49 protein-coding genes (2 of these 49 cut by a window edge) are annotated in these 57,671 nt (G+C 62.8%); 11 read left to right on the forward strand and 38 right to left on the reverse strand.

Annotated elements, in window-relative coordinates; translation table 11 throughout:
* The 3 genes from DNK49_RS15605 to DNK49_RS15615 form a co-directional block, all read left to right on the forward strand.
* Window positions 1-507 carry the 3' portion of an ABC transporter substrate-binding protein gene (locus tag DNK49_RS15605; protein WP_165843347.1) on the forward strand. The gene continues 396 nt to the left of window position 1, outside the view, so the window shows 507 of its 903 coding nt (coding positions 397-903); the start codon falls outside the window, past its left edge; the stop codon is at window positions 505-507.
* Window positions 504-2,426 (forward strand): response regulator, encoded by a 1,923-nt coding sequence (locus DNK49_RS15610; RefSeq protein ID WP_110526568.1) that lies wholly within the window; start codon window positions 504-506, stop codon window positions 2,424-2,426. Before DNK49_RS15605 ends, DNK49_RS15610 begins: the two co-directional genes overlap by 4 nt.
* Window positions 2,427-2,554: 128 nt before the next feature.
* Window positions 2,555-2,992, forward strand: a complete 438-nt coding sequence (locus DNK49_RS15615; RefSeq protein ID WP_110526570.1) for a PhaM family polyhydroxyalkanoate granule multifunctional regulatory protein — start codon at window positions 2,555-2,557, stop codon at window positions 2,990-2,992.
* On the opposite strand, the gene DNK49_RS15620 is transcribed toward DNK49_RS15615, so the two are convergent.
* The 10 genes from DNK49_RS15620 to icmF all read right to left on the reverse strand — a co-directional run bounded on the left by DNK49_RS15620 (window position 2,993) and on the right by icmF (window position 18,186).
* Window positions 2,993-4,159, reverse strand: a complete 1,167-nt coding sequence (locus DNK49_RS15620; RefSeq protein ID WP_110526572.1) for a CaiB/BaiF CoA transferase family protein — start codon at window positions 4,157-4,159, stop codon at window positions 2,993-2,995.
* Window positions 4,160-4,282: 123 nt separating this feature from the next.
* Window positions 4,283-5,515 carry a phenylacetate--CoA ligase family protein gene (locus tag DNK49_RS15625; RefSeq protein WP_110526574.1) on the reverse strand — a complete coding sequence of 411 codons (1,233 nt, stop codon included), beginning with the start codon at window positions 5,513-5,515 and terminating at the stop codon, window positions 4,283-4,285.
* Between the two features lie 103 nt (window positions 5,516-5,618).
* Window positions 5,619-6,458, reverse strand: coding sequence for an ABC transporter ATP-binding protein (locus DNK49_RS15630; RefSeq protein WP_110526576.1), 840 nt, complete (start codon window positions 6,456-6,458; stop codon window positions 5,619-5,621).
* Between the two features lie 174 nt (window positions 6,459-6,632).
* Window positions 6,633-7,955 (reverse strand): ABC transporter substrate-binding protein, encoded by a 1,323-nt coding sequence (locus tag DNK49_RS15635; protein WP_110526578.1) that lies wholly within the window; start codon window positions 7,953-7,955, stop codon window positions 6,633-6,635.
* 89 nt (window positions 7,956-8,044) lie between these two features.
* Window positions 8,045-9,112 (reverse strand): branched-chain amino acid ABC transporter permease, encoded by a 1,068-nt coding sequence (locus DNK49_RS15640; protein ID WP_110526580.1) that lies wholly within the window; start codon window positions 9,110-9,112, stop codon window positions 8,045-8,047.
* A gap of 37 nt (window positions 9,113-9,149) precedes the next feature.
* Window positions 9,150-10,076 (reverse strand): branched-chain amino acid ABC transporter permease, encoded by a 927-nt coding sequence (locus DNK49_RS15645; protein WP_110526582.1) that lies wholly within the window; start codon window positions 10,074-10,076, stop codon window positions 9,150-9,152.
* A gap of 36 nt (window positions 10,077-10,112) precedes the next feature.
* Entirely contained in the window at window positions 10,113-10,940 is an 828-nt protein-coding gene (locus tag DNK49_RS15650; protein ID WP_110526584.1) for an ABC transporter ATP-binding protein, read from the reverse strand.
* Between the two features lie 10 nt (window positions 10,941-10,950).
* On the reverse strand, window positions 10,951-12,915 hold the full coding sequence (locus tag DNK49_RS15655; RefSeq protein WP_110526587.1) for an AMP-dependent synthetase/ligase: 1,965 nt from the start codon (window positions 12,913-12,915) through the stop codon (window positions 10,951-10,953).
* 163 nt (window positions 12,916-13,078) lie between these two features.
* The gene (locus tag DNK49_RS15660; protein WP_110526589.1) at window positions 13,079-14,707 is read right to left on the reverse strand and encodes a methyl-accepting chemotaxis protein; all 1,629 of its coding nucleotides are present in this window, start codon (window positions 14,705-14,707) and stop codon (window positions 13,079-13,081) included.
* A 212-nt stretch (window positions 14,708-14,919) separates the two neighbouring features.
* On the reverse strand, window positions 14,920-18,186 hold the full coding sequence (icmF, locus tag DNK49_RS15665) for a fused isobutyryl-CoA mutase/GTPase IcmF (RefSeq protein WP_110526591.1): 3,267 nt from the start codon (window positions 18,184-18,186) through the stop codon (window positions 14,920-14,922).
* 125 nt (window positions 18,187-18,311) lie between these two features.
* On the opposite strand from icmF, the gene DNK49_RS15670 reads away from it, so the two are divergent.
* From DNK49_RS15670 to DNK49_RS15685, 4 genes are all read left to right on the forward strand, one after another.
* Window positions 18,312-19,406, forward strand: coding sequence for an AraC family transcriptional regulator (locus tag DNK49_RS15670; protein ID WP_424445226.1), 1,095 nt, complete (start codon window positions 18,312-18,314; stop codon window positions 19,404-19,406).
* A 167-nt stretch (window positions 19,407-19,573) separates the two neighbouring features.
* A complete protein-coding gene (locus tag DNK49_RS15675) occupies window positions 19,574-21,625 on the forward strand; it encodes a PAS-domain containing protein (protein ID WP_110526595.1) in 2,052 nt (683 codons plus the stop codon).
* A 1-nt stretch (window position 21,626) separates the two neighbouring features.
* Entirely contained in the window at window positions 21,627-22,349 is a 723-nt protein-coding gene (locus DNK49_RS15680; protein WP_110526597.1) for a response regulator transcription factor, read from the forward strand.
* A gap of 138 nt (window positions 22,350-22,487) precedes the next feature.
* Complete coding sequence (locus tag DNK49_RS15685) at window positions 22,488-22,970, forward strand: VOC family protein (RefSeq protein ID WP_110526599.1); 483 nt, start codon at window positions 22,488-22,490, stop codon at window positions 22,968-22,970.
* Between the two features lie 75 nt (window positions 22,971-23,045).
* Here DNK49_RS15685 and DNK49_RS15690 read toward each other — a convergent pair whose 3' ends face one another.
* From DNK49_RS15690 to scpA, 6 genes are all read right to left on the reverse strand, one after another.
* Window positions 23,046-24,458 (reverse strand): KamA family radical SAM protein, encoded by a 1,413-nt coding sequence (locus DNK49_RS15690; RefSeq protein ID WP_243632392.1) that lies wholly within the window; start codon window positions 24,456-24,458, stop codon window positions 23,046-23,048.
* Window positions 24,459-24,710: 252 nt separating this feature from the next.
* On the reverse strand, window positions 24,711-27,179 hold the full coding sequence (locus tag DNK49_RS15695) for a sensor domain-containing protein (protein WP_243632393.1): 2,469 nt from the start codon (window positions 27,177-27,179) through the stop codon (window positions 24,711-24,713).
* A gap of 190 nt (window positions 27,180-27,369) precedes the next feature.
* Complete coding sequence (accC, locus tag DNK49_RS15700; RefSeq protein WP_110526603.1) at window positions 27,370-29,355, reverse strand: acetyl-CoA carboxylase biotin carboxylase subunit; 1,986 nt, start codon at window positions 29,353-29,355, stop codon at window positions 27,370-27,372.
* A 142-nt stretch (window positions 29,356-29,497) separates the two neighbouring features.
* Complete coding sequence (locus DNK49_RS15705) at window positions 29,498-31,030, reverse strand: acyl-CoA carboxylase subunit beta (RefSeq protein WP_110526605.1); 1,533 nt, start codon at window positions 31,028-31,030, stop codon at window positions 29,498-29,500.
* A gap of 73 nt (window positions 31,031-31,103) precedes the next feature.
* Window positions 31,104-32,120: a methylmalonyl Co-A mutase-associated GTPase MeaB gene (gene meaB / locus DNK49_RS15710; RefSeq protein WP_424445237.1), complete on the reverse strand. Its 1,017-nt coding sequence runs from the start codon at window positions 32,118-32,120 to the stop codon at window positions 31,104-31,106.
* Window positions 32,121-32,212: 92 nt separating this feature from the next.
* The gene (scpA, locus tag DNK49_RS15715) at window positions 32,213-34,390 is read right to left on the reverse strand and encodes a methylmalonyl-CoA mutase (protein WP_110526607.1); all 2,178 of its coding nucleotides are present in this window, start codon (window positions 34,388-34,390) and stop codon (window positions 32,213-32,215) included.
* 357 nt (window positions 34,391-34,747) lie between these two features.
* Here scpA and DNK49_RS15720 point away from each other — a divergent pair, with 357 nt between their 5' ends.
* Window positions 34,748-35,419 (forward strand): GntR family transcriptional regulator, encoded by a 672-nt coding sequence (locus tag DNK49_RS15720; protein ID WP_110526609.1) that lies wholly within the window; start codon window positions 34,748-34,750, stop codon window positions 35,417-35,419.
* Between the two features lie 3 nt (window positions 35,420-35,422).
* Here DNK49_RS15720 and paeA read toward each other — a convergent pair whose 3' ends face one another.
* The 3 genes from paeA to DNK49_RS15735 all read right to left on the reverse strand — a co-directional run bounded on the left by paeA (window position 35,423) and on the right by DNK49_RS15735 (window position 38,900).
* Complete coding sequence (paeA, locus tag DNK49_RS15725; RefSeq protein ID WP_110526611.1) at window positions 35,423-36,712, reverse strand: polyamine export protein PaeA; 1,290 nt, start codon at window positions 36,710-36,712, stop codon at window positions 35,423-35,425.
* Between the two features lie 191 nt (window positions 36,713-36,903).
* Complete coding sequence (locus DNK49_RS15730; protein WP_110526613.1) at window positions 36,904-38,580, reverse strand: cation acetate symporter; 1,677 nt, start codon at window positions 38,578-38,580, stop codon at window positions 36,904-36,906.
* On the reverse strand, window positions 38,580-38,900 hold the full coding sequence (locus DNK49_RS15735) for a DUF485 domain-containing protein (protein WP_368737404.1): 321 nt from the start codon (window positions 38,898-38,900) through the stop codon (window positions 38,580-38,582). Before DNK49_RS15735 ends, DNK49_RS15730 begins: the two co-directional genes overlap by 1 nt.
* A 255-nt stretch (window positions 38,901-39,155) precedes the next feature.
* Here DNK49_RS15735 and DNK49_RS15740 point away from each other — a divergent pair, with 255 nt between their 5' ends.
* Complete coding sequence (locus DNK49_RS15740; protein WP_110526617.1) at window positions 39,156-39,938, forward strand: enoyl-CoA hydratase/isomerase family protein; 783 nt, start codon at window positions 39,156-39,158, stop codon at window positions 39,936-39,938.
* 15 nt (window positions 39,939-39,953) lie between these two features.
* Here DNK49_RS15740 and DNK49_RS15745 read toward each other — a convergent pair whose 3' ends face one another.
* Window positions 39,954-41,429, reverse strand: coding sequence for a cobyric acid synthase (locus DNK49_RS15745; protein WP_110526619.1), 1,476 nt, complete (start codon window positions 41,427-41,429; stop codon window positions 39,954-39,956).
* 152 nt (window positions 41,430-41,581) lie between these two features.
* On the opposite strand from DNK49_RS15745, the gene rpoH reads away from it, so the two are divergent.
* The gene (rpoH, locus tag DNK49_RS15750) at window positions 41,582-42,436 is read left to right on the forward strand and encodes an RNA polymerase sigma factor RpoH (RefSeq protein WP_110526621.1); all 855 of its coding nucleotides are present in this window, start codon (window positions 41,582-41,584) and stop codon (window positions 42,434-42,436) included.
* A 102-nt stretch (window positions 42,437-42,538) separates the two neighbouring features.
* Here the strand turns inward: rpoH and cyoE are convergent, their stop codons facing one another.
* From cyoE to DNK49_RS15770, 4 genes are read right to left on the reverse strand one after another with little or no spacing between them, the layout of a single operon-like run.
* Window positions 42,539-43,438, reverse strand: a complete 900-nt coding sequence (gene cyoE / locus DNK49_RS15755) for a heme o synthase (RefSeq protein ID WP_110526622.1) — start codon at window positions 43,436-43,438, stop codon at window positions 42,539-42,541.
* Window positions 43,439-43,462: 24 nt separating this feature from the next.
* Entirely contained in the window at window positions 43,463-44,488 is a 1,026-nt protein-coding gene (locus tag DNK49_RS15760) for a COX15/CtaA family protein (protein ID WP_110526624.1), read from the reverse strand.
* Window positions 44,485-45,132 (reverse strand): hypothetical protein, encoded by a 648-nt coding sequence (locus tag DNK49_RS15765; protein WP_110526626.1) that lies wholly within the window; start codon window positions 45,130-45,132, stop codon window positions 44,485-44,487. The genes DNK49_RS15760 and DNK49_RS15765 overlap by 4 nt, the downstream gene beginning before the upstream one ends.
* The gene (locus DNK49_RS15770; RefSeq protein WP_110526628.1) at window positions 45,095-45,844 is read right to left on the reverse strand and encodes an SURF1 family protein; all 750 of its coding nucleotides are present in this window, start codon (window positions 45,842-45,844) and stop codon (window positions 45,095-45,097) included. The genes DNK49_RS15765 and DNK49_RS15770 overlap by 38 nt, the downstream gene beginning before the upstream one ends.
* A gap of 93 nt (window positions 45,845-45,937) precedes the next feature.
* Here DNK49_RS15770 and DNK49_RS15775 point away from each other — a divergent pair, with 93 nt between their 5' ends.
* A complete protein-coding gene (locus tag DNK49_RS15775; RefSeq protein WP_110526631.1) occupies window positions 45,938-46,132 on the forward strand; it encodes a twin transmembrane helix small protein in 195 nt (64 codons plus the stop codon).
* 64 nt (window positions 46,133-46,196) lie between these two features.
* Here DNK49_RS15775 and DNK49_RS15780 read toward each other — a convergent pair whose 3' ends face one another.
* The 14 genes from DNK49_RS15780 to DNK49_RS15840 all read right to left on the reverse strand — a co-directional run.
* On the reverse strand, window positions 46,197-47,048 hold the full coding sequence (locus DNK49_RS15780) for a cytochrome c oxidase subunit 3 (RefSeq protein ID WP_110526633.1): 852 nt from the start codon (window positions 47,046-47,048) through the stop codon (window positions 46,197-46,199).
* A 110-nt stretch (window positions 47,049-47,158) separates the two neighbouring features.
* Window positions 47,159-47,359, reverse strand: a complete 201-nt coding sequence (locus tag DNK49_RS15785) for a DUF2970 domain-containing protein (protein ID WP_110526635.1) — start codon at window positions 47,357-47,359, stop codon at window positions 47,159-47,161.
* Window positions 47,356-47,946, reverse strand: a complete 591-nt coding sequence (locus DNK49_RS15790) for a cytochrome c oxidase assembly protein (RefSeq protein WP_110526637.1) — start codon at window positions 47,944-47,946, stop codon at window positions 47,356-47,358. The genes DNK49_RS15785 and DNK49_RS15790 overlap by 4 nt, the downstream gene beginning before the upstream one ends.
* Window positions 47,943-48,059, reverse strand: coding sequence for a cytochrome oxidase small assembly protein (locus DNK49_RS24710; protein WP_211164140.1), 117 nt, complete (start codon window positions 48,057-48,059; stop codon window positions 47,943-47,945). The genes DNK49_RS15790 and DNK49_RS24710 overlap by 4 nt, the downstream gene beginning before the upstream one ends.
* Window positions 48,060-48,157: 98 nt before the next feature.
* Window positions 48,158-49,753 (reverse strand): cytochrome c oxidase subunit I, encoded by a 1,596-nt coding sequence (ctaD, locus tag DNK49_RS15795; RefSeq protein WP_110526639.1) that lies wholly within the window; start codon window positions 49,751-49,753, stop codon window positions 48,158-48,160.
* A 110-nt stretch (window positions 49,754-49,863) separates the two neighbouring features.
* Window positions 49,864-51,048, reverse strand: coding sequence for a cytochrome c oxidase subunit II (coxB, locus tag DNK49_RS15800; RefSeq protein WP_243632394.1), 1,185 nt, complete (start codon window positions 51,046-51,048; stop codon window positions 49,864-49,866).
* Window positions 51,049-51,186: 138 nt separating this feature from the next.
* Window positions 51,187-51,630, reverse strand: coding sequence for a nuclear transport factor 2 family protein (locus DNK49_RS15805; protein WP_243632395.1), 444 nt, complete (start codon window positions 51,628-51,630; stop codon window positions 51,187-51,189).
* On the reverse strand, window positions 51,630-52,415 hold the full coding sequence (locus tag DNK49_RS15810) for an SDR family NAD(P)-dependent oxidoreductase (RefSeq protein WP_110526643.1): 786 nt from the start codon (window positions 52,413-52,415) through the stop codon (window positions 51,630-51,632). Before DNK49_RS15810 ends, DNK49_RS15805 begins: the two co-directional genes overlap by 1 nt.
* The gene (locus DNK49_RS15815) at window positions 52,415-52,945 is read right to left on the reverse strand and encodes a DUF3833 domain-containing protein (protein WP_424445239.1); all 531 of its coding nucleotides are present in this window, start codon (window positions 52,943-52,945) and stop codon (window positions 52,415-52,417) included. The genes DNK49_RS15810 and DNK49_RS15815 overlap by 1 nt, the downstream gene beginning before the upstream one ends.
* 67 nt (window positions 52,946-53,012) lie before the next feature.
* Window positions 53,013-54,329 (reverse strand): MFS transporter, encoded by a 1,317-nt coding sequence (locus DNK49_RS15820; RefSeq protein WP_110526646.1) that lies wholly within the window; start codon window positions 54,327-54,329, stop codon window positions 53,013-53,015.
* On the reverse strand, window positions 54,326-54,889 hold the full coding sequence (locus tag DNK49_RS15825) for a chalcone isomerase family protein (RefSeq protein WP_110526648.1): 564 nt from the start codon (window positions 54,887-54,889) through the stop codon (window positions 54,326-54,328). Before DNK49_RS15825 ends, DNK49_RS15820 begins: the two co-directional genes overlap by 4 nt.
* Before the next feature lie 3 nt (window positions 54,890-54,892).
* Window positions 54,893-56,134, reverse strand: a complete 1,242-nt coding sequence (locus DNK49_RS15830) for an SAM-dependent methyltransferase (protein ID WP_110526650.1) — start codon at window positions 56,132-56,134, stop codon at window positions 54,893-54,895.
* On the reverse strand, window positions 56,134-56,928 hold the full coding sequence (locus tag DNK49_RS15835) for a DUF1365 domain-containing protein (protein ID WP_110526652.1): 795 nt from the start codon (window positions 56,926-56,928) through the stop codon (window positions 56,134-56,136). The genes DNK49_RS15830 and DNK49_RS15835 overlap by 1 nt, the downstream gene beginning before the upstream one ends.
* Window positions 56,925-57,671 carry the 3' portion of an NAD(P)/FAD-dependent oxidoreductase gene (locus DNK49_RS15840; RefSeq protein WP_110526654.1) on the reverse strand. Its footprint extends 591 nt past the window's final position, so the window shows 747 of its 1,338 coding nt (coding positions 592-1,338); its start codon lies beyond the right edge, outside the window; it ends in the stop codon at window positions 56,925-56,927. Before DNK49_RS15840 ends, DNK49_RS15835 begins: the two co-directional genes overlap by 4 nt.

Here is a 57,671-nt window from a genome sequence, read left to right on the forward strand (position 1 = left end):
CCCGACTGGAAACGTATTGCCTTGCTCGGCAGCACGGCGGACGACCCCCGCGTCCTCCAGCTTGAAACCGAGGCCCGCGCTCGACGACTGGAAGTCCGGCAAGCCCAGGTCGGCACCGAACGTGACCTCTACCCTGCGTTGCAGCGGGTGCTGATTGAACCAGCAATCCTGATTGCAACCCCGGACACCCAGATCTTCAATAGTTTCACCGTACAGAACGTGCTGTTGACCGCCTACCGGAATCGCTCGCCCGTGCTGGGCTTCTCCGCAGCCTATGTCCGTGCGGGCGCCCTGCTCGCCCTCTATTCCACGCCCGCCCAGATTGGCCTGCAGACCGCGGAGCTCGCTGTTCGCGCCGCCCGGGGCAACGAACTGCCTGCGGTCCAGCCCCCCAGCCACTTCGAAATCGGCATCAACGTCAATGTTGCACGCTCGCTCGGCCTCAATCTCGACAGCGCAGAAGCGCTGGCTGCCGCGCTGATGCAAGAGGAGGGACGACGTCCATGATCACCCACTGGGGCATCCGCGCCCGGGTCATGCTTGCCGCGGTGTTGCCGATGCTCGCCCTTGCCGTGCTGCTGACCGCCTACTACACCCATTCCCGGCTGACCGCGCTGGACGACGCATTGAGCGCACGAGGGCGGGCGATCGCCCGCCAGTTGGCCGCGGCCAGCGAGTATGCGGTGTTTTCCGGCAATCGCGAATCCCTCCAGCAGATCGCAAGTGCGGTACTGGCCGAGGATGATGTCGCCGGCGTCGGCATCATTGATGATCGCGGTCAGGTCATGGCACGCAGCGGCATGCTCGACCGTCAGCTCCCCCCCGTCTCCAATGCGCCGGCGACCGAATCCAGCCAGCTCATCCAGGGCCCGACCTTACGCCTGATCGAACCCATACGGCCCAGCCGACTGGAGCTGGACGACGGCTTTGCCGCCATTACGCTGGGCTCTGCCGCCCAGCTCAACGAGCGCCCGCTCGGTAGTGTCGTGGTCGAAATGTCGCTCAGACGACTGCAGCAACAACGCAACGAGTTGCTGTGGGCCAGTGCGGGCTCGGTCCTGATGGTGCTGCTGGGCTCGATCCTGCTGGCTTCGCGTCTGAGTCGCGGGGTCAGCGGGCCGATAAGGGTTGTCGCCGAAACCGTGACACGCATCGGCCAGGGCAATCTGCACGAACGTGTTCCGCTGCTCGGCGGCGGCAGCCTGGCCACCCTGTCCAAAGGCGTCAATGAAATGGCAGAGCGTCTCGAAGGCGCACACGACGAGATGGTGGGACGCATCGAGGAAGCCACAGCCGAACTGCGCGCACGCAAGGAAGAAGCCGAACGCGCCAACCTCGCCAAGTCGCGGTTTCTCGCCGCCGCGAGCCACGACCTGCGACAACCGATGCACGCCCTGGGGCTGTTCATTTCCGAACTTGCGCAGCACCCTCATGCACCGGAAAGCCGTCGCCTCGTGCAGCGCATCGCGGCGTCGGCCGAGGCCATGGACAACCTGCTCGACAGTCTGCTGGACATCTCCAAGCTCGACGCTGGCGTGCTGCATCCGAACCCTCGCGCCTTTGCCCTGCAATCGGTACTCGAGCGCATCGCCGCCGAACAGTTGCCGTCTGCAGAAGAGCGCGAACTGCGCCTGCGGGTCAGGCCGACATCTCACTGGGCATTCAGCGATCCGGTGCTGTTCGAGCGCATCATCACCAACCTGGTCAGCAATGCCATCCGCTATACACCGGCCGGCACCGTCATGGTGGCGTGCCGCAAGCGCGGAGAGCGGCTGCGTATCGAAGTACGCGATAGCGGCATCGGCATTCCGCAGGAGTCTCAGGAGATCATCTTTCAGGAGTTCATCCAGCTCGACAACGCAGCGCGCGCGCGCGACAAGGGCCTGGGCCTGGGCCTGGCCATCGTCCGCCGCCTGGCGGTATTGCTGGGACACCGGCTCGACCTGCGCTCGACCGCCGGTCGCGGCTCGGTATTCGCCGTTGAGCTCGATGCCGCGGCGCCGGAGCAGATGTCGCCTGTCGGCGAGAACAGCCGCCCTCCCGGCGACATCAAGGGGCTGCGCGTGGCCCTGGTCGACGACGACCCACTGGCTTGCGCCGGCATGGAAAGCCTGTTGCGCTCCTGGGGATGCGAGATGCAGTCGGCCGAGTCGGTGGAAGGGCTGCTGGGTCTGATTTCACAGGGCCGGGGCATGCCCGACCTGCTGATCAGCGATTTTCGTCTGCACGGCGAGCAGAACGGTATCGATGTCATCCAGACCGTGCGCGCCCGGATCGGGCCGGGGCTGCCCGCCATCCTGATCAGCGGGGATACCGGCGAGGAGACGCTGCGCATGGCGCAGCGTGCGGGCATTCCCTTGCTGCACAAGCCGGTCCGTCCAGCCCGGCTGCGTGCGCTGATCCACCGCCTGAGCAATCAGGCATGAGCGGGGCGGCGACTGGCTGACGCAGGCAGCACGACGCGTGAGCAAGCTCGATGTTGCTGTGCGCCATGCGTACGATCACGCGTATCGGTTAAGATGAAGATGTCAGCCAATCCGCCGGGAGTCATGTGATGTCAAACGATCAAGCAGCGCAGGATCCACTCGATTTCGTCCGTGGCATGTGGAGCAACATGGGGTTCAACCTGCCCGGCATGGTGACGCCGACGCTGGACGTCGATGAACTCGACAAACGCATCTCGGACATGAAAGCAGTCGAAGGCTGGCTGAAGATGAATCTCAACATGCTGCAGATGACAACCCAGGGGCTGGAGATGCAGCGGGCGGCCATTGCGGCGGTCAAGGCCATGAGCCAGCACGCCCAGGAAGGCAGCGAAAAGCAGGCCGAAGGCGCCGACGCTCAGCCCGGCAATGCCAATCCGTTTGCTGCCGCAGCCGCCATGTGGCCCTGGAACATGATGTCGCAGGCGCAACCCGCAACGCCTGCCGCAGCAAGCGAGACCCCTGCCGAAACCAAGACCCGGGCCCGCCGCAAGACCAGCGAAAAATGATCAGATGACGCCAGACTGGCGCAGCTGATCGATCTGCCCGGCATCCAGTCCCAACTCGGACAACAGGCTGTCCGCATTTGCGCCTGCTGCAGGCGCGGGTCGGGAAAAGTCCGGCACATGGCCGGACAAACGTACCGGTGGCGCAAACTGACGTATCCCGCCCACTTCGACCACTGCGCCACGGGCCTGGATCTGGGCATTCTCCATGCTCTCTTCCAGGCGCAGCACCGGCGTCACGCAGCAATCCACCCCGTCGAATACCGCCACCCAATCTGCCAGGCTGCGGCTTGCAAAGATTTCTGCAAGACGTTGCCGCGCCTGCTCGCCGGCTTCACCGCCGTCCAGATGGGCGGACTTCAGCTCCGGCAGCCCGAGGGTATCGCATAGCAGGAACCAGAACTTCTCCTCCAGCGCTCCCACCGCCATGTGCCGGCCGTCAGCGGTTGCATAGATGCCATAGCACGGCACGCCGCCACTGAGCAGATCCTCTCCGCGCGGCCTGACACGGCCGTGGGCCAGGACCTCGACCAGCGGGAAGATGGCATGAGCCATCGCGGCGTCGGTCATGGATACATCGACATGTCGTCCCCTGCCGCTGGACTTTGCTTCGTAGAGTGCCACCATGATGCCGAATGCGGCGGACATGGTACCGCCGAGCAGATCGCCGATCTGCACATTGGGCACTACCGGACCGCTCCCCGCTGTACCGATCTGGTCGAGCACCCCGGCGTAGCCGATGTAGTTGATGTCATGCCCGGCACGCTGGGCATATGGCCCGGTCTGTCCATAGCCGGTGATGCTGCACAGCACGATCGCCGGATTCGCCTCCAGCAGCGCGGCATGCCCCAAGCCCAGCTTGTCCATGACGCCGGGACGGAAGCCCTCGACGACGGCATCGGCCGATTCGACCAACCGCAGGAAAAGCGCCCGCCCGGCAGGCTGCTTGAGATCAAGGCGCAGGCTTTTCTTGTTGCGATTCACGACCTGATAGAAATAACTGGTCTCACCCGCCATCGCCCCCATGCTGCGGGCGTAATCCCCGGCACCGGTGTCCTCGATCTTGATGACCTCGGCGCCGTAGTCGGCAAGGTGCTGCGTGGCCAGGGGCCCGGGAAGCAATCGGGTGAGGTCGAGGATTCTCAGACCGGACAGGGGCTTGGATGACATGGCAGAAGGATGCTCGCATCAGACGGCGCACGGCCCATACCGGGTCCGCTCACCAGAAAAACCCGGCCCGGCAATGCCGGGCCGGAGAGGGCCCACACACAAATCAGTCAGCGGATGACCGGGTCAGTCGTACTTGCGCAGGTCGTCGATCACCTTGCCGTCATTGGCCAGGCTGCCCGGCGGGCAGAAGCTGACCTCACCCCGCAACTTGGTCACCTCCCGGATACTGCTTCCAATCGCTTCGGCCAGCGCCGGATTGCTGTCCGTTGTTTCGCAGTGCAAGGTCATGCGGTCGTTGAGATCCGGGTTCTCGACCACCAGACGACCGCGCACGATCTCCGGATGCCGACGCAATACATCAGCAACCTGAGCCGGGTGCACGAACATGCCCTTGATCTTGGTGGTCTGATCCGCACGCCCCAGCCATCCGCGAATGCGCAGATTGCTGCGACCGCAAGGCGAGGTGCCCGGCAGGATGGCTGACAGGTCACCGGTGCCAAAGCGGATCAGCGGGTAGTCGGGATTGAAGGTGGTCACCACCACCTCGCCAACTTCGCCCTCCGCAACCGGATCGCCGGTACCGGGACGCACGATCTCAAGGATGATGTCCTCGTCCAGCACCAGCCCCTCGCGCGCAGGGGTCTCGTAGGCAATCAGCCCGATATCGGCGGTCGCGTAGGCCTGGAAGGCCTGAATGCCGCGTGCCGCCAGTGCATCTCGCTGGCTGGGAGGAAACGCCTCACCCGACACGAAGGCCTTGGTCAACGAAGGCGCCACGCCCAACTCCGCCGCCTTGTCGAGGATGATGCGAAGGAACGAAGGCGTGCCGGTATAGGCATTGGGCTTCAGGTCAGCCATGGCTGCGACCTGCTGCTCGGTCTGGCCAATGCCCGCGGGAAACACGGTGCAGCCCACCGCATGTGCTGCCGTCTCCATCATCGACCCCGCCGGGGTGAAATGATAGGAGAAGGTGTTATGCACCAGGTCGCCTTCGCGAAACCCTGCGGCATACAAGGCCCGGGCCAGGCGATAGTAGTCCGCGCGTGCACCTTCGGGCTCGTACAGCGGCCCAGGTGAGGCGAACACGCGGTGGCAGGATCGCCCCCAGCGCGCGGCGGCAAAGCCGCCGAAAGGTCGTGCCGCCTTTTGCCGCTCCAGCAGTTCGGACTTGCGGATGACCGGTAGATGGGCCAGCGCCTCGCGGCTGGTGACGCTGGCGGGATCAACATCGGCCAGGGTCACGGCAAAGGCGGGGGCATTTGCCTTGGCGTGGGCGATCTGAGCCGGCAGGCGCGCAAACAGTTCGGCTTCGCGCTCGGCCTGCGGACGGGTTTCGCGGGTGTCGTAGTAGTCCATGGAAGCATCCCGTTCGCCGTGAGTACGCGGCGACATACCGAAAGTTGGAAGAACAAGGGAGGGTGCAAATCCGTGCATGGCGGACAGTCGGGCAGGCGGGCGCTCAGCTCAGCCAGCGCTTGCGACGACGATAGTGCTTGACGTCGCGGAAGCTCTTGCGCCCTTCGCCAGACAGGCCCAGATAGAACTCCTTGACGTCCTCATTGGTCGCCAGGTCACTGGCAGCACCTTCCATGACGATGCGGCCGTTCTCCATGATGTAACCGAAGTCCGCATAGCGCAGCGCCACCATGGTGTTCTGTTCGGCCAGCAGGAAGCTGACCTGCTCCTTGCTGTTGAGATCCTTGACGATCTCGAAGATCTCCTCGACGATCTGTGGCGCCAGCCCCATCGATGGCTCATCGAGCAGGATCATTTCCGGCTTGGCCATCAGCGCGCGACCAATGGCGCACATCTGCTGCTCGCCGCCGGAAGTGTAGCCGGCCTGCGAAGTCCGTCGCGTCTTCAGACGCGGAAAGTAGTGATAGACCTTGTCGAGGTTTTCCTTGAGCTCGCTGCGCGAAATACTGCGGGTGTAGGAACCGGTCAGCAGGTTCTCCTCGATGGTCAGGTGGCCGAAGCAATGGCGCCCCTCCATGACCTGGATCACGCCGCGGCGGACAAGGTCATTGGGTGTCATCTGATCAATGCGGTTGCCCTTGAACTCGATGCTGCCCTTGGTGACATCACCGCGCTCGGCACGCAACAGGTTGGAAATCGACTTCAAGGTCGTGGACTTGCCGGCGCCATTGGCCCCCAGCAGAGCGACGATACTGCCCTTCTCGACCTGCAGGGACACGCCCTTGAGCACGAGAATGACGTGATCGTAGATCACCTCGACGTTGTTGATGCTGAGGTAGGGGCTGGCCTGCGTCGCGGCACTTGCGGTGGCTGTCATGGTCATGGTTCTCGCCTGTTGTCTCCGTCCCACCTCCCCGGTCTTGCCGGCAGAGGGTCTGCGCGATGCTCGCCTGTGGCGCAAGCACCGGGCAGACCCCCGCTGTTGCGGGGAGCCTGCACCGGCGGCATGAAGCCGCCGGCTGTTCAGCGCACCGGCGTCGCCGGTGCTGCTGCAAAATTACGACTCCTTGGAGCAGTCGCGCGGGGTGATGCCCTTCTCCTTGGCGTAGGCCGCGGCGGACTCCTCGATCATGCCGCGGACCAGCGGACGATCAGCCTCGACCCAATCGCTGACCACCTTCCACTGGGTGCCGTCCCATTGCTGGAACTTGACCTTGCCGCCACCCTCGTGATCCTCGCAGCTGATCTTGAGGTCAGGCATGAAGCCCGTCGCGCCCAATGCGGCCAGACGCTGGCTGTCGAGGTTCAGGTTCTCGAAGCCCCAGCGGATCTGCTCGCCGGTCATCGGCTTGCCCTTGCCGTACTTCTCCTGGGCAGTGCGGATGGCTTCGACGGTGATGATGCCGTGCACCACACCACGGTTGTAGAGCACGCTGCCGATCCGGTTCTTGTCTTCCATATTGCCGGCGTTCTTGGCGTAGACCTGGCTCTGGATATCCTTGATCACCGGATAGTTGGCACCTGCGACGTTGAAGCCGGCGGCGACATAGCCCTTGGCGGCATCACCGGCCGGGATGGTGTCCTCTTCGGAGCCGGACCACCACACGCCGATGATCTTGTCGCGCGAATAGCCGGTCTTGGCCGCAGTGCGCAGCGCAGTCGCGTTCATCACACCCCAGCCCCACAGGATGACGTAGTCGGGCTTGGACTGACGGATCTGCAGCCACTGGGCTTGCTGCTCGTTACCCGGGTTGGCCACGGCGATCTTCTGCACCTCGAAGCCATGCTTTTCGGCCAACTTGTCGATGATGGCGTGCGACTCCTTGCCATAAGCGGAATCGTGGTAGAGCAGGCCAATCTTCTTGCCCTTGAGCTTGTCCATGCCGCCGGACTTCTGACCAATGTAATTCACGATGGCCGAGGCCTGCGACCAGTAGGTGGTGATCATCGGGAACACCCACGGGAACACGCGACCATCGGCCGCATCAGTGCGGCCATAGCCGATGGTGACCAGCGGAATCTTGTCCTGTGCGACCTTCTCCAGCACCGAGTAGGTGATGCCGGTCGACAGGGGCTGGAACACCGAATTGCCGGTAGGCCCCTTGTTCTTGAGGCGCTCGTAGCACTCTACGCCACGGGCGTTGTTGTACTCGGTCTCGCACTCTTCCCAGGTCAGCTTGACGCCGTTGACCCCGCCATCACGTGCGTTGACCATGGCCATGTAGTCGATCCAGCCACCATACAGCGATGCACCGTTCGAGCCGAAGGGACCGACGCGATAGCTCGGCAGACCGATGAACTGTTCCTGCGCGGCGGCATAACCGGTGGCCAGCAGGCCGGCGATGGTGGCGCCGATGAGCGCGGTTTGCTTCAGTTTCATGTGAGTGTCTCCTCTCTTTGTGTGTGGTACGACGTGCTACTACCTTCGTACCGCCCGGGTTGAACATCCCGGGCGGCTGAAAAGTCCGGTCAATGCGGGAAAGGCCACAGTCTGAGCTTGTCCTTGGCCAGTTGCCACAACCTGGCCAGGCCATGAGGCTCGACGATCAGGAAGAAGATGATCAGCCCGCCAAAGATGATCAGCTCCAGATTGGATGCCATGCCGGCCGGCATCGCGCTGCCAAATACCGCATGCATGCCCACGTTCAGGAAGATCGGCAACAGCACGATGAATGCCGCCCCCAGGAAGGAGCCCATGATGGACCCCACACCGCCGATGATGATCATGAACAGGATGCGGAAAGACAGGTCCAGGCTGAAGCCCTCCGGCTCTACTGTTCCCAGGTAGGTGTAGGCATACAGTGCACCAGCCACCCCGCAGTAGAACGACGATACGGCAAACGCCGACAACTTGGCGCGCATCGGGCGGATGCCGATCACCTCTGCCGCCACATCCATGTCACGCACGGCCATCCAGCTGCGGCCAGTGGTGCTGCGCACCAGATTCTTGGCGACAAAGGCCAGCACGGTGACGATGGCCAGCGTCAGCAGATACTTGGACTCCGGCGTATTGAAGGCGAACCCGAGGATCTCGATCTGCTGCGCGGTGATCACGCCCGAACTGGAATTGTTGGAGAACCACGGAAACTTCACCAGCGCCCAGACAATGAAGAACTGTGCCGCCAACGTCGCCACCGCCAGGTAGAAGCCCTTGATCCGCAAGGACGGCAGGCCGAACGCCACGCCGACTGCCGCTGCACTCAGGCCGCCGAGCAGGACGCCGACCAGGAAGGGCATGCCATCGATGCGCAGGATGAAGTTATAGGCCCCGAACGCCCCCACCGCCATGAAGGCAGCCGAGCCCAGCGAGAGCTGCCCCGCATAACCAGTAAGGATGTTCAACCCGATTGCGGCCAGCGAGAAAATCAGCACTGGAATCAGGATGGCCTGCAGCCAGTACTGGCTGGCCAGCATCGGCACGGCGAGGAAGAAGAATGCCAGGATCACCGCCATCCCGATCCGGTCCTGCCGGATCGGAAAGATCTGCTGATCTTCCTGGTAACTGGCCTTGAACTGGCCGGCTTCACGATAAAGCATCTGTTGTCTCCGTTATCTTTGTCGTTGGCGGCCGTGGTCAGACCCGGTCGATGTGCTTCTCGCCGAACAGGCCTTCAGGCCGGACCAGCAGGAAGAGCAGTGCCAGCATGTAGGGGAACCAGCCTTCGATCCCGCCGCCGACGAAGGGGCCGATATACACCTCGGCGAGTTTTTCAGACGCACCGATGATCAGGCCACCGACGATCGCCCCCGGCACTGAGGTAAAGCCGCCCAGGATCAGCACCGGCAGCGCCTTCAACGCGGTAAAGGTCAGCGCAAACTGCACACCGCTGCGCGCGCCCCAGATCAGACCCGCCACCAGGGCCACAAAGCCGGCCACCGCCCACACGATCGCCCAGATATGCTGCAGCGGGATGCCGATCGACAGCGCGGCCTGGTGATCGTCAGCCACTGCACGCAGCGCGCGGCCCACCTTGGTGTATTGGAAGAACAGCGCCAGCGAGGCCACCAGGATGCCGGCCAGCGTGGCCGCGAACACATCGAACTTGGACACGATGATGTCGGCCGAATCCAGCACCCATTCGATCGGCTCATCGGCGATGCCCAGATCCAGCCCGCGCACATGATTGCCCCAGATCGCCTGGGCGATGCCCTCGACCAGAAAGGTCAGGCCGATGGTGGCCATGAACAGCGTGATGTGCGGCTGATTGACCAATGGGCGCAGCACGACCTTCTCGGTCAGGATGCCCAGCACCACCATCGATGCCAATGCCAGCACGAAAGCCATCCAGAACACCGCGATACTGCCCGGTTCCAGACCGGTCCAGCCCGGCAGCACCTCCTGGAAGCCGACAAAGGTCAGCGCAGCAAAGAACACCATGGCCCCCTGGGCGAAGTTGAACACCCCCGAGGCCTTGTAGATCAGCACGAAACCCAGCGCGACCAGGGCGTACAACACCCCGGACAGCAGGCCGCCGATCAGCACTTCGAAAAAGAAACCCATTGTTGTCTCCTTGTCCTTCTCTTTCTGGCGGCGGACTTAGTGTGAGGTACCGAGATAAGCTGCAATCACATCGGGATTGTTCTTGACCTCGTCAGGAGGGCCGTCACCGATCTTCTTGCCGTAGTCAAGCACCACAACGCGATCGGAAATGTCCATCACCACGCCCATGTCGTGCTCGATCAGCACAATGGTGGTGCCGAACTGATCATTCACATCGAGGATGAAGCGACACATGTCCTGCTTTTCCTCGACGTTCATGCCGGCCATCGGCTCATCGAGCAGCAGCATGGTCGGCTCTGCAGCCAGTGCGCGCGCCAGCTCCACCCGCTTCTGCAGACCATAGGGCAGTCTGCCGACCGGCGTCTTGCGGATGCTCTGGATCTCGAGAAAGTCGATCACCTCCTCCACCTTCTTGCGGTGCTCGATTTCCTCGCGCTGCGCCTTGCCGAAGAACAGCGCATGGTGGAAGAGGTTGCACTTCATCTTCAGGTTGCGACCGGTCATGATGTTGTCCAGCACGGTCATGCCCTTGAACAGCGCAATGTTCTGGAAGGTGCGGGCAATGCCCTGGGCCGCTGCCATGTGCGGCTCCATCTTCTGCCGTGGCTCGCCCCGGAACAGGATCTGCCCTTCCTGCGGGTGGTAGACACCGTTGATCACGTTGAGCATCGAACTCTTGCCGGCGCCGTTGGGACCGATGATCGAACGAATCTCGTGCTCGCGAATGTCGAAGCTGATGTCGGTCAGCGCCTTCACCCCACCAAACCGCAAGGAGATGTTCTTCAGGTCGAGGATCACCTCGCCGATTCGGCGGCCACCGCCGCCGGTACTGCTGGCCACGTTCGCCATGTCATTCATCATCATCGCTGCCTCCTCAAGCGGCCCGCTTCGCAGCCAGGGGCGCGAAGGTCTTGGCGTCTTCGATGCGCAGATCGGCACTGACCTTGCCGGTGCGGCCATCCTCGTACTTCACCTGGGTCTCGATGAACTGGGACTTGTTGCCCGCATACATGCCATCGATCAGCACCTGATAACGCTCGGCGACGAAGTTGCGGCGCACCTTGCGCGTACGGGTCAACTCGCCGTCATCCGCGTCGAGCTCCTTGTGCAGGATCAGGAAACGCTTGATCTGCGAACCACTCATCTTCGGATCGGCCGCAAGGTCGGCATTGACCTTCTCGACGCCTTCGCGGATCAGGTCGTACACCGCGGACTGCGAGGCCAGATCGGCATAACCGGCATAAGCCATGCCCTTGCGCTCGGCCCAGTTGCCCACCGCTTCAAGGTCGATGTTGATGAAGGCGGTGACGAAATCCCGGCCATTACCGAAAGTCACCGCCTCCTTGACGTGCTGGAAGAACTTGAGCTTGTTCTCGATATAGTTGGGCGCGAACATCGAGCCGTCGGTCAGTTTGCCGACATCCTTGGCTCGATCAATGATCTTCAGATGACCATCTTCGTCGAAGAAGCCTGCATCTCCGGTCATGAAGTAACCATCGGCATTGATCGACTCAGCCGTGGCGTCCGGACGCTTGTAGTAGGCCTTCAGCAACATCGGCCCCTTGACCAGGATCTCGCCGTTATCGGCCAGCTTGACCTCGACGAAGGGCGCCGGCTTGCCCACGGAATCGAGCTTGATCTCGCCGTCGGGCTGCAGGCAGACATAGGCGCAGGTTTCGGTCTGGCCATAGAGCTGCTTGAGATTGACACCGATCGAACGGTAGAAACGGAACAGATCCGGTCCAATCGCCGCACCGGCGGTGTAGGCCACACGGATACGGCTCATGCCGAGCACGTTCTTCAGCGGACCATAAACCAGCAGGTTGCCCAGCGCATACTGCAGACGATCAACAGCCGACACCGGCTTGCCATCGAGGATGTCGGCACCGCAACGGCGCGCGACCTCCATGAAATGATGGAAGATTGCACGTTTCGTGGGGCCGGCATCCTCCATGCGGATCATGACCTGGGTCAGCAGGTTCTCGAACACCCGCGGCGGCGCAAAATAGTAGGTAGGGCCGATCTCGCGCAGATCGTTCATCACCGTCTCACCCGACTCCGGGCAGTTGATGGTGAAACCCGCCACCATGGCCTGGGCAAATGAGAACAGGTGGTCACCGACCCAAGCCATCGGCAGGTAGGACAGGATGTCTTCCTGATCACCCAGCTTGTCGAACTGCACCCCGCCGCGCGCGGCCGCGATGAATGCACCGTGAGTCTGACATACGCCTTTGGGCTTGCCGGTGGTGCCGGAGGTGTAGAGCATCACCGAAATGTCGTCCGATGCCCCTTTCTCGATCTCGCCATCGAGGAAATCGCTCTGGTTGCGATCGTGGATGCGCCCCATCTCGCACAACTCATCCAGCCCCATCAACATGGTCTGAGTGTAATGACGCATGCCGCGTGGGTCGTCGTAGATCACATGCTCGAGCAGCGGCACCTCGGGCTGGATCTCGAGCATCTTGTCGACCTGCTCCTGATCCTCGACCACGGCAAAGCGGATCTCGGCATCCTGCAGCACATAGGCCATTTCCTGTGCCACTGCGTCCTGGTAGAGCATGACCGGAATGCCGCCAAGACATTGGCAGGCGGCCACCGACCAGTACAAGCGGGGGCGGTTGTCACCGATGATGGCGAGGCGATCGCCGCGCTTGAAACCCATTTCGGCCAGGCCGCAGGCAATGGCCCGCACATTCTCCGCCACCTGCGACCAGGTGTAGGTTTGCCAGATGCCGTAGGCCTTCTCGCGCATCGCTGGCCGGTTGGGCCGGAGCTTTGCGTGCTGCATCAGCAGTCGCGGAAACGTGTCGAGCGCTGTTTGCCCGTATGTATCGGACATGCTCCATCCTCCTTCGGTAGATCCTGCCTGTCTCCCCCACCGTGATCACCGCGTATCGGCAATCCGGCCAAGACGCTGTGCCGCGCCCGGGTGTTTTGTCAGGATTCAGTTTCTCAGGGGATGTTTGCGCAACTGTTTGCAGAATGTAGTGAATTGTTGCAGCTTAGATTTTCACGCGTGACAACGCGGTATCGAGCGCCTTGGATACATCGGCCAGTGCCGTCGACGCGTCGGCGATACTGCCTACCGCGAGCGAAGCGTCCTCTGCGCGCTGGGCGATCTGTTCGACATTGGTCGCGATCGAAGTGGCGGCAATCGACTGTTCCCGCGTAGCCAGCTCGATACCGTCGACCAGTTCCAGGCTCTGCGCCGCTGACGTGCGGATCGCCTCGAGCGCGGAGCGGGTCTCCCTGATCAGTTCGACACTGACCTTGACCCGCTCATTGCCAGCCCCGGCGCTACTCACCGCATCTCGCGTCTCCTCGCGCAGGGACTGGATGATCGAGCTGATCTCGACCGTGGCTCCGGTCGTGCGCTCGGCAAGCTTGCGTACCTCATCGGCCACCACGGCAAAGCCCCGCCCTTGTTCGCCAGCGCGGGCCGCCTCGATCGCCGCATTCAGCGCCAGCAGGTTGGTCTGGTCGGCAATTTCCTTGATCACGGTCGCGATGCGGCCGATCTCGTCGGAGGACTGAGCGAGCTGCTCCATTGTTGCGGTGGTGCTGGAAACCGCCTTTGCCAACTCACCGATCTCGTCAACCGCCCGCGCGGCCTTGTCCATGCCAAGCTCGGCCTCCGCCTGGGTCTGACGCGCCGCACTCGCCGCGGCACCGGAGTTTTCCGCCACCTCGTTGACCGCAACCGTAACCTGCTCGACCGCTGCCGCGGTAGACGACGCCGCTTCGCTCGAGGCGCTGGCCCCCCGCGCCACCCCCTGGCTCGACCCCGCGAGGGTATCGGACTGCTGCACGATATCCCGCGCCGCCTCGCCGACGTTGATCAGAATGGCCTGAAGATTGGCCATCATGGCGTTGAAGGCATCGGAAATATGCCCGATCTCGTCACGGCGGTCGATCATGGACACCCGCCTCAGATCGCCGTCACGCTGGGTGGCCGACAGGGTTTCCTCGAGCCGCTTCAGGTCGCCGACCATGCCGCCTATCACCCCGAACTGCAACCAGGCTGCAATGGCGACGCTGACACACACGGCCAGCACCACCGGCCAGGACATGCCGTCGGCCAGGACCGGCAGCGCCAGTGACAGCACAGCCGCCAGCAGGGTTGCCAGCCCGGCGCCAACGCGCGCACCGATCGACCACCCCGAGAACACGCCCATCAGGCCGGTGCGGACCACACGACCATTGACGACGGTCAAGCCGCCAGCGCCTGCGCGCAGCTTGCGGTAGGCAGGAATGACCGCCTCCACCACCTGCTTGTCGGCACGCCGACGCACCGACTCGTAACCCACGACCCGCCCGCTCTCGCGGACCGGGGATGCAAAGCCATGCACCCAGTAGAAACCGCCATCCTTGCGTCGGTTCTTGACATAGCCGCTCCACGGCTGACCAGCCTTCAGCGATTTCCACATGTCATCGAACGCCTGGGGTGGCATGTCCGGATGGCGGACGATGTTGTGAGGCTGGCCGAGCAGTTCCTCCCGTTCAAAGCCGGAAAGCTGGACGAACAGATCGTTCGCTGCAGTAATCCGGCCTTCAAGGTCGGTCTTGCTGTAGATGAACTGACCGTCGGGGACCTGGGTCTCGACGTCATTGACGGGCTGATTGATACGCATGAAAACTCCCTCAGGGACAGCCGGTTCTGATGAACTCAATCTGTTCTTGTCATTGTGTTATCGGACCTTTTTTGCGTCTCTTGAATATATCCCGACATCTTCCGACGACCCAGGGGACATGTGCAAGCGCACAATTCACCGTCACAGCAAAAACGGCGCACAAGGCGCCGTTTTTGCTGCTGTCTCCTTCTTACGAAGGTCTGTTGTTGTCCTTACATGCTGCGCCGGTACTGGCCACCAACCTTGTACAGTGCCTCGGTGATCTGACCCAGCGAGCAGTAACGCACCGCGTCCACCAGCACCTCGAACACGTTGGCATTGTCGATGACTGCCTGCTGCAGCTTTGCCTGCCACTTGGGCGCTTCGGCCTTGTTGCGGGCATGGAAGTCCTTCAGGCGCTGCAACTGCCCCTGCTTCTCCTCCTCGGTCGAACGCGCCAGCTCGATCTCCTGCTGGGCCTGGCCCTTGGGATTGAGGAAGGTGTTGACGCCGATGATCGGGTAGGAGCCGTCGTGCTTCTTGTGCTCGTAGTACAGCGACTCTTCCTGGATCTTGCCGCGCTGATAGCCGGTCTCCATCGCACCCAGCACACCGCCGCGGGAAGCGATGGCTTCGAACTCCTTCAGCACCGCTTCTTCAACCAGATCCGTCAGCTCTTCGATGATGAAGGCCCCCTGGTTGGGATTCTCGTTCTTCGCCAGGCCCCACTCGCGGTTGATGATCAACTGGATCGCCATCGCACGCCGCACCGACTCTTCGGTGGGGGTGGTGATCGCCTCGTCATAGGCATTGGTGTGCAGCGAGTTGCAGTTGTCGTAGATCGCGATCAGCGCCTGCAACGTGGTACGGATGTCGTTGAAGTCCATCTCCTGCGCATGCAGCGAACGCCCCGAGGTCTGTACGTGATACTTGAGCTTCTGGCTGCGCTCGTTGGCACCGTACTTGTTCTTCATCGCGACGGCCCAGATGCGACGGGCAACACGGCCGATCACCGAGTATTCCGGATCCATGCCATTGCTGAAGAAGAAGGACAGGTTGGGCGCAAAGTCATCGATGTGCATGCCGCGCGCCAGATAGCTCTCGACATAGGTGAAGCCGTTCGACAGCGTGAATGCCAGCTGGCTGATCGGGTTCGCGCCTGCCTCGGCAATGTGGTAACCGGAGATCGACACCGAGTAGAAGTTCTGCACCTTGTTATGGACGAAGAACTCCTGAATGTCACCCATCATCTTCAGCGCGAACTCGGTGCTGAAGATGCAGGTATTCTGCCCCTGGTCTTCCTTCAGGATATCGGCCTGTACGGTGCCACGTACGGTGGATAGGGTCCAGGCCCGGATCTTGGCGTACTCGTCCGCCGTCGGCTCGCGGCCGTTGTCAGCCTTGAACTTGGCGACCTGCTGATCCATCGCGGTATTGAAGAAGAAGGCGAGGATGATCGGTGCCGGCCCATTGATCGTCATCGACACCGAGGTGCTGGGCGCGCACAGGTCGAAACCATCGTACAGCACCTTCATGTCATCGAGCGTGGCGATGCTGACGCCGGAGTTGCCGATCTTGCCGTAGATGTCCGGACGCAGGTCGGGGTCGCAGCCATACAGCGTGACCGAGTCAAAGGCTGTCGACAGCCGATGCGCAGGCATGCCTTCCGACACTTTCTTGAAACGGCGGTTGGTACGGAAGGCATCACCTTCACCGGCAAACATCCGGGTCGGATCCTCGCCTTCGCGCTTGAACGCGAACACACCTGCAGTGTAGGGGAAGGATCCCGGGACATTCTCCTTCATCAGGAACTTGAGCGTCTCGCCCTCGTCCTCGAAGCTGGGCAGCGCCACCTTGCGGATCTTGCTGCCCGACAGCGAGGTGTGGGTGAGCTGAGTGCGGATCTCCTTGTCGCGGATCTTCACCACATACTCATCCGCTGCGTAGAGCGCCTTCTCGGTGGGCCACTGTTCGAGCAGTTTCTTTGCTGCCGGCGTCAGCTCGCCATCCTTCCAGTTGATCAGCTCATCGAACGAGCCCGCATCCTTGCCACACTGCTCGAACAAGCCCTTGGCAATCCGCAGCGACTGGCGCTCGCGCGCCACCCGGGCTTGCTGCTCGACATGGTTGTGATAGCCGCGCACGGTATCGGCGATCTCCGCGAGGTAGCGGATGCGCTCGGCGGGCACAATGGCACGCCCCTCCGACGAAGACTTGACCGTCACCACCGGCAACTTGCTCTTGGCCGCCTTCAAACCCTTGCCGACCAATGCCGGCAGCACCGCCTGGTACAGCGCAGTCACCCCATCATCGTTGAAACGCGCCGCCATGGTGCCGAACACCGGCATGTCTTCAGTCGGCGTGGCAAACAGTTCGCGGTTGCGCTGGTACTGCTTGCGTACATCGCGCAGTGCATCCTGTGCGCCTTTGCGGTCAAACTTGTTGATGGCCACGAAGTCGGCAAAGTCAAGCATGTCGATTTTCTCGAGCTGACTGGCGGCACCGAACTCCGGGGTCATCACGTACAGCGACAGATCGACGAAGGGCACGATCGCGGCGTTGCCCTGACCAATGCCCGAGGTCTCGACGATGACCAGATCGAAGCCCGCCAGCTTGCACGCGGCGATGACTTCCGGCAGCGCGGCCGAGACTTCCGAGCCGGTGTCACGGGTCGCCAGCGAGCGCATGTAGATGTTGTCGTGCTCGATGGCATTCATGCGGATGCGGTCGCCCAGCAACGCACCGCCGGTACGCTTGCGCGAGGGGTCGATGGAAACGATGGCAAGCTTGAGCTTGTCGTCCTGATCGAGGCGGAAACGGCGCACCAGTTCGTCGGTCAGTGAGGACTTGCCCGCGCCGCCGGTGCCGGTGATGCCAAGCGTCGGTACCTTGGTCTTGGCCGCAGCATCCATCAGGGCCTTCCTGACGTCGTCACCATAGCCACCGTTCTCCAGCGCGGTGATGATCTGCGCCAGTGCACGGCGATCACCGGCCGCCAGCGCCTTCAGCACGGCCTCCGCCTTCTGCGGCGCGGCCTTGGTGACATCGACATCGCAGCGCTCGACCACGCTGTTGATCATGCCCTGGAGCCCCATCTTGGCGCCGTCTTCAGGCGAGAAGATGTGGGTCACGCCGTAATCGTGCAGGTCCTTGATCTCGGCAGGCACGATCACGCCACCGCCGCCGCCGAACACCTTGATGTTCTCGCCACCATGGGCCTTGAGCAGATCGATCATGTACTTGAAGAACTCGACGTGGCCACCCTGGTAGCTGGTGATGGCGATGCCCTGGACGTCTTCCTGCAGCGCGGCGTTGACGATTTCGCCCACCGAGCGGTTGTGGCCCAGGTGGATGACCTCGGAACCGGTCGATTGCAGAATGCGGCGCATGATGTTGATCGAGGCATCATGGCCATCAAACAAGGCGGCTGCGGTCACGAAACGCACCTTGTTCTTGGGCTTGTAGGGCTGCAGCTTGTGGGCCACGCTCAGGTCGGTCATGTCGGTCTCCCCCCGTTGTACGGATCTATCCGCTGCATGGTAGAAGCCGGCGGGCCTGAATGCCATTGTCGGAGATGCCGCATATCGTGCAAAATCCGCCAATCCAGATTCCTGCATGGCACAACATGCCAGTCACCCCTGCTTTACGCCCTGCAAACACCGGGCAGATCCGGCAGCAACCCAGAAGCCGCGCTACGGTGGCGATGGGTTTCGTCACCGGCATGCTGTCCGGCATGGCACGCCAGGGGCGCGATCCGGGTCCGCTGCTGCGTGCCAGCGGAATCGATCTTGCAGAACCTGCCAGCCGGATTCCGGTGGATCGCTACGCCCGCCTGTACAACCTGGTGGTACTCGATCTCGACGATGAGGGCTTTGGCCTGTTCTCCCAGGCAATGGCACCGGGCACCTTCGAGTTTCTGTGCCGCGGCATGCTCGGCGCACCGACGCTGGCCGAGGCGCTGCTGCGCGCCACCCGCTTCCTGCGCATCGTGCTGCCGGATCTGCGCGTATCCTTGCAGCGCGATGGATTGAAAGCCATGCTCGGCATTGTCGAGATTCGTCCGCTGGCGGCTGACGACCACGACCCCGGCCGGGTGTTCGCGCTGGAGTGGTTGCTGCGCTTGCTCCACGGCGTCGCCTGCTGGTTTGTGGGTCGCGGCCTGGCGCTGGATGCGGTTGACTTTCCTTACCCTCGGCCTGCGCATGCAGATGACTATGCGCTGGTCTATACCGAACACTCACACTTCGGCGCGACAAGCCTATGCGCCCACTTGCAGGCCAATCTGCTCGACCTGCCGCTGCGCCGTGACGAAGCGGCACTGAATGCCTTCCTGGAGGGCGCACCGGGCAAGATCGCGATGCTCTACCGTCGCGACCGCGAGATGGTCTTCCGCGTCCGCGACCTGCTGCGGGATGCCTTGCCGGACAATCTGAGCCTGGAGGCGGTTGCCGGCCAGTTGCACGTTTCGCCGCGTACGCTGGCCAGACGACTCGAAGAAGAAGGCTCGAGCTTTCGCGCGATCAAGGACGCCACCCGGCGCGACATCGCCTATGCCCGCCTGACCAAAACCCGCCAGCCCGTTGCCGAACTTGCCGCGGACCTGGGCTATGCCGATCCTTCCGCCTTCTATCGCGCCTTCGTCGCCTGGTCGGGCCTGTCACCCGAACGTTATCGCAGCAGCCTGACAGTGGGTGACGCCACATCGGCGACCCGCCGCTGAACCCTTCACGCTCGGCACGGGTCACAGGAAGGGTCTGTCGACCAGGTTAACGTTCACGTCAACTTCGGGCACACTATCGCGCAGGCAAGCCCCTATTCCTGCCGTCACGACGGCATGGCACCATCGCCTCGAACAATAAACAACAGCAATCCGGAGACAGGCATTTCATGGCGCAACCCGCCGATCACTCACCCACCCCCGAACAGCGACGACGCTACGATCTGTTGCTGGCCGGGCTGGACCTGCTCGACCAGGCCATTGCGGTGTTCGACGCCACCCCCAAACTGGTGACATGGAACAAGGCCATGCTGCGGCTGCTGGACTTTCCCGAATCGATGGTGAAGGTCGGCACCCCCTTCGAGGACTTCGTCCGCTTCAATGCGGAGCGCGGCGAGTACGGCCCGGGTGACATCGACGCCCTGGTACTGGAGCGCGTTGCCTCCGCCCGCGCCTTCCAGCCCCACTACATCGAGCGTGCACGCCCCAACGGCAAGGTGCTGGCCATCCGTGGCGTGCCCATTCCCAACCTGGGCTTCGTCTCGCTATGGACCGACATCACCGAGCAGCGGCGCTACGAAGCGGTCATCCAGCAGCAGAATGCGCAACTCGAGGCTCGGGTGCTCGAGCGCACAGCCGAACTGGAGCAGGCCAACGCCCAACTTGCGAAGGCCAATTCCGAAATCGACCAGATCGCCGGTGCGCTGCGTCTGTCGGAAGAGCGCCTGCGCTTGATCCTGGACTCCATTCCGGCGCTGATCGCGCATGTCGATGCCGGCCAGCGCTATCGCTTCGCCAACCGCAGCTACGCCGAGTGGTTCGGCTACACCAAGGAAAGCATTGTCGGGCGCAGTATCGAAGAAGTGTTCGGCGCCGAGGCCTATGCGGCAATCCGACATCACCTGGACGATGCCGCCCAGGGTGAACGCGTCAGCTACGAGTACGCGCGCAGGAATGCCGACGACCGAATCGTGCACGCACGCAGCGTGGTGGTGCCCGACGTCTCGATCGAAGGGGGCTTCCAGGGCTACTTCGTGCTGTCGATCGACATCACCGAGCAGAAGGCCAATCAGGCCGCGCTGATCCAGGCACAGAAGATGGAAGCGGTCGGCCAGTTGACCGGCGGGCTGGCTCACGATTTCAACAACCTGCTGACCATCATCATCGGCAATCTGTCGGCGCTTCAGGGTCAACTCCATGGCGGCGCCAGCAACGAACATGTCGAACCTGCTCTGCAGGCGGCGCGTCGTGGTGCGGAGCTCATCCGCCGCCTGCTGACCTATTCCCGCCGCCAGCCGCTGGAGCCCAGCAGCATTGAAGTGGGCGCGCTGGTGCATAACATGTCGCATCTGCTGGTGCGCTCACTGACCGAAACCATCAAGGTCCGGCTACGGCTGCCGGGCGAACCCCTTTTTGCGCTGGTCGATCCGCACCAGCTCGAGAACGCCCTGCTCAACCTCGCGCTCAACGCGCGAGACGCCATGCCCGATGGCGGCGAACTGACGATTGCGGTGTCGGAACGCAAGCTCGACGCCTATGTCGCCCGGCTGGTGCAGGTTCCACCCGGTGACTATGTGCAGATCGACGTCACCGATACGGGCAGCGGCATCGATCCCGAACTGCTGCAACGGGTGTTCGAGCCCTTCTTCACCACCAAGCCCTTCGGTAGCGGCAGCGGTCTGGGGCTGTCCATGGTGTATGGCTTCGTACGTCAGTCCGGCGGCAACATCCGCGTCGTCAGTACGCCAGGCAAGGGCACCAACGTGCGTTTCGTGCTGCCGCGCTCGCAACCGCCCGAAGCCGCGCCAGTACAAGTCGAGCGCGACCACAGCTCACCCCGGCTGCGCCAGGGGCCGGTGCTGCTGGTGGAGGACGAGCCCGAGGTGCGCAAGGTCATCCGCTTGCAGCTGACGGCACTCGGCCACACCGTGATCGAAGCCGAAAGCGGCCTCGAAGCCCTGCCCATGCTGGAAAACATCGAAGACATTGCGTTGCTGATCAGCGATACGGTCATGCCCGGCGGCATCGGCGGTCGCGAGCTGGCCCAGCGCGCCCGCAGCCTGCGCCCCGACCTGCCCATCCTGCTGATCACCGGCTATGCCAGCGCCGACCCGGACGACGGTGGTTTGGCGGCCGACGTGCCGGTACTGCGCAAACCCTTTGACCAGAGCGCGCTGTCTGTCGCACTGAACGAGCTCGACCCTCCCGAGGAGAACCGCTGAGATGTCGCCCCCTACCGAGTCAGGCCTGCCCACCATCTTTGTGCTCGAGGACGAAGCGGATATCGCACGACTGATCTGCAGCAGCCTGGCCGAGTACGGTTTTCGTTGCGAGCATCTTTCCACTGGCCGGCAGTTGCTGGTCCGCGCCCGCCAGCATGCTCCCGACCTCTGCATCGTCGACCTGGGCCTGCCCGACATGGATGGCATGCAGGTGGTACGTGAGCTTCAGGAAGGCAGCCCGTGCGCAGTGCTGATCCTGACCGGCCGCAACGATGTCACCGACCGGGTGCTGGGCCTGGAACTGGGCGCGGACGACTACATTGTCAAACCTTTCGAGCCGCGCGAGCTGGTGGCACGGGTCCGTTCCATCCTGCGCCGCTATCAGCGTGCCGCCCCCCTCGAACCGGTAGAGCGTACCGTCGCCCGCTTCGGTAACTGGCGCTTCGACAGCAGCCGCCACACCCTGACCGCTCCCGACGGCCGCGAGATCGGCCTTTCCGCAGCAGAAGCCGGCCTGCTTGGAACCCTGATCCGGCGCCCCAACAAGATCCTGTCACGCGAACAATTACTCGGCGAACGGGATGTCGACCCCTTTGACCGCAGCATCGACGTACGCATCTCGCGGCTGCGTCGCAAACTGGACGATGACCCGCAGAACCCCAAGCTGATCAAGACCGTGTACGGCGCGGGTTATCTGTTTGCATCGCAGGTGAGCTGGGAATGAACGTACGCAGACACCCGTGCCGGTCGCGGCTGGCGCACCTTCCGCCGCATGCCGGCTTCGTAACGTCACACGCGACTCAAAGCTGGATCAAATCGCTATAATTATGGATTATTAATCCACGCCAATCAGGAGTCCTTCATGTCCCAGCGTCCGTTCAAAGTCCTCGGCATCCAGCAGATTGCCATCGGCGGCCCCAGCAAGGAAAAACTCAAGACCCTGTGGGTGGACATGCTTGGACTGGAAATCACCGGCAACTTCGTGTCCGAGCGCGAGAATGTCGACGAGGACATCTGCGCCATGGGCGCCGGCGCGTTCAAGGTGGAGGTTGACCTGATGCAGCCGCTCGACCCCGAGAAGAAGCCCGCTGTCCACACCACTCCGCTGAATCACGTTGGCTTGTGGATCGACGATCTGCCCAAGGCGGTGGAGTGGCTCAGCGCCAACGGCGTGCGCTTCGCGCCGGGTGGCATCCGTCGCGGCGCAGCGGGCTTCGACATCACCTTCCTGCACCCGAAGGGCAATGAGGAATTCCCCATCGGGGGCGAAGGGGTGCTGGTGGAGTTGGTCCAGGCGCCCGCCGAGGTGGTGGATGCCTTTGCCCGCCTCGCCGCGCAGGGCTGATCCGCTCACCCCAGACAGCATGCGGCCCGCCGGTGCCAAGGGCAGCGGCGGGCCGCGGAACACCCCAGGCCGCGTTCAAGCAGCCAGCGATACCCCTTCATCGGCGATTGCCAGCTTGGCTTCACGCAAGGCGGCATATTCGTCCTCCCAGAACCATTTCTCCTCGCCAAAAGCCGGCTTCAGGTGATGCAGCCAGGTGGCCTGCTCGTCGTAGCGGGCAAAGAACGGACGCTGCACCCAGTCCGGATTGCGCCCCTGAATGAAGCGCAGCACGAAAACCTTCTCGCCGGCGATCTCGGCCACCCCTTGCACCTCGACCTTACCCGGGCTGGCGCTCATGCTCGGTCCGCGCGCAGTCCGCGCCAGGCCCGAGACCTGCTGCATGGCTTCACGGTAGATCTGCCACGCCCGCGCCAGCGGCACCTCGAAGTAGTTACGTGCGCCGGTGTCGCGTTCGACGAAGAAGTAGTAAGGCACGATGCCCAGACTGACCTGGGTCTGCCACATGCGCGCCCACACCGCCGGATCGTCGTTGATGTGGGCAATCAGCGGTCCCTGCGCGCGGATCACCGCCCCGGTGGCACGGATGCGCTGGATGGCGGCGCGTGCTGCGGGCGTTTCCAGTTCGCGCCAGTGGTTGTAATGCGCCATCAGCGCAACATGCTTGCCCGCCTTGACCATGCGTTCGAGCAGACGGATCAGGTCGTCGGCATCGTCGGCGCCCAGGAAGCGATGCGGCCAGAAGCTGAGTGCCTTGGTACCGATGCGGATGGTCTGGATGTGATCAAAGTCCGCCGCCAGCAGGGGCTCTAGATAGCCCTGAAGGTGCTTGGTCTTCATCACCATCGGATCGCCGCCGGTAAATAGCAGGTCGGTGACTTCGTCATGATGACGCAGATAGTCGTGCAGCATGCGGGCTTCGGATGCGGCGATACGCAGTGCCTTGTCGCCGACAAACTGCGCCCAGCGGAAGCAGAAAGTGCAATAGCTGTGGCAGGTCTGCCCCTGACTGGGAAAGAACAACACCGTCTCGCGGTATTTGTGCTGGATACCCTCGAGCCGATTGCCAGCGGCGTCGCGCGGCATGTTCATTTCCATCTGGTCTGCCGGATGCGGATTGAGTTCCAGACGGATGTCATGCGCCGCAGCCTCGATTTCCGCCTTGTCTGCACCCGCCTGGTAGAGCGCGGCAATGCGGTCGAAATGCGCATCGGTCAGCATGCCGCGCTGCGGAAAGGTGAGCTGGAAGATGGGATCGTCCGGCACCTGACTCCAGTCGATGAGCTCGTCGATCACATACTGGTTGACGCGGAAGGGCAGGACCGTCGACACCACCTTCATCTCGAAGCGCTGCGCCGGTGTCAATCGTGACAAAGGCTCGATGCGATCAAGATCACGTTGTGTGAATACGGAGAAGGGTCGGTGGGCCACCTCGGCATCAACCGCAGTCGGCCAGTGGCGTACGAGGGGGGAATTGAGCGTGTTCATGAGCGTCTCCTTTCGATACCGTCCGGTCGCACAACAAAACAGCTTGCGTCGCCGCGCGCTCGGATCGGGTCAGGATCTGGACGGGCACGAAAAGCCCGCCATGGGATGCGAGTGCGCAACGCAAACGCTGCCGGCAGCACGAAGCGCCAGCAAGAAGGCCGCAGATACTATCCTCTAAATTGTGTTTGGGCAAACGCTTAGAGGCGCACACAGGGCGGAAGTTCCCCACGCACACCGCGGGCGCTGCCGCGCTCAGTCGGGTGGCAGTTCGTCGGCAGGAACCGGTTTGCCGAACAGATACCCCTGGCAGGCAGCACAGCCGATGCGGTTCAGATAGTCGAACTGATCGGCGTTCTCGACCCCCTCGGCGATCACGTTCAAGCGCAGTTGCCGTGCCATGACCACCACGGCGGCGACGATCATGCGATCGTCCTCGTCATCGACGATGTCGGCCACGAAGCTGCGGTCGATCTTGAGCGTGTCGACCGGAAAGCGCTTCAGATAGGCCAGCGACGAATAGCCTGTGCCGAAGTCATCGATCGACAGCTTTACCCCAAGCGCCTTGAGCCGCCCAAGCATCTCAATCGCCTGATCGGGCCGGGTCATGATGGTGCTTTCGGTCAGTTCCAGCGTCAGCAGGCGGGCGGGAAAGTCGGTTTCGGCCAGCGTCTCCCGCACCATGTCGACCAGGTTGTCGTCGGCAAACTGCCGGGACGAGAGATTGACCGCCACCGACAGCAGGCGCCCGGAATCCAGCCATCTGCGCCCCTGCCGGCATGCCGCCCGCAACACCCAGGCGCCCAGCGGGATGATCAGGCCGGTATCCTCAGCCACCGGGACGAAACGCAGGGGCGACACCAGGCCCTCCTGTGGGTGGTTCCAGCGCACCAGCGCCTCCACCGCGATCATGTGCCCGGTCGCCACCGAAACCACCGGCTGGTAGTGCACCACCAGTTCATTGCGTTCGAGCGCGCGGCGCAGGGCGGCTTCGAGCGCCAGTCGTTCCTGTGCGGCGCGGGTCAGTTCCTCGGTATAGAAGCGATAGGTATTGCGCCCACCCGCCTTGGCTTCATATAGCGCCGCGTCCGCATTGCGCACAAGTTGCAGATGTTCCTCGGTGTCTTGCGGGTACATCGCGATGCCGATACTGGCGCCGACGAAGACTTCCTGCCCATTCGCCAGACGGAAAGGCTGATTCATCAGATCGATGATTTCCTGCGCAAAAGTTGCGACGTCGGCCGGGCGCTGGATGCGGTCGAGCAGGATGACGAACTCATCACCTCCCAGACGCGCGAGGGTATCTTCGGCGCGGATCCGCCCTCGCAAGCGGCCCGCAATCTCGACCAGCAGGGCATCGCCCGCGGGGTGGCCCAGGCTGTCGTTGACGTTCTTGAAGCGGTCGATGTCCATGAACAACACCGCCAGCATCTTGCCGCTACGACGCACGCGCTCGACGGCATGCTCCAGACGCAGATTGAGCAATACCCGGTTGGGCAGTGCAGTCAGCGCATCGAAGTGTGCCAGGTGCTGCAGACGGGCTTCCGTTTCCTTCATGCGGCTGATGTCGGAAAACAGGCCAACGAAATGCGTGATGAAGCCCTCGGCATCACGGACCAGTGACAGCGTCAGCAGCAACGGGAACGCCTCGCCCGCCTTGCGTCGCCCCCAGACTTCGCCTTGCCAATGCCCGGATTCGGCCACCTGCTTCCACATGTCTTCGTGAAAAGGGGGCGTTCCGCGAACAGACTGCAGACGCTCCGGCGTTTCACCCAACACCTCGTCGGCATCGTAGCCGGTGATCCTCGTAAACGCCTGGTTGACAGCAACAATGCGGTGGTCGACATCCGTGATCAGCACACCTTCGGCCGTGTTCTCGAACACCGCGGCGGCCTGCTGAAGCCGCTCCTCGATCAGCTTCTGCTCGGTAATGTCCTGCACCGTTCCGATCGCGGTGGCCATCCGGCCGCTGGCATCACGCTGAAACTCGGCACGCATCCGGATCCAGCACAGCCGACCCGCCACACGGATGCGGTGCTGGACATCGTAAGGCGCACCGCTCAGCGCCGCCTGCCAGGCCTGGTCGACACGCAGCAGGTCCTCGGGATGCACTGCCTCGATAAAGGCGTCATGATCCAGCGGCGCCTTGCCGTTGACCCCGAAAATCCGCCTCGCCTCAGCCGACCACTCCAGCTGGCCGCTGATCAGGTCGAAACACCAGCTGCCGGTCTGCGCCACCGCCTGGGCATGTTCGAGCTCGGTCTGGCTGCGGCGCAGGGCATCCTCGACCTGTTTCTGCGCGGTCACATCACGGCTGATGCCAATCAAGCCAAGCAGCCCGTTACGGTCCTTGAACGGCGTTTTCAGGGTGTCGAGCAGCACGCGCCGATTGTCGGGGTAGACCACCCACTCCTCGTTGCGCATGGGCACGCCCGCGGTGACGACCTGGCGGTCGCGCATCACATAGGCGTCGGCAACCACGGAGGGAAAGATCTCCGCATCCGTTCGCCCGATCAGGCGCGCCTCCGGCATGCCGGCGTAGGCTTCGAATGCACGGTTGCAGCCCAGGTAACGCCCGGCCTCGTCCTTGAAGAACACCAGGTCGGGAATGGCATCGATCACGGTACGCAAGAGCCCGCCTTCCCGGTCAAGCAGGGAAAGCGCCCTGGCCAGATCGTCCAGTGATGAAGGCGGCGACTGCGTATGCATTATGGCGTAGACCATACACGCGTCATTCTGCCCTGCGCCACCGTTTTTTGTGCCGCACGTCCCTCGTGACGAAACCCGCCTCAAGACCGGGTGGACAAAAAAGGGCCCGCTTGCGCGGGCCCGCTCCCCCGACAGGCACCCCACCGGCCAAACCGGCAGGATCTCCCTCCCTATCGAACGAAAAACCGATGAACCGGGGTAAGGATCACTCGAACTCGATGATGACCTCATCCACCGACAGGCTGGCACCCGGCTTGGCAACGATCTTCTTGACCTTGACGTCGTTGTCCGCCTTGAGCACGTTTTCCATCTTCATCGCCTCGATGACGGCCAGCTTCTCACCTGTCTTCACCTCCTGCCCTTCGACCACCGACACCTCACGCAGCAGGCCAGGCATCGGCGACAGCAGGAACTTGGACAGATCGGGCGGCAGCTTCTCCGGCATCAGCGACAGCAGGCGAGCGGCATTGACCGTCATCACCATCGGCGCAACCTGCAGACCGAAGTGCGAGATCAGATAACGCAGGCCACGACGCTCCAGCTGCAGGCAGACCGGCCGACCATTGACCGTGCCCTTGAACAGCAGGTCACCAAAGCGCCAGTCGGACACGATCTCGTAGGTCTTGTCGGCATGGGTCAGCGCTACACCGCCCGCGATCGGACGGGCGCTGATCGGGTAGTGCTTGCCGCTCATCACGACGACCCAGTCCGTGGCAACCTTGCGGCCGTGACCGGCCAACTGCCCATCGATCTGGACCGCGCGCTCGATGTAACGCAGACGGGCGAAGGTAGCCACCGCAGCGAGCAGCACCGGATCGTCGTGCGGGACCATCGACGCATCAAACCCCTGCGGGTATTCCTCGGCGATGAAACCGGTGTTGAAGTTGCCAGAGCAGAAGCGCGGATGCTGCAGCAAGGCAGCCTGGAACGGAATGTTGGAGCTGATGCCACGGATCACGAAGGCGTTGAGCGCATCGCGCATGCGTTCGATGGCTTGTTCGCGGGTCGCACCGTGCACGATCAGCTTGGCGATCATCGAATCGTAGTACATCGAGATCTCACCGCCGTCGTACACGCCGGTATCGACACGCACGCCATTCCCTTCTTCCGGCGGCTGGAACTTGACCAGACGACCAGTGGAGGGCAGAAAGCCGCGGAACGGGTCTTCAGCGTTGATGCGGCACTCCATCGACCAGCCGTCGAGCTTGATGTCGGCCTGACCAAAGGACAGCTTCTCGCCCGCGGCGACGCGAATCATCTGCTCGACCAGATCGATGCCGGTAATGTTCTCGGTGACCGGATGTTCGACCTGCAGGCGGGTGTTCATCTCCAGGAAGTAGAAGCTCTTGTCGGCGCCGACGACGAACTCCACCGTGCCAGCGGACTGGTAGTTCACCGCCTTGGCCAGCGCCACCGCCTGTTCGCCCATCGCCTTGCGGGTAGCGGGGTCGAGGAAGGGGCTCGGCGCCTCTTCGATGACTTTCTGGTGACGACGCTGAATGGAACACTCGCGCTCGTGCAGGTACAGCGTGTTGCCATGCGCATCGGCCAGGATCTGGATCTCGATGTGACGCGGCTCAACGACAAACTTCTCGATGAACACACGATCATCGCCAAAGCTGTTGCGGGCTTCATTGACGCAGGAGGAGAAGCCCTCGTGCGCTTCCTTGTCGTTGAAGGCAACGCGCAAACCCTTGCCACCGCCACCGGCAGACGCCTTGATCATGACCGGATAACCGATCTTGCGTGCGATCTCGACCGCCTCGTCCGGACCGGCAATGGCGTCGTTGTAACCCGGAATGGTGTTGACGCCGGCTTCCATCGCCAGCTTCTTCGATTCGATCTTGTCGCCCATCTTGGCGACCGAATAGTGCTTGGGACCGATGAAGACGATGCCCTCTTCTTCCAGCCGGCGGGAGAAGGCTTCGTTCTCCGACAGGAAGCCATAGCCCGGATGCACCGCCTCGGCGCCGGTCTGCTTGCACGCGGCGATGATCTTGTCGATGACCAGATAGGACTCTTTCGACGGCGCCGGGCCGATGCACACGGCCTCGTCGGCCATGTCGACGAACAGCGCATCCTTGTCTGCCTCGGAATGCACGGCAACGGTGGCAATGCCCATCTTGCGGGCAGTCTTGATGACGCGGCAGGCAATTTCACCGCGGTTTGCAATCAGGATCTTCTTAAACACTTTGTACCTCCGCGGTGAAACCGCCTGCGCACGTTACACGTGCCAGGCAATGTGACGTCGTCGCTGCGCCGCTTCGCGGCTGGTCACCGCGGTTTGCAATCAGGATCTTCTTGAACATAACTATTTTTCCTCGCGCGGCAGATCAGAGCGGAATGTTGCCGTGCTTGCGCCACGGATTCTCGAGTTCCTTGTCCTTCAGCATGGCCAGCGAACGGCAGACGCGCTTGCGGGTCTCGTGCGGCATGATGACGTCGTCGATGAAGCCACGCGCGCCGGCAACGAAGGGGTTGGCGAAACGGGCCTTGTACTCGGCCTCGCGCGCGGCGATCTTTTCCGGATCGTTCTTTTCTTCGCGGAAGATGATCTCCACTGCACCCTTCGGGCCCATGACCGCGATCTCGGCGCTGGGCCAGGCAAAGTTGACGTCGCCGCGCAGATGCTTGGACGACATCACGTCGTAGGCACCGCCGTAGGCCTTGCGGGTGATCAGGGTCACCTTGGGCACGGTGCATTCGGCGTAGGCATAGAGCAGCTTGGCGCCGTGCTTGATGATGCCACCGTATTCCTGGCTGGTGCCGGGCATGAAGCCGGGCACGTCGACCAGGGTGACCACCGGAATGTTGAAGGCGTCGCAGAAGCGCACGAAACGGGCGGCCTTGATCGAGCTCTTGATATCCAGGCAGCCGGCCAGCACCAGCGGCTGGTTGGCGACGATGCCCACCGGCGAACCTTCCATACGGGCAAAGCCGATGATGATGTTCTTGGCGTAGTCGGGCTGAAGTTCGAAGAAGTCGCCATCGTCGACCATCTTGACGATCAGCTCCTTCATGTCATACGGCTGGTTCGGGTTGGCCGGCACCAGGGTGTCGAGCGAGTAGTCCAGACGATCCGGCGCATCGACTGCCGGAATGGTGGGCGGCTTCTCGCGGTTGGACGAAGGCAGGAAGCCCACCAGGCGGCGGGTCATCATCAGTGCCTCGACGTCGTTCTCGAAGGCGAGATCGGCGACACCGGACTTGGTGTTGTGGGTGATCGCGCCGCCCAGTTCCTCGGCGGTGACTTCCTCGTGGGTCACCGTCTTGACCACTTCCGGACCGGTCACGAACATGTAGGAGGAATCCTTCACCATGAAGATGAAGTCGGTCATCGCCGGGCTATACACCGCACCGCCGGCGCACGGTCCCATGATCAGCGAGATCTGCGGCACCACGCCCGAGGCCAGCACATTGCGCTGGAACACATCGGCATAGCCACCGAGCGAATCCACGCCTTCCTGGATGCGCGCACCACCCGAGTCGTTGAGGCCGATCACCGGCGCGCCGACCTTCATTGCGTGGTCCATGACCTTGCAGATCTTCTCCGCGTGGGTTTCCGACAGCGAACCGCCGAATACGGTGAAGTCCTGCGAGAACACGAATACCAGACGACCGTTGACCGTGCCGTAACCGGTCACCACGCCATCGCCGGGCACGTGGTCCGCATCCATGCCGAACTCGGCACAACGGTGCTCCTTGAACATGTCCCACTCTTCGAAGCTGCCGTCATCAAGGAACAGTTCGATGCGCTCGCGCGCGGTGAGCTTGCCCTTGGCGTGCTGGGCGTCGATACGCTTCTGGCCGCCACCGAGGCGGGCCTTGGCACGCTTCTCGTCCAGCTGGCGAATGATCTCTTGCATTGATGACCTCCTTGTCGGTTTTCTGTTGGCCCCGCCACTCTGCCGGCAGGACGCAAATCCGGTACTGCAGTGTTCAGTTCATATAGCCCAGCAGACGCAGCGCTGCAGCCGAAGGCGTGGTGCTACCCGCCTCGACCGCCTGCGCCAGCTGCGGCAGTTCGTGCTTCACTTGCGGATGCTGGCGGAAACGGCTGCGCAAGCCAGCGTCGATCATGTCCCACATCCATGCCAGCGCCTGGTGGCGACGCTTGGCGTCGAACTCGCCGGACTTCGTGAGTACGGCGCGGTATTCCATCACCTGTTGCCAGAACTCGGCAATGCCATCCTGCTTGAGTGCGGACAAGGTCAGCACCGGTACCGTCCAGTTCGGGCTCATCGGCCGCAGCATGTGCAACGCGGTCTTGATCTGCGACTTTGCCCGCATCGCCGCCGAAGGGTCGATATCGGCCTTGTTGATGACGATCAGGTCGGCAATCTCCATGATGCCTTTCTTGATCGCCTGCAGGTCGTCGCCAGCATTGGGCAGCTGCAGCAGGCAGAAGATGTCGGTCATGCCCGCCACTGCAGTTTCAGACTGGCCGACGCCGACTGTCTCGACGATGACCACGTCAAAACCGGCTGCCTCGCACACCAGCATCGTCTCGCGGGTCTTCTCTGCCACGCCGCCCAGACTGCAGGCCGAAGGGCTGGGGCGAATGAAGGCAGCGGTGTTCTGCGACAACTGCTCCATACGCGTCTTGTCGCCCAGAATGGAGCCGCCTGTCACCGACGACGAGGGATCCACCGCCAGCACCGCCACCCGCAAGCCCTGTTCGATCAGATACAGGCCCAGCGCCTCGATGAAGGTGGACTTGCCCACCCCCGGTACACCGGAAATTCCCACCCGCATGGCCCGCCCGGTACTCGGCAGCAGAGCCTCGAGTACTGCGCGCGCGCGCGCCTTGTGATCGTCGCGCTGCGACTCGATCAGGGTGATGGTCTTGGCCAGCGGACGCAACTGACGCGCCAGCACGCCGTCCACCAGGGCGCGGTCGGCAGCGTCAAGGGCAGCCAGCGGGACAGACAGGTTTTCGGGCATGTTCATCGATATGGATGCTCGGGCACAGGTGGCGAGGCCACCTGCTGACGATCGGTCGGCTTGCAGCCGGGGCACCCCGCAGGGTACCCGGCTGCACACACAGATCAGGCCGCAGGACGTGCAGCGCGGATCTGCGCGAGCACTTCGCGCGCAGCCTTCTGGATCGGCGTACCCGGCCCGAAGATACCCTTGGCGCCCGCGGCATACAGGGCGTCGTAATCCTGTGCCGGAATCACGCCACCGACAAAGGTGATGATGTCGTCGCCACCCAGTCGCTTGAGCTCGTTGATGATGGCCGGCACCAGGGTCTTGTGACCCGCAGCCAGGCTGGAGCAGCCAACCGCGTGCACATCGTTTTCAACCGCATGGCGCGCGGCTTCTTCAGGGGTCTGGAACAGCGGTCCGATGTCGATATCAAACCCCAGGTCGGCAAAGGCCGAAGCCACCACCTTGGCGCCACGGTCGTGGCCATCCTGCCCGAGCTTGGCAATCATGATGCGCGGCCGGCGGCCTTCTTCGGCGATGAAGGCTTCGATATCGGCCTTCAGCGCCTTCCAGTCCTCCTGCTCTTCCACGACGGCACCATAGACACCTGACACCGCCTGCGGATTGGCGCGGTAACGGCCAAACACTTTTTCCAGTGCATCCGACACCTCGCCAACGGTCGCACGCAAGCGCACCGCCTTGACCGAGAGGTCGAGCAGATTGCCTTCACCGGTCTCGGCACATCGGGTCAGTGCGTCCAGCGCCGCTTGCACCGCGGCGCTGTCGCGGCTGGCACGAACCTGGGCGAGGCGGGCGATCTGCGACTCGCGCACCGCGTGGTTGTCGATGTCGAGGATCTCGATCGGATCTTCCTTGGCCAGCTTGTACTTGTTGACGCCGACGATGACGTCCTTGCCGGAATCGATGCGCGCCTGCTTGTCGGCGGCACATTCCTCAACCTTCATCTTGGCCCAGCCGGACTCGACCGCCTTGGTCATGCCCCCCATGGCTTCGATCTCTTCGATCAGCGCCCAGGCCTTGTCGGCCATATCCTGGGTGAGCTTCTCCATCATGTAGGAGCCGGCCCAGGGGTCAACCACGTTACAGATGTGCGTCTCTTCCTGGATGATGATCTGCGTGTTGCGCGCGATGCGGGCAGAGAACTCGGTAGGCAGCGCGATCGCCTCGTCCAGCGCGTTGGTGTGCAGCGACTGGGTGCCGCCGAACACCGCAGCCATGGCCTCGATGGTGGTACGCACCACGTTGTTGTACGGATCCTGCTCGGTCAGCGACCAACCCGAGGTCTGCGAATGGGTGCGCAGCATCATCGACTTGGCACTCTTGGGGTTGAACTGCTTCATGATGCGCCACCACAGCAGACGCGCGGCACGCATCTTGGCGATCTCGAGGTAGAAGTTCATGCCCACTGCCCAGAAGAAGGACAGGCGGCCAGCGAAGGTATCCACGTCCATACCCGAGTTGATGCCGGTACGCACGTATTCCAGGCCGTCAGCCAGCGTGAAGGCCAGTTCGATGGCCTGGTTCGCGCCCGCTTCCTGGATGTGATAGCCCGAGATCGAGATACTGTTGAACTTCGGCATGTGCTGCGCGGTATAGCCGAAGATGTCGGCGATGATCTTCATCGACGGGGTGGGCGGATAAATATAGGTGTTCCGCACCATGAACTCTTTGAGGATGTCGTTCTGGATCGTGCCCGAGAGCTTGTCCTGGCTGACGCCCTGCTCCTCGGCGGCAACGATGTAACCGGCGAGGATGGGCAGCACTGCGCCGTTCATCGTCATCGACACCGACACCTTGTCGAGCGGGATGCTGTCGAACAGGATCTTCATGTCCTCGACCGAGTCGATGGCCACGCCGGCCTTGCCAACGTCACCGGTGACCCGGGGATGATCCGAATCGTAACCACGGTGAGTGGCCAGATCGAAGGCCACCGACACGCCCTGCCCCCCAGCCGCCAGCGCCTTGCGATAGAAGGCATTGGACGCCTCAGCGGTAGAAAAGCCAGCGTACTGACGGATGGTCCAGGGCTTGACCGCATACATGGTGGGCTGCGGGCCACGCAGGAAGGGCTCGAAGCCCGGCAGGGTGTCGGCATGCGGCAGGTCGGCGACGTCCGCCTTGGTGTACAAGGGCTTGACCGTGAGCCCTTCGGGCGTCGTCCAGTTGAGCTTGTTCAGATCGCCATCCGGCGCGTGTTTGGCGGCAGCCTTGTTCCACGCCTCCAGGCTGGGCTGGGCATAAGTGGGCGCGCTGCTGGGCTCGTTGGCATTCGACATGAAAAACCCTCTCTGACTCAGTGGCCGCGCGTCTGCGCAGCAAGACCATGTTGGTGATGTTCTGTTGCGATCGTTGCGCCAGGCAGAAAACCCTGCGCACTCGACCGTCTCGTCATCCGCGCGACGACGAGACCGCCCGCGATAGCTCGCGGGCGGTCGCCGACGCTTCAAGGCGCAGCGTAGTCCCTCTCATGTTCTTCAGGTGCTGGACCCGAAGCCTCCCATGCTACGCCGCGCGAAGAAAGTTGACTTGTTGCAGTGACGAAATAATACTTTATCCATAATTATGAATGCAATGGGTCAGAAGCACTCCGTCAAAAACAGGTATGCTTCGCCCTCACGAGATCCACACAGGCCATGACTGCGTCCCGCATTGCACCCCTCGCGCTCTATCAGGAAGTCGCCGAACGTCTGCGACAGCGCATCTTCGCCCATGAACTGCCGCCCGGCACCTGGGTGGACGAACAGGCACTGGCCGAGCAGTACGGCATCTCCCGCACCCCGCTGCGGGAAGCGCTGAAGGTACTGGCCTCCGAGGGGCTGGTCACACTCAAGCCGCGTCGCGGCTGCTACGTCACCGAAATTTCCGAGCGCGATCTGGACGAAATCTTCACCGTCATGGCAATGCTGGAGGGCGAGTGCGCCCGATCCTCAGCCAGCCGGGCCAGCGACAAGGATCTCGACAGCCTCAGGCACATTCACGAAGACCTCGAGCATGCCGCCAGCAAACGCGACATCGACGCCTTCTTCGAGGCCAACCAGGCCTTTCACCACGCACTGCAACAGTTGGCCGACAACCGCTGGCTTCTGCATGTGATCGAGGACCTGCGCAAGGTCATCAAGCTGTCACGCCATCACTCGCTGTTCTCGGAAGGCCGTCTTGAGCAATCCCTGGCAGAGCACCGCAACATCCTCGACGCTTTGCTCGAACGCAACCCGGATGCCGCCGAGCAACGCATGCGCGAACACATCCGCAGCGGCCGTGCCGCCCTCGCCCGCATTGCCGAGGCCCGCAACCGGGCTGCGTGAGCCTTATTCCGGCGCACGCGTGACCAACACCTGGTCGATGCGATAGTTGTCGATATCCACCACCTCGAACTTGTAACCGGCGTACACCACGGAGTCGGTTCGCCGCGGCACCTTGCGCAGGCGATACATCAGGAAACCCGCCACGGTCTCGTAGTTTTCGAAACCTTCGAACGCTTCGATCTCCAGCGCCTGCATCACGTCCTCGATCGGCGTGACTCCGTCGATCAGCCAGGAATGCTCGTCACGGCGCACGATCAGCTCCTCCTGGAAGGGGCTGCCGAGATCGCCCATGACCGTGTTCATCACGTCCTGCAGTGACAGCAGGCCCACTACCAGCGCGTATTCATTGACGATCAGCGCGAAGTCTTCCTTGGCATCGCGAAAATGTTCCAGCGCCTCGAACAGGGTCAGCGTATCCGGCAGCATCAGGATCTTGCGTACGATGGGCTGGGTGCGCAGCGACAGATCCTGACCCTGCAGGATGCGCGGCAGGATGTCTTTCGAGTCGACGTAACCAATCACACTGTCGATGGTGTTCTCGCAAACCGGAAACTTGCCGTGAGGGTGTTCGGCGATCTTGCGCCGGATGCTGTCCTCGGTCTCGCTCAGGGTCAGGAACACGATGCTCTCGCGCGAGGTCATCGCCGACGGCACGATGCGGGTATCGAGTTCGAACACATTGGTGATCAGGTGCTGCTCCTGGCGCAACAATCCACCCGCTTGCGCGCCAGCATCGGCCATCGCGACGATATCGGCTGCGGTGATCTCTTCGGTACGGGCGTTCGGTACCCCACACCAGCGAAAGATCCGATCGGCAATGCCGTTGAAAACCCAGACCAGCGGAGAAAATACCAGCATGCAGACTCGCATTGGCGTCACGACCGCCAGTGCAATACGCTCGGGCTCGACCATTGCCAGGCGTTTCGGCATCAGATCGGCAAACAGCACAAACATCGAGGTCACGAGCACAAAAGCGCAAACGAAGCTCAGCGTCGCAAGCATCGGACCATCGTAGACCGGCCGCAGCCAGGACTCGACATAGGGTGACAGCGCCTGCTCGCCGACAATGCCGCCGAGGATGGCCACTGCATTGAGGCCGATCTGCACCACGGTGAAGAAACTACCTGGGCTGTCCTGCAACTTGAGCACGCGCTCGGCGTTCTGGTTGCCGCCGTCAGCCGCCAGGCGCAGCTTGATCTTGCGCGCCGCCGCGAGGGAAATTTCCGATACTGAAAAGAAAGCGCTGACCGCAATCAGCAGCAGGATGAGAAGCAGATGTTGAAACAGGCTCACGATGGTTCTCCGGATCGCCGGCAGCACGCAAGCGGCATGACGGCCCACTTGTCGGTGCAGTCTAACACCGGGCCGTGAAAAGCCGGCTACGCGGCGGCATCGACCTGTCTCTCGGAGCACAAGCAAAAAACCCCGCACGACCAGGATCGTACGGGGTTGATTCAGGCGGGCAAGCCCGCCAGGTAACGCAATCAGTGCGATGCTGCAGTCGCTGCACCCACGCCAGTCTGTGCCCGCACATACTGGTCACCGAAGGCCTCACGCTCGTTCTGCGCTTCGGCGCTCTTGTCGAGCAAGGACACCACGATGGTCGCCAGGAAGGCGAGCGGCATGGAGAACAGTGCCGGCTGGGTGTAGGGGAAGATCGGCGAAGCAAAGCCCAGCACATCCACCCAAACCGACTTCGACAGCACAACGAAGGTCACCGCGCTGAACAGGCCAATGTAGCCCCCGGCAAGTGCGCCGCGGGTCGTCAGGTCCTTCCAGTACATCGACATGATCAGCACCGGGAAGTTGGCCGATGCCGCCACCCCGAAGGCCAGCGCCACCATGAAGGCGACGTTCATCTTCTCGAAGGCCATGCCAAGGAAGATGGCGACGATGCCCAGGCCGATGGTGGCAAACTTCGACACTTTCAATTCGGTCTTCTCGGACGCCTTGCCCTTCATGATCACGCGCGAGTAGATGTCGTGCGAGATCGCCGACGCACCAGCCAGCGCCAGACCGGCCACGACCGCCAGAATGGTTGCAAATGCAACCGCCGACAGGAAGCCGAGCAGCAGGTTGCCACCCACGGCCTGCGCCAGATGCATGGCAATCATGTTGCCACCGCCGATCACCTTGCCGCCAATCTCGCCACCCTCGAAGAACTGCGGGTTGGTACCGACGATCAGGATGGCACACAGCCCCATCAGCGCAATGACGTTGAAGAAGTAGGCCACGATACCCGACGCATACAGCACCGACTTGCGTGCCTCCTTGGCATCGGTCACGGTAAAGAAGCGCATCAGGATGTGCGGCAGGCCCGCAGTGCCGAACATCAGACCCAGACCGAGCGAAATCGCGGTCACCGGGTCAGCCAGCAGGCTGCCAGGCGCGAGCAGCTTGGTACCCAGCTTGTGCACTTCCATCGCGCGATTGGTCAGCTCCTCGAAGCTGAAGCCAAACTGGCTGAAGCCCAGCAGCATCACCGTGGTCCCACCGATCAACAGCATGCAGGCCTTGATGATCTGCACCCAGGTGGTGGCCACCATGCCGCCGAAGGTCACGTAAACCATCATCAACGCACCGACGACGAACAGCGCAATCGTGTAGTCAAGACCGAACAGCAACTTGATCAACTGCCCTGCCCCCACCATCTGCGCCACCAGATAGAAACACACCACCACCAGCGAACTGACTGCCGCCATGGTGCGTACCTTGCCCTGGTTGAGGCGATACGAGGTGATGTCGGCAAAGGTGAACTTGCCCAGATTGCGCAGACGTTCAGCCATCAGGAACAGGATGATGGGCCAGCCGACAAAGAAGGCGATCATGTAGATGTAGGCGTCAACGCCTTGCATGTACATCATCGCGGTCAAACCGAGCAGGGTCGCTGCCGACATGTAGTCGCCAGCGATGGCCAGACCGTTCTGAAAACCGGTGATGCCGCCACCCGCGGTGTAGAAGTCCGAGGTGGACTTGGTGCGGCTGGCGGCCCAGTAGGTGATGCCCAGCGTCAACAGCACAAAGATGAAGAACATCGCGATGGCGTGGAGGTTGAGCGGCTGCTTCTCCATCTCGCCCATTGCCGGCTTGGCAAAGGCAAGTACGGGCGCGGCCGCGGCAAACAACCCCAGCCCCAGACGGGACACAAGTGCGCTCTGCATTATTTGGTCTCCTTCCAGGCCGCCTGCACGATCTCCTTGTTGAGATCGTCGAACTCACCGTTGGCACGACGCACATAAATCAACGTCAGCACCCAGAACAGGACGAACTGGAACAATCCCAGTGCGATGCCGACGGTCAGGTTGCTACCTTCGAACAGCCGCGTGGCGACGATGTCAGGGGCGAACGCCACCATCATCACAAAGCCATAGAAGATCACCAGCACGACAGCCGACAGCATTACCGCAAGACGCGTACGCCTTGCCACCAGTTCCGCAAACCGCGGATTGCGCCTGATGTGCGCATACATTTGACTAGACACTTCCACCCTCCCGAAGAAAACAACGAAAAAACGTCGCTTCCTCCACCCTCCTCCTGACGGCCGCCCGTCTGTCGCGGGTCGTGCCGTGTGTGTCAGTCTTGGATGATATATCATCCACAAGACTTCCATACTACTCCGTATGGCAGAATCAATTATTCTTATCAAACGGGCCGCAACTGTGGATTTCCACAACACGCTCCGCGAGCGTTTTCACTCATTTAGCCCACCAGCACTTTGATGGGGGTCAAACACTGCATGAATAGTCAGATTGAAGTAGGCATCGACGAACAGATCGCGGTCGTCACGCTGAACAACCCGGACAAGCTCAACGCGGTCAACGCCGCAATGTGGCGTGACTTGCGTCAAGCCATGCAGCACTTGGGTGAGCGCCCCGACGTGCGCTGCGTCATCCTGCGCGGCGCCGGCGACAAGGCCTTTGCTGCAGGCGGTGACATTGAGGAATTCCTCACTGTCCGCGCGACCGTGGACGATGCACTGCACTACCACGAGGAACTGGTCGCTTCTGCGCTCGAGGCCATCCGCAATTGCCCGGTCCCCACGGTGGCGGCCATTCAGGGCGCCTGCATCGGCGGCGGGCTGGAAATTGCCGGCTGCTGCGATATCCGCATTGCCGGTGCGTCAGCCCGCTTCGGCGCGCCGATCAACAAACTGGGATTCTCGATGTATCCGGGCGAAATGGCCGGACTGCTGGCGCTGGTCGGTCCAGCCGTCGTGCTGGAAATCCTGCTCGAAGGACGTATCCTCGACGCCCGCGAAGCGCTGGCAAAAGGTCTGCTCAGCCGCGTGACCGACGACGAGAAAGTCATCGACGAAGCCATGGCCAGCGCCAGCCGCATTGCCGCCGGCGCCCCACTGGTGGCGCGCTGGCACAAGCAATGGGCGCGCAGACTCGGCGAAAAGGCGCCACTGACCGACGCCGAGAAACGCGCAGCCTTCGACTTTCTCACCACCGAAGACTATCGAGAGGGACTGGACGCCTTCATCAACAAGCGCAAACCGGTCTTCAAGGGACGCTGAGCGCGCTCTGCCGGGTCAGTCGTCACCGGCGGCCGCCATCAACCGGTCAAGATCGATGGCGGACTCCACCGCATCGGCCAGTCGGTCGAGATCCGCCTCGCGCCGCGCGGCCAGGTCTACATGCTGCAGTTCGCCGGCTGCGCCCGCCCAACGCAGCAGCGCCGCCAGCGCGGCCGGGTCGTCGAACAGTCCGTGGAGATAGGTGCCCAGCACCTGACCATCGGCCGACCGGGCACCGTCACTACGTCCGCCTTCAAGCCTGGCGGCCGGGGTTGCCAGCGCCGGGCCGGAGGACACCCCCATATGGATCTCGTAACCGCGAACCGTGGGCGCCCCCTCCAGGCACAAATGGCCGCAAACATTGACCAACTGCTTCTCGCGCTCGAGCACCGTGTCCATGTCGAGGACACCCAGACCCGCCATCGTCTGCGCCCTGCCCTCGATCCCATGCGGGTCTCCCAGCGTTCGGCCCAGCATCTGGAAGCCACCGCAGATGCCGATCACCTTGCCCCCATAACGCAGGTGACGCAGGATGGCGGCTTCCCAGCCCTGCTCGCGCAGCCAGACGAGGTCGGCCTGCACGCTCTTCGATCCTGGCAACACGATCAGGTCTGCGGGCGGGGGCACCTCACCCGGCCCCACCCAACGGAAGTCGACCTGAGGGTGCAGACGCAAGGCGTCCAGATCGGTGTGATTCGAAACCCGCGGGTACACAGGCGCCACGACCCGCAGCACAGGCGCATCAGCGGTAACATCCGCGGCGCCGTCGGCCAGCGCATCCTCGGCGTCGAGAAACATCCCTTTCAGATAAGGCAGCACGCCAAACACGGGCCGCCCGGTGCGCGCCTCCAGCCAGTCCAGGCCGGACTGCAGCAAGCTGATGTCGCCGCGAAAGCGGTTGATCACAAACCCCTTCACTCGAGCCTGCTCTGACGGCGAAAGCAGTTCCAGCGTCCCCACCAGATGGGCGAAGACCCCGCCGCGGTCGATGTCGGCCACCAGGATTACCGGTACATCGGCGGCTTCGGCAAAGCCCATGTTGGCGATGTCGCGATCGCGCAGATTGATCTCGGCCGGACTGCCGGCGCCTTCCACCAGCACCCAGTCGTAGGCCTGGGTCAAACGCCCCCAAGAGGCCATCACCGCAGCCATCGCGGTAGGCTTGTACTGGTGGTAGTCGCGGGCCGAAAGGTTGGCCACCGCCCGGCCATGAATGATGACCTGTGCGCCGATGTCGGAAGACGGCTTGAGCAGCACCGGATTGAAATCGGTCACGGGTGCCACCCGCGCCGCCACCGCCTGCAGGGCCTGCGCCCTGCCAATCTCGCCGCCGTCTGTGGTGACTGCCGAATTGAGCGCCATGTTCTGCGGCTTGAACGGTGCCACCCTCAGGCCTCGCCTCACCAACGCGCGCGCCAGCCCCGCCACCAGCGTGCTTTTGCCGGCATCCGACGTCGTGCCTTGTACCATCAATGCGTGTGCCTGCGTCATGCTGGAGATCCTGATCAAACGGGAGGCAGGATTATCGCCCACTCGCCCCACCCTCGCTCACATCCTGCAACACCCCTCAATTGAACTGTGGCCCCGGGTTAGCACTCACAAGCAACGAGTGCTAATATCCGGATTGAGGAGGACCTGAATCCATGTCTCAAGCTTTATCGTTTCCCGTACCGTACGCCACCGGCAGCATCGACCAGTACATTTCTTCGGTCAATCGCCTGCCCATGCTCAGTGAGCAGGAAGAAGTCGATCTGGCGACCCGGCTGCGCGACAACGGTGATGTCGAGGCCGCCCGCCAGTTGGTGATGTCACATCTGCGGGTGGTGGTCGCCATCGCCCGCGGCTACCTCGGCTACGGCCTGCCCCATGCCGACCTGATCCAGGAAGGCAACATCGGCCTGATGAAGGCCGTCAAGCGTTTCGACCCCGCACGCGGCGTACGCCTGGTGTCGTTCGCCATCCACTGGATCAAGGCCGAGATCCACGAATACATCGTCAAGAACTGGCGTCTGGTCAAGATCGCCACCACCAAGGCCCAGCGCAAGCTGTTCTTCAACCTGCGCAGCATGAAGCAGGACAGCAACACCCTCAATCGCAGCGAAGTACGCGCGATCGCCGAACGTCTCGGCGTCAAGCCCGAAGAAGTGGTCGAGATGGAAACCCGTCTGAGCGGCCGCGAAGTCCCGCTCGATGGCGGCAACGACGACGATGACGAGCGTTTCTCACCCATCGCCTACCTGCCCGACCCGCATGGCGAACCGTCCGAGGCGCTGGAGCAGGCCCAGTATGCCCGGCTGCAGGACGAGGGACTGCGCGATGCGCTGGGTGCGCTGGACGAACGCAGCCGCGCCATCGTGCAACGGCGCTGGCTGACTGAGGGTGATAGCGCAACACTGCACGAACTGGCAGCGGAATACGGCGTTTCCGCCGAACGCATCCGCCAGATCGAAGCCAAGGCCATGCAGAAGATGCGGGGCCTGCTCGCCGCAGCAGTGTAATTCCACTCTTTCCGCGGTAATCGCGCAAAGCAAAGGCCGCCGTCAGGCGGCCTTTGCTTTTTTCAGCCGCAGACCGGCACAGCCTGCCCAACCCAGCCCCTCTCAACCCGGCAGATAGTGGTCCACTAGCAAGGCCGCAAACAGCAGCGAGAGATACAGGATCGAGAAGCGGAAGGTCCGCCTCGCCAGCGTGTCGCTGTAGTCCCGGTACAAACGCCAGGCGTAGTGAATGAAGCGGGCACCGAGCAGCGTGGCGGCAATCAGGTAAGGCCAGCCACTCATCCGGGTGGCAAAGGGCAGCAAGGTGACGCCGAACAGGATCAAGGTATACAACAGCACCGACAGGCGGGTGAACTCCGGCCCATGCGTCACCGGCAGCATCGGCAACCCTGCGCGGGTGTAGTCGGCGGTGCGATACAGTGCCAAGGCCCAGAAGTGGGGTGGTGTCCATGCGAAGATGATCAGGAACAGCAGCAAGGCGTCGCCACTGACCTCGCCGGTGACCGCCGCCCAACCCAGTACCGGCGGCATCGCCCCCGAGGCACCGCCGATGACAATGTTTTGCGGCGTACGCGGCTTCAGCAGCAGGGTGTACACCACTGCGTAGCCAACAAAGGTCGCGAGCGTCAGCCACATGGTCAGCGGATTCACCGCCAGATACAGCACCGCCAGCCCGCCTCCGCCCAGTACGGTGGCAAAACCCGCAACCTCCAGACTGGCAAGCTCACCACGCGGCAAGGGCCGCCCGCGGGTCCGCGCCATGCGGGCATCGATGCCCTGTTCGACCAGACAGTTCATCGCCGCTGCTGCGCCCGCCACGCAGGCAATGCCCAGCGTCGCGTATAGCACTGTTGCAGCCGGCGGCAGCCCACCCGGCACAGCGAGAAACATCCCAATCACGGCACAGAATACGATCAGCGCATTCACCCGCGGCTTGGTCAGCACATAAAAGGCCTGCATTCGCGCAGCAGAAAAACCCAGTCCCAGCTCCAGCGTCCTCATGTCTTGCTCCCCGTGTCCTTTAGGCTACCCACGCAGCGCCAGTCCGGCCTGCACACCGTGGCGCCGCCCCTGCGCCACTTGCACGACCAGACGATGATTGATCCACACCATCAACACCACCAACACCGCTGCGCCGGCGTTATGCGCTGCAGCCAGGGCCAGCGGCAAGGACAGCAGCACGTTGGCAATACCCAGCCCGATTTGCAGCAACACCGCAGCGATCAACAGCACACCTAGGTCGGCCGTTGCCATCCGTCGTGTCAGCCTCCAGCCAAAGGTCAGCAGGAAGCCACCCGCCACCACCGCGCCCAGCCGATGCGACCAATGGATCGCCGTCAACGCGGTCAAGGGCAACAACTCCCCCTCCGCTGTCATACCCAGTTCGCGCACCACATGAAAGGCGTTGCCATAGTCGGCCTCGGGCCACAAGCTGCCGTGGCAGCTGGGAAAATCGGTACACGCCAGCGCCGCATAGTTGGTGCTGGTCCAGCCCCCCAGCGCAATCTGCGCCACCAGCAAGCCCATGCCGATACGCGCCGCCCAGGCCAGGCGGGCAGGTACCTGGGCGCGCCCGCCACCCGCCACCCTGACCGCCAGCCACGCCAGCAATGCCAGCGTGGTCATGCCGCCCAATAGATGAGCGGTGACGATGGCGGGCTTGAGCAACAAGGTGACCGTCCATTTTCCGAGAAGGCCCTGGAAGATCACCACGCCAAGCAGCGCCAACGCCACCCCTGGCGCAACGCCAGCACGCTCACGGTGACGCCAGGCCAGCGCAGCGATGCCGATGATCAACAACCCCAGGCTGGCTGCCAGGTAACGATGCACCATCTCCTTCCAGGCCTTGGGCAGGCTGACCGGCCCATGCGGATCGGCCGCATGCGCCTGGCGGATCTGCTCGGCCGCATGGCTGGGACTGAGCTTGCCGTAGCAGCCGGGCCAGTCGGGGCAGCCCAGGCCGGCATCGGCCAGTCGGACATAGGCGCCGAACACCACGACCACCGTGGTCAGCGCCAGAGCCAAAAAGACCAGCCGCGCGTATAGCTTCATTCCCGCCCTCCCCGCCCGAGCGCCGAGTACTTGAGCAGGCGCTGCAAGTCCTTGGTCATGCCGCGGGCAGCCCGCGTACGATCGATATCCGGCCCGAAACGCATCATCACCTGCCCCAGCGGATCGACCAGCCACACCGCCCCAGCCGGATCGGCCGGCAGGGCCGCCAGCCAGGCAGCATCGGCACGTGCCAGGCGCAGGTCGGCATGCGCCTGTAGCAGGCTCTCTGCCGGATCGCCTGCCTCGCTGACCAGCCACAGTCTTGCGACACGCTCCATTTCCTTGGCCTGGGCCACACGTGCCTGACGCGACACATAGAGGGCCTGTTGGCAGCGCTCATCACACGCTGCGGGCGCCACCGTCACCAAAGTCCATTGGCCTTCAAGCTCGCCCCGCATCAGCGGCGCCTGCCCAGCCAACCCGGCCAGGGTCTCACCGGGCAGCAAGGCAGGCGGCAGCAACTCGCCATGGTTCACCCGCCCTTGTGGCGGCCACACATAGAACATCAGATAGGACGCAATCACGGGCAAGGTGCATACCAGCGCGAGCACGGCCAAGGTCAGCCGGGCGCGCCGGCGCACGACCGGATCGGGCAACCGGGCGGTCTCAGCCACGGACGAATCGGCGAGCAGAAGGGTGGTCATGATGTCTCCGGAAGAAACGCCGCCAGCCATGCCAGGCGGTCAGGATCAGCATCAGCGCCGCCAGGGCGTACCACTGAAAGGCATAGGCAAGATGGCGATCGACGCCGGCCGCGGGCTGCGGCCAGTCGCGCACCAGGCCATCGGCCTGCGCCGAGGTCTGCTCCAGCACCCAATCGGCCAGGGGCCCCTCTGCACCAGCCTCGCGGATCAGGATTCGATGCCGCATCAGGTCGATCTGTTGCCACACCATCGTGTCAGCACTGCCGACATCGGCGGCAAGCATGAAAGTCTCGCGTGCCGGATGGCGCACCCGCCCCTCGACAGTCACCACACCCTCCGGCGTAGACCACTGCGGCAACACCCGACGGTCCCCTGCCGCCACCCAGCCCCGATTGACGAGTACCACGCCGGACCCGTCTTCAAGACGCAGGGGCATCACCAGGTGATAGCCCGCTTGCCCACGGTGCGTGCGGTTGTCGATCAGGCGGGCCTTGCTCTCCAACCACACGCCTTGCGCACGGACGGCCTGCCATTCGGACGGCATCGCGTCGGCCGGCGCCAGGATGGCGGGCAGCTGCGCCCGGCTGTCGATCTGCGCCTGCACCGCGCGCTTCTCGTCGGCACGACGCATCTGCCAGTCACCAAGCTGCAGGCCGGCGAAGGCAAGCGCGACGCCGGCAATCCAGGGCAGGCTCCGCATCAGTCGGCGCATCCAGCCCCCTCGAGGCAGACAGAAAGTTCTCCCAGACACGCCCTTCTGCGAAACAATGCCGGTTCATCCACCCACGCCGAACGGAGCCCGGACATGCGCATCGTGGTCATCCTGTTTATCGTCCTCATCACACTCAGCCTGGGCAGCGCGCTGTTCTCACTGCTGCGTCGGCAGGGCGACCGACGCCGCACTGCAAACGCGCTGGCGATCCGTGTCGGCCTGTCGATCACCTTGTTCGTATTGCTGATGGCGGGTTTCGCCAGCGGCCTGATAGACGGCAGACTGTAGCCGACATCACTGCCCCGCCCCGCCGGGCAGGCCTGAAGCCTGGCCCGATCCGTCATCCGAGCCCTCACAACCAGTACACCACGACAAACAGAAACAACCAGACGACATCGACAAAGTGCCAGTACCACGCCGCCGCCTCGAAACCGAAGTGGTGTTCGGCATCGAAATGGCCGGCGAACACCCGGAACAGCATCACCGTCAGCATGATTGCGCCCACCGTGACATGCAGACCATGAAAACCGGTGAGCAGGTAAAAGGTTGAGCCATAGATGCCACTATCCAGCCGCAGGTTGAGATCGACATAGGCGTGCAGGTACTCATAGGCCTGCAATCCAATGAAGATCGCGCCAAGCAGGATGGTCAGGAACAGCCCCAGCTTGAGCTGGCCACGCCGGCCGCCCAACAGGCCATAGTGCGCCCAGGTCAAGGTAACACCGGAGGTCAGCAGGATCAGCGTGTTGATCGCCGGAATGCCCCATGCCCCCATCGGCGTAAAAGCCTCGTGGGCGCGCGGTCCGGCGCTGGGCCATTCGCCCGAAAAACCCTGCCACAGCACCGCCTCGTTGTCCCCGGTGGATAGCCATGGCAAGGCCAGCACGCGCACATAGAACAGCGCGCCAAAGAAAGCGGCAAAGAACATCACCTCGGAGAAGATGAACCAGCCCATTGACCAGCGGAAGGACACATCCACCCGCTTGCCGTAATGTCCGCCCTGCGATTCCCGCACCACTTGTCCGAACCAGCCAAACAGCATGTAGATCAGGATGGCGATGCCGGCAAAGAACAGCCACGGCCCGGCACCGACCTTGTTCAGCCACAATGCGGCACCGGTACCGAACAGCAGCAGCGCCACCGAGCCGAAGATCGGAAACTTTGACGGCTCCGGCACGAAATAGCGTTCGAGTGTTTCGCTCATCGCCAACCTCCTTCAGATCTCCGGCAGGCTGCCCTGGCCGACTGGCCGGGCACAATGGCCTGTGTCCGGCCTCGTTCTGTTGCACAGCAAGCCACCCGAACCGACGCTGTTCAGGGCAGGACCCAGTTCACCACGCCCACCAGCACCAGCACGAATACCACTCCGGCCAGCACACCCGCCACCACGATCGCCCTGGGGTCCAGCGAGGCTGCATCGTCGTGATAGTCCCGCCGCTTGCGCACCCCGATGAAGGACCACAGCACGGCACGCAGCGTTGCCAGGAAGCCCGCCCGGCGCGGATCCGTACTCACGACGCTCCATCGTCCGCGACCTTCGCAGCCTGGCGCCCCTGGATCTCGAAGAAGGTGTAGGACAGCGTGATGGTGGTGACATCGGCCGGCAGTGCGGGGTCCAGGACGAAGACCAGCGGCATGGTGCGTTGCTCACCCGGGGCCAGGGTCTGCTGAGTGAAGCAGAAGCAGTCCATCTTCTTGAAGAACTGTCCTGCCAGTTGCGGCCCGTAGCTGGGAACGGCCTGCCCGGTTACGGCAATGTCGCGATTGTTGCCGACCTCGTAAGCCACGTGGACCAGTTCGCCCGGATGCACGCGTACCGAGCGCTGCTGCGGCTGGAAGCGCCACGGCAGGTCGTGCAGGTTTGCATCGAACTGCACCAGCACGGTACGCGTGGTATCGATCTGGGTGTTTCCAATCTCGATCCGGTCGGGCTGCAGCAAGTTGTTGATGCCAGTGACCTCACAGATCTTTTCGTAAAAAGGCACCAGCAGGAAACCAAAGCCGAACATCACCACGGCCGACAAAGTCAGCCGCAGCAGCAACTGCCTGTTGTCCGCTGCCAGCCGTGCCGCCCTGCGTTGCTTGCTGTCGCGCTGCGTCATTGCCCGAACACCTTGTACTTGACGATGACGATCAGGAAGAACAGCAGGGCCACCCCGGCCAGCATCAGCCCGGTACGGCGATTGGCACTGCGGCGATCCTCACTGCGCGTCATCGACGCCTCCTATGCTGTTGCCGACAAGAGACGGGGGGCGGAGCCCTCCCCCTCCCGGCTCTCCGCTCCGCCCCCTGCTCACGACAACGCCAATTCAGTCAGCCCTTGAACACCGGCGCATCTTCAAAGGTGTGATGTGGGGCGGGCGATGGCACTGTCCACTCCAGCCCTTCCGCACCTTCCCACGACTGCGCCTCGGCCTTCTCGCCGCCGCGTACGCACTTCACCACCACCACCAGAAAGATCAGCTGCGACAGGCCAAAGCCAAATGCGCCGATCGTGGCCAGTGCATTGAAGTCGGCAAACTGCAGCGCATAGTCCGGAATCCGCCGCGGCATGCCCGCCAGCCCCAGGAAGTGCATCGGGAAGAAGGTGATGTTGAAGAACACGATCGAACACCAGAAATGCAGTTTGCCGAGGAATTCGTTCGGCATGTGGCCGGTCCATTTCGGCAACCAGTAGTAGGCGCCGGCAAACAGGGCAAACAACGATCCGGCCACCAGTACGTAGTGGAAATGGGCCACGACGTAATAGGTGTCCTGCACCTGGATGTCGATCGGTGCAATCGCGCAGATCAGACCGGTAAAGCCACCCATCGTGAATACGAAGATGAAGCCGGTTGCCCACAGCATGGGCGATTCGAAAGTCATCGAGCCTCGCCACATCGTGGCCACCCAGTTGAACACCTTTACTCCGGTTGGCACCGCAATCAGCATGGTCGCGTACATGAAAAACAGCTGCCCGGCCGCCGGCATGCCGGTGGTAAACATGTGATGCGCCCAAACCACGAAGGACAGGATGGCGATCGAGGCAGTGGCATAGACCATCGAGGCATAACCGAACAGCGGTTTGCGCGCAAAGGTTGGAATGATCTGGCTGACGATGCCGAAGGCCGGCAGGATCATGATGTAGACCTCGGGATGCCCGAAGAACCAGAAGATATGCTGGTACATCACCGGATCGCCGCCGCCGGCAGCATTGAAGAAGCTGGTGCCGAAATGGCGGTCGGTCAGGATCATCGTGACCGCGCCAGCCAGCACCGGCATCACCGCGATCAGCAGATAGGCCGTGATCAACCAGGTCCAGCAGAACAGCGGCATCTTCATCATCGTCATGCCCGGCGCGCGCATGTTCAGGATGGTGACGACAATGTTGATCGCCCCCATGATCGAGCTGATACCCATGATGTGGATGGCAAAGATCGCCAGGTCCATGCCCATGCCCATCTGCACCGACAGCGGTGCATAGAGCGTCCAGCCGGCGGCGGTGGCGCCCCCCGGCACGAAGAACGACCCGAGCAGCAGGATCGCAGCCGGCGGCAGCAGCCAGAAGCTCCAGTTGTTCATACGCGCAAACGCCATGTCGCTGGCGCCGATCATCAGCGGAACCATCCAGTTGGCAAAGCCGACGAAGGCCGGCATGATCGCGCCGAATACCATCACCAGCCCGTGCATGGTGGTGAGCTGATTGAAGAACTCCGGCTCCACCACCTGCAGGCCGGGCTGAAACAGCTCGGCACGGATGGTCAACGCCATCACGCCCCCGGACAGGAACATGATGAAGCTGAAGATCATGTACATCGTGCCGATGTCTTTGTGGTTGGTGGTGGTGATCCAGCGCATCAGCCCGGTGGGGCCATGGGCATGCGAATGCCCGGACGCGGTATCGATCGGATCATGAGTCAGGGTCGTCATGCGCACGTCTCCTGTTGCCGCCCATCGGGCAGCGGATCACCAGCTGAGGCAGCTCCGGTACGCCGCCCATGCATCCTCAACAAAGGCGCCAATGCGCCTCTGTGTCCACTTCAGTTGCCGCGGCCAGCCGCCACCTCGACCGGCTGCACCGCTTCACCGGAGACATTGCTCCAGGCATTGCGGGTATAGGTAATCACAGCCGCCAGGTCGGCATCGGACAACTGCGCGCCAAACGCCATCATCGCCGTACCCTGCTTGCCCTTGAGCACCAGATCGATCTGTGCTGCCTTGTCCCCCTGAACCAGCGGCGAGCCATCGAGCGCTGGAAAGGCCGGCGGCAAGCCCTTGCCATCTGCCTGATGACAAGCCGCGCAGTTCGCCTCGAACACCACGCGACCGCGTTCGACCAGTTCGCCCAGCCCCCACTCGCGGGCATCATCCACCTTTGCCGCCGCCGTCAGCGCCAGCCGGCCCTGCACCCAGGCGGAGTAGCGCTCGGCCGATACCACATGCACTTCGATCGGCATGAAGCCATGGTCCTTGCCACACAGTTCGGCACAGTTTCCACGATAGATACCCTCCTGCTCGGCGCGGAACCAGGTGTCGCGAATGAAGCCGGGAATCGCATCCTGTTTGACCCCGAAGGCCGGCACCCACCAGGAATGAATGACATCAGCCGCCGTCGTGAGCACGCGCACCTTTTTCCCCACCGGTACCACCACCGGGTTATCGACCTCGAGCAGGTAGTGCGCTCCCTTTTCCGCCTTACCCTCGATCTGCTCGCGCGGCGTCGACGCGTTGGACAGGAAGCGAATGCCCTCCCCCTCGCCCTGCAGATAGTCGTAACCCCATTTCCACTGATAGCCTGTGGCCTTGATGGTGATGTCGGGGCTGGAAGTATCCTTCATCGCGATCACGGTCTTGGTCGCCGGCCAGGCCATTCCGAGCAGGATCAGGATCGGCACCACCGTCCACGCGATTTCGACCGCGGTGTTTTCATGGAAGTTGGCCGCAACCGCACCACGCGACTTGCGATGGTGGATCACCGACCAGAACATCACCCCGAACACACCAACAAAGATCACCAGACAGATGATCAGCATCAGCGTATGCATGCTGTAGATTTCGGTGGCGATACCGGTGACCGGTGGCTGAAGGTTGTATCGACTGGGCGCATCCTGCGCGCTTACACAGGCAGCGTAAGCAATAGGCAGTGCGGATGCTGTGATGCGACTGGCAAACCCCATGTCGACCCCCGGCAAATACACGATGAGCAGGTGGGCCGATGTTGCCATAGCGAATTTCGCCGCCGCAACAGGATTATTTGATAAAGATCAATATGATGCAATGCAATATCTGCTAGCCATCAGCAGCAACACACCATCTGCGGTCATATTCGGGGTTTTCCCTCAGACGGGTTTGCTGCGGTGCGATCACACCGGTTGCGGCACGCTGAGACGCCGCTGCAGCGTACGCATCAGTGCGCCCAGCACCGGCAACTTTGCATACAACTCCTCCGCCGCGTCCCAGTAGTCCCGATGCAGCACGACACGCCCGTCACCATCGAAGCGCAGATGGCTGACCCCGCGGATGACAATGTCGCGTCGCCCCATGCCAAACAGAAAGTCCCAGCCCAGCATGGCCTGCTCCCCGTCGACAAGCCGGGTGTGCACGATGAAACGTGGCGCATCGACCGAAGCAAACATGTGCTCGAAGATGCGGATGATTGCCGCGACCCCGATCACCTCGTTGAACGGATCCTTGAAACGTGCGTCACGGGCATAGAAGACATCCAGTCGGGTCAGCGACAAGGGCGTCAGCGTCTCATAGAAGCGGGCAATGTCGTCCACCACGGCAGCCAGGCTGCGTGCAGCCACTACAGGCCGGTCGCGCGACGGATCAGGGGGAAATAGAGTCGCCTCGGCAGGCATTGCAGCACCTTGAGAAAACGGGTGAAACGTTTGGGAAAGTGGATCTCGAACTCGCCTCGGCCAAAACCGGCGACGATCTCCGCGGCCGCCTGCTCTGCACTGATGAGCGCAGGCATGTGGAAGGTGTTCTGCTCGGTGAGCGGCGTGGCAACAAATCCAGGGCACATCAGAAATACGCCCAGCCCGCGCGGGGCAAGATCCAGATAAAGGGTTTCCGCCAGATTGATCAGGGCGGCCTTCGACGGACCATAGACGGTGGCCTGCGGTAACCCCCCATAGCCGGCAACCGAGGCCACGATGGCAATGGACCCGCTCCCCTGATCCAGCATGCCCGGCACCACGGCTGCCACACCATCCATGACGCCAAGCAGATTGGGCTCCAGCGTCTCACGTACGTTTTGCGGCGTGAGCTCCCAGGCACGCAGCGGCCGATAGGTTCCGGCATTGAACACGACCAGATCCAGCCCACCCCAAAGGGCCAGCAGGCGGTCGCGCTCGCGTATGAAATCTGCAGGACGGGTGACATCCATCGCTGCAACCACCGCATCGTCGCATTCTGCAGCGAGCGCTTCCAGCCGCGCCCTGTCACGAGCGGACAAGGCCAGCCTTGCCCCGCGCGCCGCCAGTTGCCGGGCGAGCGCGGCGCCGATGCCGGTGGAGGCACCCACCAGCCAGACACGCTTGCCATGCCAGTCGGCCAGCGGAGGATTGAGCGGTGCGAACAGACGCATCAGTCAGCCCGCTTGTAGAATGACAAGGTGACTTCGCCCAGGCGCAAGCCCCACTTGCTCATCACCGAACGGTTGAGCATGACTTTATCGTCCATCAGGAACATCCAGTCGTCGAAATCGACATTGATCACCCTGTCGTCCACCGGCAGAGCCAGCACGTAGCGCCAACGCAGTGCGTTCCCTGCGGCCTCGCCGCGCGCCTCGCCAACAACATCTCCGGCCGTGCCGGTATAGCGGCCATCGCCATGGCGTGTCACCGTCCAGATACGGCGCTGCGTCGTACCGTCCGCGTAGGTGAAGTGTTCGTCCAGCGTTCCGACGTCGCCCTTCCAGCTGGCTTCGATCAATACATGAAAGCGCTTGATCACCTCGCCGGAGCGATCCTGGAAAATACCATGTGCATCGAGCGTGCCATTGAAATAGGTCCGCAAGTCGAGCGCCGGTTGCTGATCTCGATACTGATCCACGTCGATCGAACTACAGCCCGCCAGACTCATCAGACCCGCGAGCAACAGCAGCAGTTTTCCCATCATTTCCGTTCTCCAGTCCGTCATCGCAAGTCATGAGCAACATCATCCAGCCCATCAGTTCGTACAGTCATTGAGCACCCAGCCTACCCTCGGTGGCGCCGTCAAACAGCGCGCGCCAGCGCCATGCAAGGGCCAGTGCAATCACCTTCAGCAACACCGGCACGAGTGCGTACACGCCCGCCAAAGCAAGCAGGGCATCCGGGCTACGCGCACCCGGCGCGTAACCAAGCCAGCCCAGCAGAGGCAGGGCCAGGCCGGCGGCAAGCGCCAGATTGGCCTTGGTGACAAAGTTCCACCAGCCAAACCAGGCGCCCGCACGCGCCTCGCCGTCGGCGCGTGTCGATTCACGTGCAAGCAGATCCGCCAGCAGGGAGGGCGGCATCGACAGATCTGCCCCCAGCGCCATGCCCGACAGCAGACAGATGACGCCAAAGGCGGCGAACTCGCCCGCCCCGAGCAAGCCCGCCCAGACAAAGACGGCCATTGCCAGCACCATGCCCAGACACCAGGTACGCAGCTTGCCCAGGTGGCGGGACAGCCTGGCCCATAGCGGCAGGCTGCATGCCGCGCTGAGGAAATAGATCATCAGGAAAAGCCCTGCCAACTGCGGCGCCTGCAACACATCTGCGACAAAGAAGAGCACGGTTGCCGATGGAATCGCAGCGGCGATGCCATTGGCGGCAAAGACCAGCAGCAAGCGACGGAAGGATAGGCAGCCCAAGGCCTCCGCCAAGCCTCGCAACACCGATCCCCTGCCTGGTGAACTTTTCGGTGCACGCGGCGCAAGCAATAGCGTCCAGGTCGCGAACAACAGCAAAATGGGCAGGAAGATCCAGGCCATCCGCGCCAGGCCATCGGCCTCTGAATCATTGCCCACCAGCAAACCTGGTAGCCCGGCCGCCAGGATCACGCCTGCCAGTGCAAAGCCCTCTCGGCTGACCACCACCTGGGTTCGTGATACCGGATCAGGGGCGACCTCTGCCCCCCAGGCGTTATACGCAATGGTGGCCACCGAGTAGGCCAGGGAAACCACGGTCACCGACAATGCCAACCACAGCGCACCCGCACCATCGGGCGGGGCGAGCAGACCGATCATGCCGAGGCCGAGCACCGGCAGGGCAAGCGCGATCAGACTGACGCGCCCGGCGGGCAGTGCGCAGGCCCGGTCGCTGACCCAGCCAATCATGGGGTCCGTCAACGCATCGACGATCCTTGCCGCCAGTAATACCAGCCCGACAGTGGCCAGCGACAAACCCAATGCGTCGGCATAGAGACGCGGCACGTGAACGTAGATGGGCAAGGCAGCAAACGCCAGCGGCAAGCCCAATGCTCCGTAGGCCAGGGTGGCACCACGTGCAGACAGGGAGGCTGCCGCCACGGTCATGACCCGGCCCCGGCGCTGGCATGTTCGCCGAGCAGACGCGCCCGCAGCGCCGGTTCGCGCGTGCGCGGGTCCAGCCAGATGGCAAAGAAGGCACGTGCCAGTTCAGCATCATCGATATCGGCCGTAGGACGATCCAGATGCCAGAAACGGGCCCCCCCGCCCGCCAGCCGCACGCCGACCAAGGTGTCCCCGCTGCTGACCGAGGGCAGGGCACGGCTCAATGCCTCACGCCAGCGCGCCAGAACGGCTTCATCGGTGTAACCCAGGCGACGGATCTCGTCGATACTGGTGTCTACCAGACGCTCGCCAGGAATATTGCGCGCATAGCGCAGCGCAAGTGCGTAAGGCCCCTCAAGCGACCACGGCTGACCGGCAGGCACCCACAAGGCTGCATCGTAAAGCTTGAGGCCGAACCATCGCATTTCGCCGCTACCCAAGGCGCGCGGCGCGCCGTCCGGACCACCGATCGCAGCCGAGACCGCGCCCGGCAGCCCAACTGCAGCGATGGCCGGCATTCCCATCAAGGCGCCCAGGAGCAGCAGCAGACGCAGCGTCTTCATGGCTCAAGCCGCCTGGTCCGCATGCATCAGGGTGTAGTGATGCACGTCAATGTCGCCGGTGTTGAAGCCTGCTTCACAATAGGCAAGGTAAAACCGCCACATGCGCATGAAACGCGCTGGAAAGCCAAGCGCCTGCACCTGTCCCGCGCAATCCTCGAAGGCGTGATGCCAACGCGCCAGCGTTCGTCCGTAATCGGCGCCGAAGGCAAAGTCATCGACCACTGCCAGACCGGCACGCGTGGTCTGAACCTCGATCTGCACCGGGCAAGGCAGCATTCCGCCGGGGAAAATGTGGCGCTGGATGAAGTCGGTGCCACGCCGGTAACGCGCGAACAAGTCATCCGCGATGGTGATGGCCTGAATCACACAACGCCCACCCGGTTTCAGCCGGCTGGACAGTTGGCTGAAGTAGGTTGGCCAGAAGCGCTCACCCACCGCCTCGATCATCTCGATGGATACGATGTGATCGTACTGACCGGCAACATCGCGATAGTCGCACAGCTCGAAACTGACCTTGTCGGCATAGCCACCGCGTTCGGCACGTGCGCGCGCAAACTCGAGTTGCGCAGGTGACAGGGTCAGCCCCAGCAACCGACAACCAAACTCTGTCGCTGCGACCTCGGCAAACCCCCCCCAGCCGCAGCCAACCTCGAGGATCAGCTGCCCGGGACGCGCATCGAGCTGCGTGAGGATACGGCGATACTTGCGCAATTGCGCCTGTTCCAGCGGCTCGTCGGCATCGGCAAACACCGCGGCCGAGTAGGTCATTGTCGGATCCAGCCAGCACTGGTAGAAATCGTTGCCCAAATCGTAATGCGCCTCGATATTGCGGCGCGAGCCAGCGCGCGTGTTGGCGCGTAGCAGATGACCGAGGCGATGACCGAGCAAACGGAAGAAACGCCCATAGATGGCAGACTGCAACTGCTTGCGGTTGCGTGACAGCAATGTCAGCAGGGCGGGCAGATCCTCGGTATCCCAGGCTCCGTCCATGTAAGCCTCGGCAAAGCCGATGTCACCGCGCCCCAGGGCCTCGTCGAACACCGCGTGATCCCGCACCCTCAGGTGCGCAACCAGCGGGCCGTGGCCGGCGCGCAGATGCAGATTGTCCGGCAGCTCGAGGGCAAGCGCGCCACCCTCCATCTGATCGAGCATCTCCAGTGCCAGTCTTGTCGGCCGGGGCAGGTGCCCCAGCTTCCCCAACTTGCCAAGCGTGAGTGGACGCAGGGCGTGGTCGATGGTGTTCATCAGGTAGTCTCCTCGATCGGCGGCAGGGGCTTGCGGTAAAAGCTCACCCGCCTGAGCGCCAGGCGCAGTGCCTGCCAGTGGATGCGGGCGACAACGCCCAGGGTCATGAAGGGATAGCGCAGCAGCCATTTGCTCATTGCTGCGCCGGACAGCGGCTCGGCACGGCCGGAGACCCGGGTGGAGAGCTGGCGCACGCCACCATCCCAGTAGTCGATTGCAACGGCGTGGACCGTCCCCCTGCCTTCGAAGCGGAAGCGGTACTCGCCCTGTACCGGGAAAAAGGGCGAGACATGGAACACCTTGGTCGCACGCAATTCGTCACCGGCGACGATGGCGCGCAGGTCATCATGTCGCACCAGGTAGTTGTGACGTTCGCCAAAGGTGTTGCTGACTTCCGCCAGCACCACCCTCAAGGCTCCGCCTGCGTCATGGCAGAACCAGAAGCTGACCGGATTGAAGACGTAGCCGAAGATGCGCGGCATGGTATGGATCACCACCTCGCCGTCGCAAACCGGCAACACGCCGTGCGTCTCCAGGATGCTGCGCAGCCAGGGCAACAATGCCGAACCATCCCGCCGACCGTGGTCGCGCAGATGAAAGGCAAATACATTGCGCCGCTCGATACCCAGCAAAGGTACGCGGATATCGTCGAGCCGTCCCAACGGCAACCGCAGGAAGGCCGTGGGATAGATGAATCGGTTGCGGGTGCCGACGTGACGCTCGTGCATCACTGCGCCAAAGCAGGCTGCAGGATCGAGCACCGGATCGAAGGCATCCGCGATCTGCTGGTTCATGCCTGCAACCCCTCACTCACCGTCGTCGTGGCGAGCTGCCACGGAATCCTCGCGCCCAACGCAGCGGCAACCGCGACGGCCGACTTCAGACCGTCCTCGTGGAAGCCATAGCCCATCCACGCGCCGGCAAACCAGCTGCGCTGGCGGCCCTGGATGGTGGGCAATGCGGCCTGGGCATCGATGGCCGCCTGGTCAAAGACAGGATGCGCATAGTGGATGGTGCGCAGTACATGTTCGGCACGCGGCGCGCGGAAGGGATTCAATGACACCACGACAGGCGTTTCGAAGGGCAGTGGCTGCAAGCGGTTGATCAGGTAGCTGACTGACACCGGACGCGCGTCTGCACGACCTTCACCGGCCATGTAGTTCCATGCCGACCAGACCTTGCGCCGCTGTGGCAGCAAGGACGGATCGGTGTGCACGATGGCGGTATTGGCCTGGTAGCTCACTGCACCCAGGATGCGCCGCTCGTCTGCACTGGCGCCTGCACCGAGCAGTGCCAGGGTCTGATCGCTGTGGCAGGCAAACACGACTTCGTCAAAACACTCGGCACCATGACGGGAGTGAATGCGTACCTGATGAGGCTCACGGTCGACCCGCAGCACCGGGCTGGCCACCCGGACATCCGGCAGTTGCGCGAGAATCTTCGCGACGTACTCACGCCCACCGCCCTTTACCGTGCGCCACTGCGGCCGGTCGAGAATCTGCAGCAGGCCATGGTTGTGACAGAAGCGGACGAAGGT

The organism is Parazoarcus communis SWub3 = DSM 12120 (assembly GCF_003226565.1).
GTDB lineage: Bacteria > Pseudomonadota > Gammaproteobacteria > Burkholderiales > Rhodocyclaceae > Parazoarcus > Parazoarcus communis.

Bases quoted from the DNA above. Each gene is read 5' to 3' on its own strand.
- DNK49_RS15625 (WP_110526574.1), bottom strand. From the start codon at position 5,515: ATGGACTACTACGACACCCGCGAAACCCGTCCGCAGGCCGAGCGCGAA.
- DNK49_RS15690 (WP_243632392.1), bottom strand. From the start codon at position 24,458: ATGAACACGCTCAATTCCCCCCTCGTACGCCACTGGCCGACTGCGGTT.
- DNK49_RS15705 (WP_110526605.1), bottom strand. From the start codon at position 31,030: ATGCAAGAGATCATTCGCCAGCTGGACGAGAAGCGTGCCAAGGCCCGC.
- DNK49_RS15830 (WP_110526650.1), bottom strand. From the start codon at position 56,134: ATGAACACCATCGACCACGCCCTGCGTCCACTCACGCTTGGCAAGTTG.
- DNK49_RS15780 (WP_110526633.1), bottom strand. From the start codon at position 47,048: ATGAGCGAAACACTCGAACGCTATTTCGTGCCGGAGCCGTCAAAGTTT.
- DNK49_RS15770 (WP_110526628.1), bottom strand. From the start codon at position 45,844: ATGCGCCGACTGATGCGGAGCCTGCCCTGGATTGCCGGCGTCGCGCTT.
- DNK49_RS15630 (WP_110526576.1), bottom strand. From the start codon at position 6,458: ATGACCATGACAGCCACCGCAAGTGCCGCGACGCAGGCCAGCCCCTAC.
- DNK49_RS15635 (WP_110526578.1), bottom strand. From the start codon at position 7,955: ATGAAACTGAAGCAAACCGCGCTCATCGGCGCCACCATCGCCGGCCTG.
- DNK49_RS15645 (WP_110526582.1), bottom strand. From the start codon at position 10,076: ATGGGTTTCTTTTTCGAAGTGCTGATCGGCGGCCTGCTGTCCGGGGTG.
- DNK49_RS15815 (WP_424445239.1), bottom strand. From the start codon at position 52,945: ATGGGAAAACTGCTGCTGTTGCTCGCGGGTCTGATGAGTCTGGCGGGC.
- DNK49_RS15620 (WP_110526572.1), bottom strand. From the start codon at position 4,159: ATGTCATCCAAGCCCCTGTCCGGTCTGAGAATCCTCGACCTCACCCGA.
- DNK49_RS24710 (WP_211164140.1), bottom strand. From the start codon at position 48,059: ATGACGCGCAGTGAGGATCGCCGCAGTGCCAATCGCCGTACCGGGCTG.
- icmF (WP_110526591.1), bottom strand. From the start codon at position 18,186: ATGACCGACCTGAGCGTGGCCCACAAGCTGCAGCCCTACAAGCCCAAG.
- DNK49_RS15745 (WP_110526619.1), bottom strand. From the start codon at position 41,429: ATGACGCAGGCACACGCATTGATGGTACAAGGCACGACGTCGGATGCC.
- DNK49_RS15655 (WP_110526587.1), bottom strand. From the start codon at position 12,915: ATGTCCGATACATACGGGCAAACAGCGCTCGACACGTTTCCGCGACTG.
- DNK49_RS15810 (WP_110526643.1), bottom strand. From the start codon at position 52,415: ATGCGTCTGTTCGCACCGCTCAATCCTCCGCTGGCCGACTGGCATGGC.
- DNK49_RS15740 (WP_110526617.1), top strand. From the start codon at position 39,156: ATGAATAGTCAGATTGAAGTAGGCATCGACGAACAGATCGCGGTCGTC.
- DNK49_RS15775 (WP_110526631.1), top strand. From the start codon at position 45,938: ATGCGCATCGTGGTCATCCTGTTTATCGTCCTCATCACACTCAGCCTG.
- scpA (WP_110526607.1), bottom strand. From the start codon at position 34,390: ATGTCGAATGCCAACGAGCCCAGCAGCGCGCCCACTTATGCCCAGCCC.
- DNK49_RS15610 (WP_110526568.1), top strand. From the start codon at position 504: ATGATCACCCACTGGGGCATCCGCGCCCGGGTCATGCTTGCCGCGGTG.
- ctaD (WP_110526639.1), bottom strand. From the start codon at position 49,753: ATGACGACCCTGACTCATGATCCGATCGATACCGCGTCCGGGCATTCG.
- DNK49_RS15820 (WP_110526646.1), bottom strand. From the start codon at position 54,329: ATGACCGTGGCGGCAGCCTCCCTGTCTGCACGTGGTGCCACCCTGGCC.
- DNK49_RS15730 (WP_110526613.1), bottom strand. From the start codon at position 38,580: ATGCAGAGCGCACTTGTGTCCCGTCTGGGGCTGGGGTTGTTTGCCGCG.
- DNK49_RS15640 (WP_110526580.1), bottom strand. From the start codon at position 9,112: ATGCTTTATCGTGAAGCCGGCCAGTTCAAGGCCAGTTACCAGGAAGAT.
- coxB (WP_243632394.1), bottom strand. From the start codon at position 51,048: ATGGCAACATCGGCCCACCTGCTCATCGTGTATTTGCCGGGGGTCGAC.
- DNK49_RS15825 (WP_110526648.1), bottom strand. From the start codon at position 54,889: ATGAAGACGCTGCGTCTGCTGCTGCTCCTGGGCGCCTTGATGGGAATG.
- cyoE (WP_110526622.1), bottom strand. From the start codon at position 43,438: ATGAGGACGCTGGAGCTGGGACTGGGTTTTTCTGCTGCGCGAATGCAG.
- DNK49_RS15790 (WP_110526637.1), bottom strand. From the start codon at position 47,946: ATGACGCAGCGCGACAGCAAGCAACGCAGGGCGGCACGGCTGGCAGCG.
- DNK49_RS15675 (WP_110526595.1), top strand. From the start codon at position 19,574: ATGGCGCAACCCGCCGATCACTCACCCACCCCCGAACAGCGACGACGC.
- DNK49_RS15685 (WP_110526599.1), top strand. From the start codon at position 22,488: ATGTCCCAGCGTCCGTTCAAAGTCCTCGGCATCCAGCAGATTGCCATC.
- DNK49_RS15760 (WP_110526624.1), bottom strand. From the start codon at position 44,488: ATGAAGCTATACGCGCGGCTGGTCTTTTTGGCTCTGGCGCTGACCACG.
- DNK49_RS15670 (WP_424445226.1), top strand. From the start codon at position 18,312: ATGCCAGTCACCCCTGCTTTACGCCCTGCAAACACCGGGCAGATCCGG.
- DNK49_RS15695 (WP_243632393.1), bottom strand. From the start codon at position 27,179: ATGGTCTACGCCATAATGCATACGCAGTCGCCGCCTTCATCACTGGAC.
- DNK49_RS15650 (WP_110526584.1), bottom strand. From the start codon at position 10,940: ATGATGATGAATGACATGGCGAACGTGGCCAGCAGTACCGGCGGCGGT.
- DNK49_RS15835 (WP_110526652.1), bottom strand. From the start codon at position 56,928: ATGAACCAGCAGATCGCGGATGCCTTCGATCCGGTGCTCGATCCTGCA.
- DNK49_RS15660 (WP_110526589.1), bottom strand. From the start codon at position 14,707: ATGCGTATCAATCAGCCCGTCAATGACGTCGAGACCCAGGTCCCCGAC.
- DNK49_RS15615 (WP_110526570.1), top strand. From the start codon at position 2,555: ATGTCAAACGATCAAGCAGCGCAGGATCCACTCGATTTCGTCCGTGGC.
- DNK49_RS15765 (WP_110526626.1), bottom strand. From the start codon at position 45,132: ATGACCACCCTTCTGCTCGCCGATTCGTCCGTGGCTGAGACCGCCCGG.
- rpoH (WP_110526621.1), top strand. From the start codon at position 41,582: ATGTCTCAAGCTTTATCGTTTCCCGTACCGTACGCCACCGGCAGCATC.
- DNK49_RS15720 (WP_110526609.1), top strand. From the start codon at position 34,748: ATGACTGCGTCCCGCATTGCACCCCTCGCGCTCTATCAGGAAGTCGCC.
- DNK49_RS15680 (WP_110526597.1), top strand. From the start codon at position 21,627: ATGTCGCCCCCTACCGAGTCAGGCCTGCCCACCATCTTTGTGCTCGAG.